General features: G+C 69.7%; 45 protein-coding genes and 1 pseudogene (2 of these 46 running past the window's edge). 18 read left to right on the forward strand and 28 right to left on the reverse strand.

Annotation, left to right across the window (positions count from 1 at the left end; translation table 11 throughout):
- The 3 genes from OV208_RS10240 to OV208_RS10250 all read right to left on the reverse strand — a co-directional run.
- On the reverse strand, nt 1-1300 hold the 5' portion of the coding sequence (locus tag OV208_RS10240) for a non-ribosomal peptide synthetase (protein WP_267573651.1). The gene continues 95 nt to the left of window position 1, outside the view; the window shows 1300 of its 1395 coding nt (coding positions 1-1300); it begins with the start codon at nt 1298-1300; its stop codon lies beyond the left edge, outside the window.
- Complete coding sequence (locus OV208_RS10245) at nt 1231-7470, reverse strand: non-ribosomal peptide synthetase (RefSeq protein ID WP_267573652.1); 6240 nt, start codon at nt 7468-7470, stop codon at nt 1231-1233. The genes OV208_RS10240 and OV208_RS10245 overlap by 70 nt, the downstream gene beginning before the upstream one ends.
- A gap of 144 nt (nt 7471-7614) precedes the next feature.
- Nucleotides 7615-9882 carry a TIGR02266 family protein gene (locus OV208_RS10250; protein ID WP_267573653.1) on the reverse strand — a complete coding sequence of 756 codons (2268 nt, stop codon included), beginning with the start codon at nt 9880-9882 and terminating at the stop codon, nt 7615-7617.
- Between the two features lie 158 nt (nt 9883-10040).
- On the opposite strand from OV208_RS10250, the gene guaB reads away from it, so the two are divergent.
- On the forward strand, nt 10041-11498 hold the full coding sequence (gene guaB / locus OV208_RS10255) for an IMP dehydrogenase (protein WP_267573654.1): 1458 nt from the start codon (nt 10041-10043) through the stop codon (nt 11496-11498).
- A 63-nt stretch (nt 11499-11561) separates the two neighbouring features.
- Here guaB and OV208_RS10260 read toward each other — a convergent pair whose 3' ends face one another.
- Nucleotides 11562-12149 carry a hypothetical protein gene (locus OV208_RS10260; RefSeq protein ID WP_267573655.1) on the reverse strand — a complete coding sequence of 196 codons (588 nt, stop codon included), beginning with the start codon at nt 12147-12149 and terminating at the stop codon, nt 11562-11564.
- 127 nt (nt 12150-12276) lie between these two features.
- Here OV208_RS10260 and guaA point away from each other — a divergent pair, with 127 nt between their 5' ends.
- Nucleotides 12277-13836 carry a glutamine-hydrolyzing GMP synthase gene (gene guaA / locus OV208_RS10265; protein WP_267573656.1) on the forward strand — a complete coding sequence of 520 codons (1560 nt, stop codon included), beginning with the start codon at nt 12277-12279 and terminating at the stop codon, nt 13834-13836.
- A gap of 63 nt (nt 13837-13899) precedes the next feature.
- Here the strand turns inward: guaA and OV208_RS10270 are convergent, their stop codons facing one another.
- The 3 genes from OV208_RS10270 to OV208_RS10280 all read right to left on the reverse strand — a co-directional run bounded on the left by OV208_RS10270 (nt 13900) and on the right by OV208_RS10280 (nt 17314).
- Nucleotides 13900-14685 (reverse strand): phytanoyl-CoA dioxygenase family protein, encoded by a 786-nt coding sequence (locus tag OV208_RS10270; RefSeq protein WP_267573657.1) that lies wholly within the window; start codon nt 14683-14685, stop codon nt 13900-13902.
- Between the two features lie 80 nt (nt 14686-14765).
- The gene (locus tag OV208_RS10275) at nt 14766-16859 is read right to left on the reverse strand and encodes a S46 family peptidase (RefSeq protein WP_267573658.1); all 2094 of its coding nucleotides are present in this window, start codon (nt 16857-16859) and stop codon (nt 14766-14768) included.
- A gap of 239 nt (nt 16860-17098) precedes the next feature.
- On the reverse strand, nt 17099-17314 hold the full coding sequence (locus OV208_RS10280) for a helix-turn-helix domain-containing protein (RefSeq protein WP_267573659.1): 216 nt from the start codon (nt 17312-17314) through the stop codon (nt 17099-17101).
- Between the two features lie 325 nt (nt 17315-17639).
- Here OV208_RS10280 and OV208_RS10285 point away from each other — a divergent pair, with 325 nt between their 5' ends.
- The 12 genes from OV208_RS10285 (at nt 17640) to OV208_RS10340 (ending at nt 30250) form a co-directional block, all read left to right on the forward strand.
- Complete coding sequence (locus OV208_RS10285; RefSeq protein WP_420715004.1) at nt 17640-18806, forward strand: RCC1 domain-containing protein; 1167 nt, start codon at nt 17640-17642, stop codon at nt 18804-18806.
- Nucleotides 18807-19137: 331 nt separating this feature from the next.
- A complete protein-coding gene (locus tag OV208_RS10290; protein WP_267573660.1) occupies nt 19138-20166 on the forward strand; it encodes a hypothetical protein in 1029 nt (342 codons plus the stop codon).
- A complete protein-coding gene (locus tag OV208_RS10295) occupies nt 20139-21413 on the forward strand; it encodes a hypothetical protein (RefSeq protein WP_267573661.1) in 1275 nt (424 codons plus the stop codon). Before OV208_RS10290 ends, OV208_RS10295 begins: the two co-directional genes overlap by 28 nt.
- Nucleotides 21410-22021, forward strand: a complete 612-nt coding sequence (locus OV208_RS10300; protein ID WP_267573662.1) for a methyltransferase family protein — start codon at nt 21410-21412, stop codon at nt 22019-22021. Before OV208_RS10295 ends, OV208_RS10300 begins: the two co-directional genes overlap by 4 nt.
- Before the next feature lie 6 nt (nt 22022-22027).
- Nucleotides 22028-23011, forward strand: a complete 984-nt coding sequence (locus OV208_RS10305) for a fatty acid desaturase family protein (protein ID WP_267573663.1) — start codon at nt 22028-22030, stop codon at nt 23009-23011.
- Nucleotides 23008-24237 carry a CapA family protein gene (locus OV208_RS10310; RefSeq protein ID WP_267573664.1) on the forward strand — a complete coding sequence of 410 codons (1230 nt, stop codon included), beginning with the start codon at nt 23008-23010 and terminating at the stop codon, nt 24235-24237. The genes OV208_RS10305 and OV208_RS10310 overlap by 4 nt, the downstream gene beginning before the upstream one ends.
- Nucleotide 24238: 1 nt before the next feature.
- On the forward strand, nt 24239-24847 hold the full coding sequence (locus tag OV208_RS10315; protein ID WP_120565734.1) for an iron-containing redox enzyme family protein: 609 nt from the start codon (nt 24239-24241) through the stop codon (nt 24845-24847).
- Between the two features lie 38 nt (nt 24848-24885).
- Complete coding sequence (locus tag OV208_RS10320) at nt 24886-25161, forward strand: hypothetical protein (RefSeq protein ID WP_267573665.1); 276 nt, start codon at nt 24886-24888, stop codon at nt 25159-25161.
- Nucleotides 25162-25594: 433 nt separating this feature from the next.
- A complete protein-coding gene (locus tag OV208_RS10325) occupies nt 25595-27946 on the forward strand; it encodes an RCC1 domain-containing protein (RefSeq protein WP_267573666.1) in 2352 nt (783 codons plus the stop codon).
- A 611-nt stretch (nt 27947-28557) separates the two neighbouring features.
- A complete protein-coding gene (locus tag OV208_RS10330) occupies nt 28558-28842 on the forward strand; it encodes a hypothetical protein (protein ID WP_267573667.1) in 285 nt (94 codons plus the stop codon).
- A complete protein-coding gene (locus tag OV208_RS10335; RefSeq protein ID WP_267573668.1) occupies nt 28839-29876 on the forward strand; it encodes a tyrosine-type recombinase/integrase in 1038 nt (345 codons plus the stop codon). The genes OV208_RS10330 and OV208_RS10335 overlap by 4 nt, the downstream gene beginning before the upstream one ends.
- Nucleotides 29873-30250 carry a hypothetical protein gene (locus OV208_RS10340; RefSeq protein ID WP_267573669.1) on the forward strand — a complete coding sequence of 126 codons (378 nt, stop codon included), beginning with the start codon at nt 29873-29875 and terminating at the stop codon, nt 30248-30250. Before OV208_RS10335 ends, OV208_RS10340 begins: the two co-directional genes overlap by 4 nt.
- Before the next feature lie 449 nt (nt 30251-30699).
- On the opposite strand, the gene OV208_RS10345 is transcribed toward OV208_RS10340, so the two are convergent.
- Nucleotides 30700-31077, reverse strand: a complete 378-nt coding sequence (locus OV208_RS10345) for a DUSAM domain-containing protein (protein WP_267573670.1) — start codon at nt 31075-31077, stop codon at nt 30700-30702.
- A gap of 514 nt (nt 31078-31591) precedes the next feature.
- Here OV208_RS10345 and OV208_RS10350 point away from each other — a divergent pair.
- Nucleotides 31592-32140 (forward strand): hypothetical protein, encoded by a 549-nt coding sequence (locus OV208_RS10350; RefSeq protein WP_267573671.1) that lies wholly within the window; start codon nt 31592-31594, stop codon nt 32138-32140.
- Nucleotides 32141-32143: 3 nt separating this feature from the next.
- On the opposite strand, the gene OV208_RS10355 is transcribed toward OV208_RS10350, so the two are convergent.
- From OV208_RS10355 to OV208_RS10420, 14 genes and pseudogenes are all read right to left on the reverse strand, one after another.
- Entirely contained in the window at nt 32144-33028 is an 885-nt protein-coding gene (locus OV208_RS10355; protein WP_267573672.1) for a DUF3014 domain-containing protein, read from the reverse strand.
- A gap of 69 nt (nt 33029-33097) precedes the next feature.
- On the reverse strand, nt 33098-34099 hold the full coding sequence (locus OV208_RS10360; RefSeq protein ID WP_267573673.1) for a hypothetical protein: 1002 nt from the start codon (nt 34097-34099) through the stop codon (nt 33098-33100).
- Between the two features lie 68 nt (nt 34100-34167).
- Entirely contained in the window at nt 34168-35043 is an 876-nt protein-coding gene (locus OV208_RS10365) for a ribonuclease H-like domain-containing protein (RefSeq protein WP_267573674.1), read from the reverse strand.
- The gene (locus tag OV208_RS10370) at nt 35043-35501 is read right to left on the reverse strand and encodes a (deoxy)nucleoside triphosphate pyrophosphohydrolase (protein ID WP_267573675.1); all 459 of its coding nucleotides are present in this window, start codon (nt 35499-35501) and stop codon (nt 35043-35045) included. The genes OV208_RS10365 and OV208_RS10370 overlap by 1 nt, the downstream gene beginning before the upstream one ends.
- Nucleotides 35498-36637 (reverse strand): PQQ-binding-like beta-propeller repeat protein, encoded by a 1140-nt coding sequence (locus OV208_RS10375; protein WP_267573724.1) that lies wholly within the window; start codon nt 36635-36637, stop codon nt 35498-35500. Before OV208_RS10375 ends, OV208_RS10370 begins: the two co-directional genes overlap by 4 nt.
- 48 nt (nt 36638-36685) lie before the next feature.
- The gene (locus OV208_RS10380; RefSeq protein WP_267573676.1) at nt 36686-37489 is read right to left on the reverse strand and encodes a tetratricopeptide repeat protein; all 804 of its coding nucleotides are present in this window, start codon (nt 37487-37489) and stop codon (nt 36686-36688) included.
- A 96-nt stretch (nt 37490-37585) separates the two neighbouring features.
- Nucleotides 37586-38992: a ribosome biogenesis GTPase Der gene (der, locus tag OV208_RS10385; protein ID WP_267573677.1), complete on the reverse strand. Its 1407-nt coding sequence runs from the start codon at nt 38990-38992 to the stop codon at nt 37586-37588.
- Between the two features lie 73 nt (nt 38993-39065).
- Complete coding sequence (era, locus tag OV208_RS10390; RefSeq protein ID WP_267573678.1) at nt 39066-40019, reverse strand: GTPase Era; 954 nt, start codon at nt 40017-40019, stop codon at nt 39066-39068.
- A 93-nt stretch (nt 40020-40112) separates the two neighbouring features.
- A complete protein-coding gene (locus tag OV208_RS10395) occupies nt 40113-40667 on the reverse strand; it encodes a peptidylprolyl isomerase (protein WP_267573679.1) in 555 nt (184 codons plus the stop codon).
- A pseudogene (locus OV208_RS10400) lies at nt 40664-41402 on the reverse strand (peptidylprolyl isomerase). The gene OV208_RS10395 and the pseudogene OV208_RS10400 overlap by 4 nt, the downstream one beginning before the upstream one ends.
- Nucleotides 41403-41469: 67 nt before the next feature.
- Nucleotides 41470-42279 (reverse strand): ribonuclease III, encoded by an 810-nt coding sequence (gene rnc / locus OV208_RS10405; RefSeq protein ID WP_267573680.1) that lies wholly within the window; start codon nt 42277-42279, stop codon nt 41470-41472.
- A gap of 7 nt (nt 42280-42286) precedes the next feature.
- Nucleotides 42287-43147 carry a hypothetical protein gene (locus OV208_RS10410; RefSeq protein WP_267573681.1) on the reverse strand — a complete coding sequence of 287 codons (861 nt, stop codon included), beginning with the start codon at nt 43145-43147 and terminating at the stop codon, nt 42287-42289.
- Nucleotides 43147-44292, reverse strand: a complete 1146-nt coding sequence (locus OV208_RS10415) for an acyl-CoA dehydrogenase family protein (protein WP_267573682.1) — start codon at nt 44290-44292, stop codon at nt 43147-43149. Before OV208_RS10415 ends, OV208_RS10410 begins: the two co-directional genes overlap by 1 nt.
- A gap of 35 nt (nt 44293-44327) precedes the next feature.
- A complete protein-coding gene (locus OV208_RS10420) occupies nt 44328-45857 on the reverse strand; it encodes an acyl-CoA carboxylase subunit beta (RefSeq protein WP_267573683.1) in 1530 nt (509 codons plus the stop codon).
- Nucleotides 45858-46071: 214 nt separating this feature from the next.
- On the opposite strand from OV208_RS10420, the gene OV208_RS10425 reads away from it, so the two are divergent.
- The gene (locus tag OV208_RS10425) at nt 46072-46452 is read left to right on the forward strand and encodes a YtxH domain-containing protein (protein WP_267573684.1); all 381 of its coding nucleotides are present in this window, start codon (nt 46072-46074) and stop codon (nt 46450-46452) included.
- A 168-nt stretch (nt 46453-46620) separates the two neighbouring features.
- Here the strand turns inward: OV208_RS10425 and OV208_RS10430 are convergent, their stop codons facing one another.
- Nucleotides 46621-47397: an enoyl-CoA hydratase-related protein gene (locus tag OV208_RS10430; protein WP_267573685.1), complete on the reverse strand. Its 777-nt coding sequence runs from the start codon at nt 47395-47397 to the stop codon at nt 46621-46623.
- Nucleotides 47398-47501: 104 nt separating this feature from the next.
- Here OV208_RS10430 and OV208_RS10435 point away from each other — a divergent pair, with 104 nt between their 5' ends.
- The gene (locus tag OV208_RS10435) at nt 47502-49454 is read left to right on the forward strand and encodes a TIM44-like domain-containing protein (protein WP_267573686.1); all 1953 of its coding nucleotides are present in this window, start codon (nt 47502-47504) and stop codon (nt 49452-49454) included.
- A gap of 78 nt (nt 49455-49532) precedes the next feature.
- Here OV208_RS10435 and OV208_RS10440 read toward each other — a convergent pair whose 3' ends face one another.
- The 5 genes from OV208_RS10440 to OV208_RS10460 all read right to left on the reverse strand — a co-directional run bounded on the left by OV208_RS10440 (nt 49533) and on the right by OV208_RS10460 (nt 56011).
- Complete coding sequence (locus tag OV208_RS10440; RefSeq protein ID WP_267573687.1) at nt 49533-50507, reverse strand: hydroxymethylglutaryl-CoA lyase; 975 nt, start codon at nt 50505-50507, stop codon at nt 49533-49535.
- A 35-nt stretch (nt 50508-50542) separates the two neighbouring features.
- Nucleotides 50543-51271 (reverse strand): methyltransferase domain-containing protein, encoded by a 729-nt coding sequence (locus OV208_RS10445; protein ID WP_267573688.1) that lies wholly within the window; start codon nt 51269-51271, stop codon nt 50543-50545.
- Between the two features lie 7 nt (nt 51272-51278).
- The gene (locus OV208_RS10450) at nt 51279-52487 is read right to left on the reverse strand and encodes an aminotransferase class I/II-fold pyridoxal phosphate-dependent enzyme (RefSeq protein ID WP_267573689.1); all 1209 of its coding nucleotides are present in this window, start codon (nt 52485-52487) and stop codon (nt 51279-51281) included.
- A 66-nt stretch (nt 52488-52553) separates the two neighbouring features.
- Complete coding sequence (locus tag OV208_RS10455) at nt 52554-53465, reverse strand: phosphatase PAP2 family protein (RefSeq protein ID WP_324291367.1); 912 nt, start codon at nt 53463-53465, stop codon at nt 52554-52556.
- Nucleotides 53466-53542: 77 nt separating this feature from the next.
- A complete protein-coding gene (locus OV208_RS10460) occupies nt 53543-56011 on the reverse strand; it encodes an efflux RND transporter permease subunit (protein ID WP_267573726.1) in 2469 nt (822 codons plus the stop codon).
- Between the two features lie 428 nt (nt 56012-56439).
- Here OV208_RS10460 and OV208_RS10465 point away from each other — a divergent pair, with 428 nt between their 5' ends.
- Nucleotides 56440-57671: the 5' portion of an aminotransferase class I/II-fold pyridoxal phosphate-dependent enzyme gene (locus tag OV208_RS10465; protein WP_267573690.1), read on the forward strand. It continues 322 nt past the right edge of the window; 1232 of the gene's 1554 nt are visible here — the first part of the coding sequence; its start codon is at nt 56440-56442; its stop codon lies off the right edge, out of view.

A 57671-nucleotide genomic window follows, 5' to 3' on the forward strand; every position in this document is an offset into this window, starting at 1 on the left:
AGAGGACGTACGCGAGCTGGCCCGGCAGCACTGGCACGCCGTCAGGCGCGGTGGTGGCGTGACGCTCCAACGCATCCGGTTGCGCGTCCAGGCACACCGTGGGCCAGGACTGCTCCAGCAGCGACGGCAGCAGGGAGCGCTCCGTCACCACCGCGGACAGGCCCGCGTCCTGGAACATGAACGTCAGGCGCTGCTGCGGGTAGGACGGGTCCAACGGCACGTAGCAGCCGCCAGCCTTGAGCACGCCCAGCATGCCCACCACGAGGTCCAGGCCGCGCTCCAGGCACAGGCCCACGCGGCCCTCAGGGCGCAGGCCCAGCGACAGCAGGTGGCGCGCGAGTTGGTTGGCCCGCGCGTCCAGCGCTCCATACGTGAGCGTCCTGCCCTCGTGCTCCACGGCCACGGCGTCCGGGGCGCGGCGGGCGTGGGACTCGAAGAGGCCGGGGAGGGTGTCCTCCGCGAAGGGCACGGTGGCCGCGGCGTTCCAGTCCACCAGCACCCAGGAGCGCTCTTCGGCGTCCATGAGAGGCAGGCGGCTGACGGGCACCGTCGCGTCCTGGGCCACCGCCTCCAGCAGGACTCGGAACTGCGATGCCAGCCGCGCGGCGGTGGTCGGGGTGAAGAGGTCCAGGCTGTATTCGAGCGTCCCCTCCAGCCCGCCGTCGCGCGCCATCATCGACAGGCTCACATCGAAGCGGGAGGTGTCCGGCGCGGTGGGCAGCAGCTCCACGCGCACGCCCGGCAGCGCGGGCGGAGGCACGGGCGCGTTGTGCAGCGCGAACATCACCTGGAACAGCGAAGCGCGGTCCGCTCCGCGAGTGGAGCCCAGCGATTCCACCAGCCGCTCGAAAGGCACGTCCTGGTGGGCATACGCGGCCAGCGAGGACTCACGCACGCGCTCCACCAACTCCGTGAAGCGGGGGTCTCCGTCCAGTCGGGCACGCAGCACCAGCGTGTTGAGGAAGACGCCGATGAGCGGCTCCAGCTCCGGCCGGGTACGGTGGGCCACGGGACTGCCCACGGCGAAGTCGTCCTGCCCCGAGTAGCGCGCCAACAGCGTCTCGTACCCGGCCAGCAGCACCATGAACAGCGTGGCGTTGCATTCCCGGGCCACCTGCTCCAGCGCCCGCACCAGCGACGCCGGCAGCGTGAAGACGTGGCTTGCACCCCGCAGGGTCCGCGTCGCGGGCAGGCCATGCTCGGACGGCAGCGTCAGCGCGGGAAGGTCCTTCAGTGACTCGCCCAGGGCATCGAAGGTGCGCCTGCACGCCTTCGGAGTTTCCCCTCCTGGCGCTGCCACACGGCGAAGTCGGCGGCCTGCACCGCCAGCGCCGGCAGCGGCGAGGGACGGCCTTCCGAGAACGCCGCGTAGAGGCTGCCCACCTCGTGCACCAGCACGCCCATGGACCAACCGTCGGAGACGATATGATGCATGCTCAGGAGCAGCACGTGCTCCCCGTCAGCGAGCTTCAGCAGGCGCGTGCGCAACAGCGGACCGGTGCCCAGGTCGAACGGCAGGGCGGCTTCGTCGCGCATGCGGCGGCGAAGGGTGTCCTCGCGCGCGGCGCCTTCGGGAATCACCTCCACCGGCAGCGGCCACTCGGCGGGCGCGGCGTGGATGCGCTGGAGCGGTTGGCCCTCGTGCTCCACGAACGTGGTGCGCAGCGGTTCATGCCGCCGGACGATTTCCGCGAAGGTGCGGCGCAGCACGTCCACATCCAGGGCGCCGGTGAGCCGCAGGGCCAGGGGGATGTTGTAGAGCGCCTGCCCTGGCTCCAACTGCTCCAGCAGCCACATGCGCTGCTGCGCGAACGACAGCGGCAGGTCGCCCTGCCGGGGAACGACGGGAATTGGCGAGGTGACGGCGCGCGACGGCAATGCCTGAATGCGCTCCGAGAGTTGCACCAGCGTGGGCGCTTCGAACAGCGTGCGCAGGGGCAGTTCCACGCCGAACCGCGCGGCCACCCGGGTGACAAGCTGCGTGGCCAGCAGCGAGTGCCCACCCAAATCGAAGAAGTCGTCGTGAGCGCCCACGCGCTCCACGCGCAGCACTTCGCGGAACAGAGACGCCAGTTGCTCCTGGAGTGGCGTCAGGGGCGCGTCGTCCTCGCGGGAAGACGCGGTGACGGTGGGGGCGGGCAGCTCGCGACGGTCCACCTTGCCGTTGGTGGTGAGGGGCAGGGCGTCCATGCTGACGAAGGCTGCGGGCACCATGTACTCGGGCAGCCGCGCGCGCAGGTGCTCGCGCAGGGCGCTGGCCTCCACGGTGGCGGGGACGACGTAGGCCACGAGCCGCTGCTCACCGGGCACGTCCTCGCGCACGATGACAACCGTCTCGCGCACCTCGGGGTGCGTGCTGAGCGAGGACTCGATTTCACCCAGCTCGATGCGGAAGCCCCGCAGCTTCACCTGGTGGTCGATGCGGCCCAGGTACTCCAGTTCGCCAGAGGGCAACCGCCGCGCCAGGTCTCCCGCGCGGTACAGCTTGCGGCCTGGCACGGGGCCGAAGCGGTCGTCCACGAAGCGCGCTGCCGTGAGCTCCGGCCGGCGCAGGTAGCCTCGGGCCACGCCAGCGCCGCCCACGTGGATTTCGCCCGGCACCCCGAGGGGCACCGGCTGTCCCGCTGCGTCCAGCAGGTACAGCTGGAGGTCGGCAATGGGCTGGCCGATGACGCTGGACCCGGGACGCTCCAGGTCCGCGAGCCCCACTGGCCGCCACGTGACATGCACCGTGGTCTCGGTGATGCCGTACATGTTCACGAGCTGGGGCCGCACGTCGCCATGACGCTCGAACCAGGGACGCAGCGAGGCGAGGTCCAGCGCCTCACCGCCGAAGATGACGTAGCGCAGCGCCAGGGCCGGGGCTTCGCCTTGCTGCTCGGAGTGGAGCAGCTGCCGGAAGGCGGTGGGCGTCTGGTTGAGGACGGTGACGCCCTCGTCGGCCAGCAGGCGCAGGAAGGCCTGCGGCGAGCGGCTGACGAAGTACGGCACCACCACCAGCCGGCCGCCGTAAAGCAGCGCGCCCCATAGCTCCCAGACGGAGAAGTCGAACGCGTAGGAATGGAACAGCGTCCACACGTCCGAAGGCCCGAAGTGGAACTTCGCGTCCGTCGCGCTGAACAGCCGCGTGACGTGGTCGTGCTGCACCATCACGCCCTTGGGACGTCCGGTGGAGCCCGAGGTGTAGATGACATACGCGAGGTCGCCCGGTGCAGTCCGGTGCGCGGGGCGCGAGGACGATGCCCCGGAGGCCATCGCCGCCTCGAACGTGAGCACGGACGTGCCGTCCACCGACGGGACGCGGTCCTCCAGCGACGCCTGGGTAAGGACGAGCGGCGAGCGCGCATCCTCCAGCAGGAACGCCAGGTGCTCGCGCGGATGCGCGGAGTCCAGGGGCAGGTACGCGCCTCCGGCCTTGAGGATGCCGAGCAGCGTCACCACCAGCTCCACGCCGCGCTCCAGGCACACGCCCACGAGCACTTCCGGCCCCACGCCGCGCGCCTGGAGGACATGGGCCAGCCGGTTCGCGCGGGCGTCCAGCTCGCGGTAGGTGAGCTGGCGCAGCTCGAAGGTGACGGCGATGGCGTCCGGAGTGCGCTCCACCTGCCCCTCGAAGCGCTCCACCAGCGTGCCGGTGGGGAACGGCTCGACGGGCGGGTTCCAGCCGTGGAGGACCTGGTGACGCTCGGCCTCCGTCATCACGGGCAGCTCGGAGAGCTTCGTCTCCGGGGCGGCCACCATGCCGACGACGACCACCTCCAGGTGGGAGAGGAGTCGGTCGATGGTCTCCGGCTCGAAGAGGTCCGTGGCGTACTTGCAGCCGACGAGCAGACCCTCGGGGCCGGGGGCGGCCTCGAAGGTCATGTCGAGCTCGGTGGTGCGGTTGTCCAGCAGCCCCACGTCCAGCGTCAGTCCACCGCCCACGGGCTGGGCGCGCGGAATGGCGTAGTCGTCCAGGACGAAGGCGACGTTGTACAGCTCGCGCCGCTGCGAGCCAGGCTGCGCGACGGCGAGCACATGGTCATAGGGCACGTACCCATGGGCCAGCGCCTCCAGCGTCGTCCGCTTCACGCTGGAGAGGAGCCCCGTCACGGTCGTGTCGCCAGGAAGGCGCAGGCGCAGCGGAAGGAAGTTGGTGCAGTCGCCGACGAGGGAGCGGGTGCCCGGCACATCGCGCCCGGACGTCGCTGAGCCCAGAATGAAGTCCGTCTGGCCACTCCACCGGTGCAGCACGGTGCCCAGCGCGGCCACCAGCATCATGAAGGGCGTGGCGCCTTCACGGCGGCCCAGTGCGTTGAGCTTCGCCATCAGGGGCGCGGGCAGCACGCGCAGCCTGCGGGCACCGTGGGAGGACAGTCGCTGGGGCCTCAGCTTGTCGGTGGCCAGGGACAAGAGAGACGGCGCTCCGGAGAGCGTCTGCTTCCACCACGCGAGTTCCGGGGCCAGGGCCTGGGGCGTCAGGTGCGCCTGCTGCCACGCCGCGAAGTCGCCGTACTGGAGCGCCGGCTCGGGCAGGGGCGAGGGGCGCTGCGTGGTGAAGGCACCGTAGAGCGCGGCCAGCTCGCGCGAGAGCACCGCCACGGACCAGCCGTCGGCAATCAGGTGGTGCACGAAGACGAGCAGCACATGGTCTTCGGCAGCGAAGCGCAGCAGCACGAAGCGCAGCAGCGGCCCGGTGAACATGTCCATCGGCTGCTGGGCGTCGCGCACCGCCCACGCATCCAGCAGCGCCTCCCGTGACACGGAGTCCGGGCTGGCGACGTCCTCCACCGTCAGCGACACGGGGGACGGCGCATGGACGTGCTGGAACAGCACCCCGTCCCGGGCGACGAAGGTCGTGCGCAACGCTTCGTGACGACGGACCCACTCGGTCAGCGAGCGCGACAGCGCCTCCGGGACCAGAGGGCCCCGGAGCGAGAGCGAGACAGGGACATGGTAGGCGGTGGACTCCGGTGCGAGTTGCTGGAGGAACCACAGCCGCTGCTGGGAGAACGAGGCCGGCGTCATCGCGGCTGAAGCCGGACGACGCTGCACGGGAGGAAGCGCCGCCAGTCCCGTCGCGGTGCGGCCCTGGGACAACGAAGCCGCGAGCGCCTGGAGCGTCACGTCCTGGAGCAGGGTGGCCGCGGAGACACGCTTCCCCAGCCGCTTCTCGATGCGGGCCTGGAGGTCCGCGGCCGCGAGCGAGTCCATGCCCAGCTGCGTGAGCGGAACGTCCGAGGCCTGAAGGCCCGCCTCCGCCCCGAGCACGGCGGTCAGCTCCTCACGGAGGATGCGCTCCAGTTCCTCCACGGAGCGGGCAGGGGAGGCCGCGACCCGTGACGCATCCGGCGGTGCGCCCGTGCCCGTGGAGGGCGTCGCATCAGCCGAGGCCGTGGCCTCCGTTGCCGAGGACCCTGTCGTCGTAATGGGCTGATGTGCCGGCGCCCCCGCCGAGGCCGTGGCCTCCAAGCCGTCATTCTCCGCGCCGGACGGATTCACCGTCGCACCCGCCGAGGCCGTGGCCTCCACGCCGTCCTTCACCACACCGGACGGATTCACCGTCGCACCCGCCGAGGCCGTGGCCTCCACGCCGTCCTTCACCACACCGGACGGATTCACCGTCACATCAGCCGAGGCCGTGGCCTCCGCTGTCGAAGCCACCGTCGTCGCACCGACCTGCTCCACCGCCGCCGACTCGGACACAGGATCCACCAGAGCCCGTACCAACGGCTGCGCACCCGCCGCCTCGCTGCGCCACAGCACGGAGAGTTCCCCGGACACGAGCGCGGCACGGCACGCGAAGCGCTGGATCTTCCCACTCGACGTCTTGGGCACCGCGCCCGGAGGCAGCAGCGCCACCGTGTGCGTCTGGACCTCCAGCTCACGCGCCAGCGCCTGCCGCAGCCCGTTGGCCACCGCCGCCAGCACCGTCGCGTCCGCGTCGGCCAAGTCCCGGCCCACTTCCGCCACCACGGCCAGCGCCTCGCCAGACGTCGTCTCCACGGAGAACGCCGCCACGCTGCCCGCTCGCACGCGCGAGTCCGCGCGCTCAATGACTCCCTCCACGTCCTGCGGGTACAGGTTGCGCCCGCGCAGGATGATGAGGTCCTTGCGCCGCCCCGTGACGAGCAACTGCCCGTCCTCAGTCAGCACGCCCAAATCTCCCGTGCGCAGGTACTCAGGCCCCTCCACCACACCGGCCGGACGGGCGTGGAAGGTGGACTCGCTCAACTCCGGCTTGCGCCAGTACCCCTGGGCCACGCTCGCGCCCGACACCCAGATTTCCCCCACCTGCCCGGGGGCACGCGGAACGAGCGAGTCCGGCTCCACCACCAGCACCCGCTGCTCCGCCAGCGTCGTCCCGCAGCCAATGTGCGAGCGCACGCCCGCTGCATCCTGCGCCCCCACCACCGCGAGCCCCCGCGCCAGCGCCGCATCCTCCAGCGGATGCACGCGCACGCCCCGGCCCTTCACTTCGCCAGTGACGATGAGCGTCCCTTCCGCCAGGCCGTAGCAGGGATAGAAAGCCTCGCGCCGGAAGCCGCTGGGCCCGAACACCTCCGCGAAGCGCTCCAGCGTGGCCGCGCGGATGGGCTCCGCGCCGCAGAAGGCCACCTCCCACGAGGACAAGTCCAACGACGCCACGTCCTCCGGCGTCGCGCGACGCGCGCACAACTCGAAGGCGAAGTTGGGCCCACCGCTGATGGTGCCCCGGAAGCGCGACACCGCCTGCAACCAGCGCAGCGGCTTTTGCAGGAACGCCATCGGTGACATCAGCGCCACCGGGAAGCCCGCGGACAGCGGCTGGAGGATGCCGCCAATGAGGCCCATGTCGTGGTACGGCGGCAGCCAGATGACGCCCACGCTGTCGCGGCGCACCTGGAACGCTCCGGAGATGAGCCCCAGGTTGTGCAGCAGGTTCGCGTGCGTGAGCATCACGCCCTTGGGCGTGCCCGTACTTCCTGACGTGTACTGGAGGAACGCCAGCGACTGCGCGCCCACATCCGGCGTGCGCCAGTCCCGCTCGCCGCCCTCCGGCAGCGCATCCGTCGCCATCCAGTGCAGCGCGCGGAAGTCCGGGGCCTGCTCGAAGACGAAGTCCGACAGCTCCAGGATGCCCGACGTGGTGAGCACCACCGACGCCTGCGCGTCCTGGATGATGGCCCTCAAGCGGGGCAGGGTGCGCTCCAGCCGCATCGGATCCGGCGGATAGGCCGGCACCGCCACCGCGCCCGCGTACAGGCAGCCGAAGAAGCCCGCGACGTAGTCCAGGCCCGGCGGATACAGCAGCAGTACGCGCTCGCCCACCGCGCCCCGTGCCTGCAACGCCGCGGCGATGCGACGCGCGCGAGCATCCAGCTCGAAGGCACTGAGCACGGTCTCGTCGCCGTCCACCTCCCCGAGGAAGGTGTAGAGCGGAGCATGGGCGGAAGGCCCCACCGCGAGATTCAACAGGACGCCAGGAAGGGTTCGCGAGAAGTCAGGCACGGGGAGCCGTCCAAAGTGTCGAAAAAGCGTCGACACTTCTTATCAGCCCTGGTGCTTGATCCCGTAGGCACCCACGGTACCAGTCGCTGCTACGTACCTGTGTCACCAGCCCCCTCAGTCAGAGGGGGGGGTGAGACAAAGAAATCACGCGCGGCCGAAAAGACCTTTCAGCCAGCCCATGAAGCCCTTCTGTTTCAACACCACCACCGCATCCGGTGTCAGCATCGGTGCGACAGGCGCCGACGTGGCCACATTTCGCGCTCCGCCAACGGCCGCAGCACTGTTGCCTGCTCCTTGAGCAAGCGTCGGAGGCACGGGAGCGGACTCGGGTTCCACCTGGGCCAGACGTGCCTTCACGGACTCCGGCGTGTCACGCGTGGTGAACGTGCTGACCACCTCGCGGCCCGTCGTCGCCTCGCGCGCGATCACCTTGAGCAGCGACTCGTTGCTGACCTCGAAGGTGACCGTGACCTGGACCGCGCCGCGCGAACGCTTGGGAAGGCCCGCGAGCCGGAGTGTGCCCAGGTATTCGTTGTCCGGGGCCCGTTCGGAGTCGCCCTGAAACACGGAGAGCTCCAGCTCCGTCTGCTCATCCCGGTGCGTGGAGAGCGTGTAGACCTTGGAGGCCGGCAGCGACACGTTGCGCTCCAGCACCGGCTTGAAGCGCCCACCCGGCAGCCCCACGCCAATGGCCATGGGCAGCACGTCGATGAGCACCACGCCTTCCAACTGTCCCAGGCTGTGCGCCAGGAGCGCCGCGCCCAGCGCCACGGCCTCGTCCGGGTGCACGCCCTTGCTGGGCGGCTTGCCGAAGAACTTCGTGATCTTCTCGTGCACCAGCGGGAAGCGGCTCTGCCCACCGACCAGGATGACCTCGTCGATGTCCTGCGGCTTCAGCCCCTTGGCCTGCAACACCTCGTCACAAACCTGCACGGTGCGGTCGACGAGCTTCTCCGTCAGCGCGATCAACTTCTGGCGCGTGAGCGTGACGTCCAGGTCGTACGGCTTGTTGTCAATCATCGTCACGAACGCCACGTGCACCCGCATCTCCGAACGCTCGGACAGGGCGCACTTGGCCCGCTCCGCCGCGTCGTTGATGCGCTGCAGGGCCACGCGGTCGCCCTGGAAGGCACGGCCCGTCTGCTGCCGGAACTCCTCCAGGAGGTACTCGACGATGGCGTTGTCGAAGTCGATGCCGCCCAGGAACGTGTCGCCGCCGGTGGAGATGACCTCGTAGACGGTGTCGTGCAGCTCCAGCACCGACGCGTCGAAGGTGCCGCCACCCAGGTCGTACACCAGCACCCGCTGGTTGAGCTTGCGCCCGAAGCCGTACGCCAGCGCCGCCGCCGTGGGCTCGTTGAGGATGCGCTCCACGTACAGGCCCGCGAGCTTCCCCGCCTCGCGCACCGCCTGCCGCTGGTTGTCGTTGTAGTAGGCGGGCACCGTGATGACCGCCCGCGAGATGGGCTGGCCCAGTTGGTTCTGCGCCACCTCGCGCACTTCGCGGAGGATCAGCGCGGAGATCTGCTGGAGCGAATAGATGCGATCGCCCAGCCGCACCGCTGCCTCGCCCGCCTGCCCGGCGGCGATCTCGTAGTGAAAGCGGTCCTTGATCTGCCCCACGATGGGTGACGCATACGGCCGGCCGACCAGGCGCTTGGCGCCGTACACCGTCTGGCGCGGATTGGTCAGCATCTGCCCCTTGGCGGGGTGGCCCACCACCAGCTTGCCGCGCTGGTTGAAGGCGAGGATGGACGGCACCGTGTTGTGGCCCTCGCGGCTGGGCAGCACGCCCGGCTTGTTGCCGCGCACGAACGCGGCGCACGAGTTCGTCGTCCCCAGGTCGATGCCAATCACCGGGCCCGTCCGGGGCGGCTCCGCGGTGTTCAACTCCAGCGCCTCCGCCGTCACCATCTCCAGCGGGGGACCCGCGGGAACGGCTCCGGGCGCATCGGCCCGGGCGGAGGCGGCCGAGGCATCAGCGAGGGTCGGCGCGGCCGGGGGCAGGGCAGGGGCGGCGACGGGGGCAGGGACGGTGTAGTCGGCCGTGCCCACGCCGTTGGGCACGGGCGGCACGTCCGACTGGGCGTGCGGAAGGATGGCGACGGTGCCGTCCAGGAACCGACGCGTCGTCGCGTCCGCCTCCCCGAACTTCAGCCCCATGCCGGAGATGCCCTGGCCGTGCTGCCCGGTGACGAAGTGGACCACGGCGGCGGCGTAGAGCAGCCGATCGCCGCCTGCCAGCCGGAGATCCAGGGTGACGGCCGTGCCTGGAGGGCGCACGGCCTTGGCGCGCAAATAGATGCCGCCCCGGGTGATGTTGCCCCCGTATTTCGCGAGGAACTCCTCGGGAGTGGCGAAGGGCAGCTTCACCACCAGCCCGACCGCCCCCCCTTGATTCAGATCCGCCAAGGCCCGGTCCCAAGTCCCATGTGTGTGTAGCCCCGAGTATCACCCGAAGTCCTTGGACACAGCGGCAAAAAACCTTCTTCGTTGCGCGCCTGCCGCGTTACTCGTATTGAACCGCACCCGCCGGGCGCTGGTGCCCCGCGGGGCCTCCGGGAGCCCAAATGTTGAACCCCGATATCCGGCTGGCCCTCACCTTCGACGACGTGCTCCTGCTGCCCGGTGAGAGCGCCGTCACGCCACGTGATGCCGACCTGACGACCCGCCTGACGCGCAACATCCGGCTCAACGTGCCGCTGCTTTCAGCAGCAATGGACACCGTGACGGAAGCGCGGACCGCCATCGCCATGGCCCAGGAGGGCGGCATCGGCGTCATCCACAAGAACATGACGCCCGAACAGCAGGCCCTGGAGGTCCTCAAGGTCAAGAAGTTCGAAAGCGGCATGGTGGTGGATCCCGTCACCATCGAACCGAAGGCCCCGCTCGCCCGCGCCCTGGAGCTGATGAAGGTGCACGGCGTGTCCGGCGTGCCCGTCGTGCAGGGCAAGCGCCTGGTGGGCATCGTCACCAGCCGCGACGTGCGCTTCGAGAAGAACTTCACCCAGAAGGTCGAGGACGTGATGACGACGAAGCTCGTCACCGGCCGCGAGGGCATCTCCCAGGAGGAGGCCCAGAAGCTGCTGCACGAGCACCGCATCGAGAAGCTCCTCGTCGTGAACGAGGCCTATGAGTTGAAGGGCCTCATCACCATCAAGGACATCGAGAAGCGCCGCACCCACCCGCACGCGGCCAAGGACAGCAAGGGCCGCCTGCTGTGCGCCGCCGCCGTGGGCGTGTCCGCGGACCGCGAGGCCCGCATCGACGCGCTGGTGAAGGCGGGCGTGGACGTCATCGTCGTGGACACCGCGCACGGGCACTCGCTGGGCGTCATCGAAGGCGTGCGCGACACGCGCAAGAACTTCCACGGCTTCGACCTCATCGCCGGCAACGTCGCCACCGCCGAGGGCACGCGCGCCCTCATCCTGGCGGGCGTGGACGCGGTGAAGGTGGGCATTGGCCCGGGCTCCATCTGCACCACCCGCGTGGTGGCCGGCGTGGGCGTGCCCCAGGTGACGGCGGTGGATGACTGCGCCCGCGAGGCGGACAAGCACGGCATCCCCATCATCTCTGACGGCGGCATCAAGTACTCGGGCGACATCGTCAAGGCGCTCGCCGCGGGGGCCAGCTCCGTGATGATCGGCTCGCTGTTCGCCGGCACCGAGGAGTCCCCTGGCGACGTCATCCTGTACCAGGGCCGCAGCTACAAGAGCTACCGGGGCATGGGCAGCCTGGGCGCGATGAAGCAGGGTGCCAAGGACCGCTACTTCCAGTCCGACGTGGACGCGGTGAAGCTGGTGCCCGAAGGCATCGAGGGCCGCGTGCCGTACAAGGGCACCCTGTCCATGAACGTGCACCAGATGCTGGGCGGCATCCGCAGCGGCATGGGCTACGTGGGGTGCGCGAACATCGAAGAGCTGCGCACGAAGGCGATATTCACGCGCATCACGTCGGCCGGGCTCAAGGAGAGCCACGTGCACGACGTCATCATCACCGAGGAAGCGCCCAACTACCGGATGGAGTAGGGCGCTTCGACTTCGGATTCCCCCGCCCCCGGGGAGTGTCACCGGGGGCGCGGGTCCAAGCGACTACTTGCCGCCGCGACGCTTGCCGCCCGCCGCCGTGTCTTCCGGGGCCGCCGGCACCGTGGCGACGCGCTTCTCCGCCGCGCCCACGCGCTGCATGAGTTGCTCGCGGTCGTCCGGATCCAGCGTCTCGATGGCCTTGCGCAGGGTGGCGAAGTCCAGGCGGGCGACCGTGACGGTGTTGCCGCCCTTGATCTCCTGCACGGTGGGCACGTCCACCAGCTCGCGCAGGTAGGTTTCGAACTCCACCCGCACGTCGGCCGTCTGCTGGATGCAGGTGTCCTTGGCGGACACCAGCGCCTGGCTGCCCTCGCGGTAGCTCAGGTCCGGATTCCGGGCCATCGCGTCCTCGAAGGTGTGGGTGCGGTCCTTGAGGGAGGCGTAGAGCTGGACGTAGTCCACCAGCCGGTCCGATTCCGGACGGTTGACGTTGCGCGCCTTGGTCAGGGGGTCGGTGGTGTCGTCACAGGTGACCTTGGACAGCTCGGCGATTCCGGGGGTGTCCTTCACGGCGACACTGCGGGTGTCTCGCTCCAGACGCTCGTCCGAGGAGATCTCCTTCACGCAACCCGCCGTGGAGAGAAGAAGCATGGCTGCTGCACTGGAAGCGGTCAGGCGGCGCATCCGAACCTCGAACAATTGACGGCCTTTCAGCGTTGATTTCCCGAAGTTTGTAGCGATAAGGGCCCCCACCCGTCAACGACGCCCCCTGGGAGAAATGCCGGTGGACCTGCACTCCGAGAAGATCCTCATCCTTGATTTCGGGAGCCAGTACACCCAGCTCATCGCCCGCCGGGTGCGTGAACTGGGCGTCTACTGCGAGATCCAGCGCCCCGATCTCCCCGCGGACGACATCCGCAAGTACGCGCCCCGGGGCATCATCCTCTCCGGGGGGCCGGCGTCCGTGGAGGCCCCTGGCTCGCCGCGTTGTGACCCGTACGTCTTCGAGGCGGGCGTCCCCGTGCTGGGCATCTGCTACGGCCTCCAGCTCACCGCCAAGCTGCTGGGAGGCCGCATCGACCGGGGCGCGCACCGCGAGTTCGGCAGCGCGTCCGTGGAGGTCCTCACGGCCCGGGGCCCGTTCGCGGAGTTCCGGCCGGGCGACCAGGTCCAGGTCTGGATGAGCCACGGCGACCGGGTGGACGTGCTCCCGCCCGGTTTCGAGGCCATTGGCCGCAGCGGCAATTCGCCCTTCGCGGCGGCCGCCCACACGACGAAGCCCTGGTACGGCCTCCAGTTCCACCCGGAGGTGGTCCACACACCCCAGGGCAAGGCGATGCTGCGCGCCTTCCTCTTCAACGACTGCAAGGTGTCCGGCTCCTGGACGATGAAGGGCTTCATCGACGAGGCGGTGGAGACCATCCGCAAGCAGGTGGGCGAGGAGGGCCGGGTCATCTGCGGGCTCTCCGGCGGCGTGGACAGCTCCGTGGCGGCGCTGCTCCTGCACCGGGCCATTGGCCCGCGCCTGCAGTGCATCTTCGTGGACAACGGCGTCCTCAGGCAGAACGAGCGGGCGCAGGTGGAGGCGCTCTTCGTGGACCGCTTCCACGTGCCGCTGAAGACGGTGGATGCGCGCGAGCGCTTCCTGTCGAAGCTGGCCGGCGTCACGGACCCGGAGCAGAAGCGGAAGATCATCGGCCGGGAGTTCATCGCCGTGTTCGAGGAGGCTTCGCGCGACGTGCAGGACGCGGGCTTCCTGGCGCAGGGCACGCTGTACCCGGACGTCATCGAGTCCGTCTCCTGGAAGGGCCCCTCCGTCACCATCAAGAGCCACCACAACGTGGGCGGCCTGCCGGAGACGATGAAGCTCAAGCTGGTGGAGCCCCTGCGTGAGCTGTTCAAGGACGAGGTGCGCGTCCTGGGCCGCGAGCTGGGCCTGCCGGAGGAGATGGTCGGCCGTCAGCCGTTCCCGGGCCCGGGCCTGGCCATCCGCGTGCTGGGCGAGGTGAACGAGAAGCGCCTGGACCTGGTGCGCCGCGCGGACGCCATCGTGCAGGAGGAGATCCTCCAAGCCGGGCTGTACCGCGAGGTGTGGCAGGCGTTCGCGGTGCTGCTGCCGGTGCAGAGCGTGGGCGTGATGGGCGACGAGCGCACCTACGAGTCCACCTGCGTGCTGCGCGCCGTCACCAGCGTGGACGGCATGACGGCCGACTGGGCCCGCATCCCGTACCCCATCCTGGAGAAGATCTCCTCGCGCATCACCAACGAGGTGCGCGGCATCAACCGCGTCGTCTACGACATCTCCTCCAAGCCGCCCGCCACCATCGAGTGGGAGTGAGCTGAAGGAGGCGTGAAGTCACACGGCGGCGACCCGGCGGGCAGCGGGTCGCCGTTTCGCGTTTCAGGCCCCTGGGTTGGAGGCCAGGGCCTGACGGATGGCCGCTTCGATCGGAGATGTGTCGGCGGGGCTCCGCGTCAGGCTGAGCGGTTCGCGGGGCAGGAGCGGCGGCTGGGCCATGAAGCGCGGGCGGGTGCCATGGTGCGGCTGCGCGGAATGAACGAGGAAGGGATGGCACAGGTAGACGGTGCCCGCTTCGCCCGTGGCCAGCGCCTGGGCCCGTTCCGGGGACACCGCGAAGCCATCCGCCGCGAGCTCCCGCAGCGTCAAGCCGGCCTCGCCGGCCGGAACCAGCCGCCGGGCGATGTCGTGGTGCGAGCCCACCCGGATGCGCGTGGGGGCATCGTCCTCGCCGACATCCGAGAACAGGAACAGCATCAGCAGCGCCCGTCCCTTCGAGGTGAAGTTGGCGCGCCACTCCATGAAGTCCGGCTTCTCGTAGTCGAAGCTCGCGTCGATGTGCCAGCCCGCGTCCCCGGGGTCCGCGGACGACGGGAAGCGCACCGGGAAGGTGCCCATGGCGCGGCAGGGCAACCACCGGCCCGCGCCGACGAGCCGATCAAACGCCGCGTGCAGGACCGGGGTGTTGGCGGCAGCGAAGAAGGGCGGCAGCGAGTACATGCCCAGCCGGATGACCGGCCGGGTCCAGGTCGAGGGCAGGGCAGGGTCGCAACCGGTGTCCCGCCAGAGGAGGCCCCGCGCCTCGTCCGCGACCTCGCGGGGAAAGGCATGGTCGATCCTCACGAAGCCATCCCGCATGAACTGTTCGACCCGCGCGTCGTCGAGCATGTACCGCCCTCGCAAGCAAAAGAGGCTGCCCGGAGCGAACCGGGCAGCCTCTTTCTACGTCAAACGATGGTGAAGCCTGACTACCCGGCCGGGTTGGCCTTCACGGGCGGAACCTTGGTGCTGCCGGGGCGCAGCTCTTCCAGGACGCGGTTGGCGCCGTAGATCTTCTGGAGCGCCTCGATGATGGCGTCCGAGTGGACGGCCACGGTGCGGTTCACGGACTCGTCGAAGCCGTACTCGCCGCCCAGCGACTGGATGTTGCCGTCGAACACCAGGCCCACCACCTCGTGGTTCTGGTTGACGACGGGCGAGCCGGAGTTGCCACCGATGATGTCGTTGGTGGTGATGAAGTTCATCGGCGTGGAGGCGGTGACGACCTTCTCCGACTTCACCCACGACTTCGGCAGGGCGTAGGGGTCCTGGCCGGTGGCGTGCTCGAAGGTGCCGCCCATCTGGGTGAACGGCTCCACCTTCTCGCCGTTCTGCGTGTAGCCCTTCACCGAGCCGAACGACACGCGCGGGGAGAACGTCGCGTCCGGGTACTGGCTGGTGCCGTAGATGTCGAACTTCGCCTTGGCGACCAGCTCGCTGTTCTTCTTGATGACCGACTCCACGTCATCCTCGAACTTCTTGCGGATGGCGCGGGCGTCCGGGTCCACGAGCAGCGCCAGTTGGATCATCGGATCCTTGGACGCGTCCACGGCCTTCTTGCCGCCGTCGAAGAGCGCCTGGCGCGCCTTCACGTCCTTCAGCTTGCTGCCCTTCACCACGCGGGTGGCGACCTGCTCCGGGGACTCCTTGCCCAGCACCTTCTTCACGACCGGGTGCTTGGCGCCCAGCTCCTCACGCAGCTTGGTGAGGCTGAACGTCAGGCGGGCGATCTCCAGCTCCGGGTAGATGGGCGCGGGGCTGAAGAGGTTCGCCTTGAGGGCGGGCTGGTTCGCGTCGTTGAACTCGCGCAGCCGCTGGCCGTTGTCCTTGGGCAGCTCCTCGCTTGCGCGCACCAGCGTCTTGGCGATGCTGTACATGGAGGACGAGATGCCCTGGCCATGCTCGACGTAGCTGAGGTCCTTGCGCAGGTTGCCCAGCTGCACCTCGGCCTTGGCGATCTCCTCCCAGGCACCGGCGTACTTCTTCTTCAGCTCGGGGTTCGCGTCGACCTTCTTGCGCAGCTCCTGCTCCGCGGCGACCTTCGTCCCGAAGAACTTCTTGTCCAGCAGCGCCTCGTGGCGGCCCTTGGACGCCTTGAGCGCGTTTTCCACGCCGAAGAGCATGTTGCTGGAGACGCGCTTCTGCTCGGGGCCGCGCTTCTGGAACTCGGTGAGCATGCCGCGCAGCTCGGACAGGTACATGAGCGACTTGGGCATGGACACATCGCGGGTGTATTCCAGCTCCGCCATGGTCAGCGCGCGCGACGTGCGGCCCGGGTTGCCGGCCACGAACGTGAGCTCGTTCTCCTTGGCGCCGCTCTTGGACCACTTGAAGTAGTCCGGCGTCTTCGCCGGCTGCTTGTCCTGGTAGACGCGCACGAACGTGACGTCCAGGTCGTAGCGGGGGAACTCGAAGTTGTCCGGGTCACCGCCGAAGAACGCGATGGCGTGCTCCGGGGCGAACACCAGGCGCACGTCCTGGAAGCGGCGGTACTTGTAGAGGTTGTACTTGCCGCCCTGGTACAGCGTGACGACGTCACAGCGCACCTTGTCGTCGCCGGCGGAGCAGGCCTTCTCCACCTTGGCCATCTCCGACTTCAGCGTGTCCGAGTACTGCTTGCCCGTCAGGGACTGGGTGGCCTTGTTCAGCGCCTCCGTGACGTCGGTGATTTCAACGAGCTGGTTCACCTCCATCGCCGGGCACTGCTTCTCCTCGCCTTGCGCCTTCGCGTAGAAGCCGTTGGCCAGGTAGTCCTGCTTCGCGGTGGAGAGCTGTTCAATGCAGCCGCGCGCGCAGTGGTGGTTCGTCATCACCAGACCCTCCGGCGACACGAAGCTCGCGGAGCAGCCGCCGGCCAGACGCACCGCGCCCAGGCGAAGCTTCTCCAGCCATTGCTGGGACGGCTCGAAGCCGTACTTCTCCTTCACCTTGGCGTTGGGGAAGTTGTTGTACGTCCACATGCCTTCATCGGCGAGCGCCGGAGCGGCCCCCACGAGGGCGGCGATGACGACCAATCGCTTCATGAGTCGGGATCCTTTCGGGCCGCTGGACGGGAAGGCCAGCAGCGGGGACGGGGCGTTTGTGAGGGAAGGTCTGGCGTCGGTCAAGCAGTGAAAACGCCCACGCAGGACGCTCAACGATCGAGCGCCCGAACGATTCCTGAGGTCACCGGCCGGGCATGCGGATTTCCCCCATGGGGAGGTGGAGTCGGGTCGCCGCGGGATTCCGACGCATTGCGTCCGACACGGGCGGGCAGGGTGGATTATGCAACCCGGGTGCTGCGCAGCCATGCCCCCGGCGTGGCGGACGCCTGGAGGGCACGCTGGAAGCGCACGAGCCGGGCGAAGGCCTTCGGGCCCATGCCGAGCACGTCGTCGAAGGCACGGCGCAGGTGCCGCTCGCTCACGCCCAGGGTGCGGGCCAGCTCCCGTCGTGGGCCAGGCGCGCGGACCACGCAGCGCAGGGGGAGCGAGTACAACCCCTCCCCCTTGGGTAGCCCTGGAGAGGGGCCGCCGCGAAAGGTCCGAAGGCACCTCCTCGGTGCGGGGCGACTCAGGAGCGCAGGCAAGGAACTACTCGTAGAGTCCTGCACCCCTCTCCACCGAAAGGCCGTCCGTCCGCGTGGGCACGGAGCCGCAGCGGGTGAGGGCCCTTCCAAGTCCCACGCGCGGGAGAAGTCCATGCGAAGAGAGAGTCGAAGCGGGCTGGCAGTGCTGGCCCTGGGCCTGGGGCTGGCATTGGCCGGGTGCGGCGCGCAGTCGGAAGCGGCGGAGGGCAGCGCTCAGACGGTGAGCGGCGCGGGGATGACGACGCGCACGGACGCGCTGGTGAAGACGGGCGGGCAGTGGCGCGGGGAGCTGGGGCAGGTGACGCCCGTCGCTCCCGTCTCCCTTCAAGGCGGTCCCGCCAGCGTTGCGAGTCCCTCGCCTCGTCTCGTCGCTGGCCAACTTCATACGCTCGCCTTGAAGCAGGACGGCACCCTCTGGGCCTGGGGCTACAACGTCCAAGGCCAGCTCGGCGACGGGACCCTCACGAACCGTCGCACGCCTGTGCAGGTGCAGGGCTTGACGGGCGTCACGGCCCTCGCCGCTGGCGACCTCCACACGCTCGCATTGAAGGAGGACGGCACCGTCTGGGCCTGGGGCTACAACTACCACGGCCAGCTCGGCGATGGGACGGGGGCAACCCGCCGCACGCCTGCGCAGGTGCCGGGCGTGACGGGCGTCACGGCCCTCGCCGCTGGCGGATACCATACGCTCGCCTTGAAGCAGGACGGCACCGTCTGGGCCTGGGGGGACAACGAGTCTGGCCAGCTCGGCGATGGGACGACAACCCATCGCCTCACACCCGTGCAGGTGCCGGGCCTGACGGGCGTCACGGCCCTCGCTGCTGGCCAATTCCATACGCTTGCCTTGAAGCAGGACGGCACCGTCTGGGCCTGGGGCTACAACGAGTCCGGCCAGCTTGGCGATGCGACGACGACCACTCGCCTCACACCCGTGCAGGTGCCGGGCGTGACGGGCGTCACGGCACTCGCCGCTGGCGGATACCATACGCTCGCCTTGAAGCAGGACGGCACCGTCTGGGCCTGGGGGGACAACGAGACCGGCCAGCTCGGCGATGGGACGACAACCCATCGCCTCACACCCGTGCAGGTGCAGTACCTGACGGGCGTCACGACCCTCGCCGCTGGCGCCTACCACACACTCGCCTTGAAGCAGGACGGCACCGCCTGGGCCTGGGGCGGCAACGCATACGGCCAGCTCGGCGATGGGACAACGACCGACCGTCTCACACCCGTGCAGGGTTTGACGGGCGTCACAGCCCTCGCCGCTGGCGACTTCCACACGCTCGCCTTGAAGCAGGACGGCACCGTCTGGGCCTGGGGCTACAACGGCAGAGGCCAGCTCGGCGACGGGACGACAACCAGTCGCCTCACACCGGTGCGGGTGCCGGGCCTGAGCCTTTGACGCGGGTGCTTGAAGGAGCCCGGTGAAGCAGGTGCTCTTCACCGGTTCGTGAAGAGCGCCTTGCGCGAGTTCCTCGGTGAGGAGCTGGGGCTGGGCGGCCGAGAGGTCGACACCGGCCTCGGCCATCACCGCCAAGTCGAGCGCAGGGCTTTCGTGGCACTTCCCGGCAGGTCCACCGCTGGCTGCGTGCAGGGGGCTTCACACCCGTGTGCCAGGCGCTGCACGAAGGGCTGGGCGAGCGAGGTTGCGTCCGGGCGGGAGCGGGGCCTTCCCGGCTGGCCTCAAGGATGCATTGCTAGCGCACATGGGCCGGGACCGAGCTGTTTCCCTGATGGACGACCTTCGCGCCGCCAACCCCAGCGAGCACACGCGCTGGCTGGCCGAGCCCGATGAGCCGGCCTTCCGCGAGCTGCTTCACGCGCGCTACGCGGAGACGTATTCCTACCCGTTCCTCTACGAGCCCGGCGGCGCCGTGCGGCTCTGGAGGGACGGGGCGCTGCTGAGCCTCGGCGAGTTCGACGCGCGGGGGGCACTGCTGTGGCACACGGGCCTGTGGAGCAAGCCGGGGCGGGACTCGCTGGACTCGGGGCTCTCCGTGGCGCTGCCGAGCCGCCGCACCCTCATGGGCCGCGCCGAGCACGAGGCGCTGTGGGGCTCGCTGCTGGAGCGGCTCGGGCGCTGGGTGGGCTTCCTGCACCAGAACACCTCCACGCTGCACGTCATGGCGCAGCGCTACGCCTCGCGCTTCATGCGGGCGAGGCCCATGGGCCTCGTCGTCAACTACACGCGGGGCGAGACGTTGCTTGGCGTGGAGGAGGGTTCGGGCGTGCCCATGCAGGCACTGGCGATGACGACGGTGCTCGCGCCCCCGCCGCCACGCCGGCGCTACCTGCCCGAGGGCCCGTGGGGGGAGTGGCTCGCGTCCATCCTGGCCGGGGTGGGGCTCGCGGAGTCGGTGGCCTTCACGCCGCTGGAGCACCGGGCATGGAGGGAGGGCGCCGTGCTGCGTCCGCTCGACTGGAACGCGTCGCTGCGTCTGGAGCGGCGGATCCTCGTGGGCTTCAGCGCGGAGGGCACCCCGGCGCTCACGTCGGAGCGGGCGCGCGTGGACCTCATCCACCTGCCCATGGGCGAGCCCCAGCGGGTGGCCGAGGGGACGCCGGTGCTCCTCGCGGCCGGCTTTCTTCCGACGGGCATCCGCCTCCACCAGCGCGAGCCGGATGAACTCGTCTTCCAATACGTGGCGGACCCGAGGGCCGCGTGCGAAGTCGTGAGCCGCGCCCGGCTGGACGGCGCGCGGGCCCGGGAACTCTTCGCGGGATGGATGGAGCGATGCGCGCGAACTTCGTGGACACGGTGATGGCGCGGCTGGACGGCGAGGTCGCCACCCTCTGGGCCACGGTGCTGTTGCGGCTGGAGGACAGGCCCGACGTGGCGCTCCTGCGCCGGGGGCTGCGCGCGCTGGTGCGGGAGAGCGAGCGCCTCAACGTGGCCTGGAACGACGCGCGCCGCGCATGGGTGCCCGCCGTGCGCGGGGACGCGGAGGTGGACGCGGCCCTGGTGGAAGGCGCGGAGCCCCTGTCCGAGCCCGACGCCGTAGCGCGAATCATCAACACGCGGGTGGACCTCACGCGCGACGTGCCGCTGCGGCTGCACTTGCATCCCATGGTGGACGGGGCCCAGGGGCCCTGGCTGCTGGGCATCCAGTTGCACCACGCCATCGGGGACGCGAAGGCGCTGGCGCACCTGCTGGAGCGGCTGTGGTTGCTCTGCGCGGGACGCGGGTCGGAGTCGCGCCCGCTGGAGTCCTCGACGCTCACGGATGGCAAGGTGCTGCTCGCGGCGCTGCGCCAGCCGAGCGTGGTGCTGGGGCTCACGAGTCCGCGCCGGCGACTCCTGGCGCAGCGGGGAATGGGGCTGCGCCGAAGTGGGGACACCGCCGGACACGCGCTATCGGCCACGGCGCGGCTCACGCTTCCCCAGGGCGACACGGACCTCCAGGCGTCGGAGGTCTTCTTCTCCGCGCTGCTCGCGGGCGTGGCGCTGCGAGAGTCCCCGGCGGACGGACTCATCCGCCTGCGCATGCCGGTGGACCTGCGGCGGATGCTGGGGCTCGGGCGGACGCTGGGCAATGGCTGCTCCGCGGTGCCGATTGAGATCTCCCTGAAGGAGGTCCGCGCCCGGCTGGAGGCCCCGCGCGAGATGGCCCGCTTCCTCCGCTCCGAGGTGCAGCGGGTGCTCGATGAGGGCGTGCACTGGACGACGGCGCTGGAGTGCATGGCGGTGGCCCGGCTCGCTCCGGCGAGGGTGCTGCGCAAGAACGCGCGTCCCGGGCTCATCGCCGAGCCCCGGACGAACACGCTCGTCGTCACCTACCTGGGACGGATGGACAAGCACTTCACGCAGGCGCCGCTCCGCATCCGCTCCATGCGCAGCCACACGGCCACCTGGGGCGCCACGGGCCTGTCGTTCGCGGACACGCTCAACATCAACACGGCGGCCTTCGAGGGCCTCTGGACGCGCGAGGAGTTGCGCGACTTCACGGAGCGCGTCGCCGGGTGGGCGTCCTCGGGCTTCGGCCTGCGGGCGGAGGTGCTCGCGCCATGATGGGGCTGCGCGAGGCGCCCGGGGTGTACCTGGGCTTCATCTGCCTGCACGTGCTCGCGGGGCACCTGGGCTCCAGCCTCGTCTACCGCCTGCGCTTCGGGAAAAGCCCGCTGGCCTACCGGAGCGCGGCGGCGGATTCCGCGCACACGCGCGTCACGCGGCGCATCAGTGGCGTCTCGCTGCTCTGGGCCGGCTCCGTGCTCGCGGCCGCGCTCTGGCCCGCGTGGTCCGCCATGCCCTGGGGACGGCCGCTGCTGCCCATTGCTCCGCTCGCGGGTTGGGTGCTCGGTGTCGTGGGGCTCATGGGCATGCTGTGGGCCCAGTATGGAATGGGCCCGGCGTTCCGCATCGGCGTGGACGCGGGGGAGGCCCGGCCCGAGCTGCACGAAGGGGGACTCCACCGCTACTCGCGCAACCCCATCTACGTGTTCTCCTACCTGTACCTCGTAGGGGCTTCGCTCTGGGCTCCGTCCGTGGTGACGCTGGGCGCCTGTGCGGCGCTCGGGGGGCTCTTCCATCAACTGGTGCTCCAGGAGGAGCGGTTCCTCGCGGACCGCCTCGGTGAGCCCTACGCGCGCTATTGCCAGCGCGCACCTCGCTACTTCTGACGCGCCATGCAGCCAGCCCTCTCGCGTCCCGCTGATTCGCCCGGTGCCGCGCCCCCGGAGCCCGGCCTCTCCCGCGCCGAGCTGGTGGAGCTGCTCCGCATCCGTCCTCTGCGCGCGGTGGGCATGGCGGCGCTGCACCTGGGTGTCTGGGTCGCGGCGGCCGTGGCCATTGCCCACGCGGGCAGCGTCTGGGTGAAGCTGCCGCTGTGGATGCTGGCGGGTGGGGCGGTGATGGGGCTCATCCAGCTCGACCACGACGCGTGGCACGACAATCTCTTCCCGAGGCCGTGGCAGAACCGCCTCTTCGGCAACGCGCTCAGCCTGCTCGTGGGCATCGCCTACGAGCCCATGCGCCATGACCACCTCGCGCACCACCGCTGGAACCGGACGCAGAAGGACCCTGACGCCTACAACGCGGGCCGCCGCTCGCTCGGGCTGTGCGCGCTCTTCTACGCCACCGTGCTGCTCGGCATCCCGCTGAGCCTCATCTACTTCAACGTCCTCTATCCGCTGCAGCACTTCTGCCGCGCGCGATTGCGCCGCCATGGCGCGGTGCTGCTCTGCTACGCGGGCTTCTACGCGGGGCTCTTCTGGCTGCTGTCGCGGCACGGGCTCGTCCCCGGCGCGGTGGAGTGCTGGCTGCTGCCGGTGCTCTTCGCCAGCCCCCTCAACGGCCTCAAGTCCATCGCGGACCACTACGCCAACACGTGGCGCGGGGACCGCTTCCACACCGCGACGACGGTGCGCGGCACGCGGCTCGTCACCTTCCTCTGGAACGGGCTCAACTACCACCTGGACCACCACCTCTATCCGCGCGTGCCCGGCTACAACCTCGCGAGGCTGCACACCCACCTGCGCCCCGGGCTGCTCGCGCGCGGCGCCCCCGTCTTCGACAGCTACCTCGACGTCATGGGACGCGCGCTGCTCGCCGGGCCCACCGTCGTGGACGAGGACGTGCGGCTCGTCACCCTGGAACGAAAGCGCCCATGAACGCCCTGCGCCAGCTGTACGCGGACATCCGCTACGAGGACGGCCGCTGGCCGCTGTCCCGCTGGGACCTCAACCTGCGCTACATCGCCAAGAGCCTCCTCCACGTCCCCGAGCCGCGCCGCACCGAGGACGTCGAGCACTTCGAGCGCGTCGCCCGGCACCTCGCCTCCGGGAGCTGGAAGCCCGACGCGCCCGCGGCGCTCAACCTGTGCGCCGTGGGCGATGTGATGTGGATTCGCAGCGGCTTCCGCGAAGCCCTCTCCCCGGGCGTGCGCGCGCTGATGGCGGACGCGCACGTGGCCTTCGCCAACCTGGAGACGCCCGTGGACCCGGCGCGGCCCGTGCCCCGGCTCGTCTACGAGACGCTCCACTACAACGCGCCGCCGGGCTACCTGGACGCGTGGGAGGGCACCGCGCGCCACCGCGTGTTCTCGCTTTGCAACAACCACGCGCTGGACCAGGGCGCGGAAGGGCTGGAGCGCACGCGCCAGAGCGTGCTGGCCCGCCCGGAGCACCGCTGCGTCGGAGGCCCCCGGGCGGAGGACGCGGTGGCGGGCCTGGAGGTGGCCGGGGTGCGCCTGGGCATTGCCGCGGTGACGTATGACATCAACCACCTCGCGGGGGCGCCGCCCGAGGGCGTTCCGGTGACGCGCCTGGGCAACCCGCTGCATGCGCCCGACTGGGAGCGGCTGGGCGCCCTCATTGACGCGGCGCGCGCGGTGGGGCCGGACCTCGTGGTGCTCATGCCGCACTGGGGCTTCGAGTACGAGTACTGGCCCGAGTCCCTCCAGCGCGAGCACGCCTACCGCCTCATCGAGCGCGGGGCGGACATCCTCCTGGGCTCCTCGCCGCACGTGCTGCAGCCCGTGGAGCTGGTCTCCATCGACGGCGGGGACCCCACGTGCCCCGCGCAGGTGCGCCGGGGAGGGCCGCCGCGAGTGGGGCTCATCGCGTACTCGCTCGGCAACTTCCTGAGCATCATGCCCACGCGGGCGTGCCAGACGGGCGCGGTGCTGAAGCTCGCGCTCGCGCGGGACGCGGGGGGCCCCCTGCGCCCCGTGGACGTGCGCGCGGTGCCCACGGCGTGCGGGCGGGGCCTGGGCGGCGAGGGCTTCCTGGACGCGGGGGTCATGGCGGTGGACGAGCTGGGCCTGGAGCGCGCGGCGCCGCACCTCGCGCACGCGTGGCGCACCCTGGGCGGACTGATTTCAACCCGGAGGGACTGAGATGGTGTCGATGCGGGAGCAGTTGGAGGCACTCACCGTGGGCATGGCCCGGCAGGTCGCGGGCTGGCTGCCGGCCGTGACGCCCGAGCGGTACGTGGCCTTCCTGGACATGATGTACCACTACACGCTGCGCAGTGGAGACCGGCTGCGGCTCGCGGCCGAGCGCGCCACGCTCCCCGAGCTGAAGGCCTTCTTCGCGGAGCTCGCGGCGGACGAGCAGTCCCACTACCAGCTCGCGAAGGCGGACCTCGCGGCCTTCGGGCGCACGCCGTCGGACGCCACGCCCCGCGAGGTCTCCGCGTTCCACGCCTTCTGGGAAGGCATCCCGGCGGAGCGCCAGCTCTCGTTCCTCGGCGCGCTGTACGTGCTGGAGGGCGTGGCGCGGCACCTCGGGGGCGACACACGCCAGGGGTTGGGGCGGCTCGGCCTGGACAGGACACGGGCGCGCTTCCTGCTCGTGCACCTGGACGTGGACGTGGAGCACGGCGCGCGGGCCCAGGCGCTCTGCGAGTCGCTCGGTGCGCACGGCCCCGAGCCCCTGCTGGACGGCGCGCGCCAGGCGGCGGACTTCTGGGTGGCCATCCATCGCCGGGCGCTCGCGGAGGCATAGGTCGGGCCCCCGCAGGCCAGCCAGGGGCGACGTCGCTGATGAGCGGAGGGATTAGCCTCATGGGGGTGATGAAGCTGCTGGGCCACCGGGACTACCGGATGACCTTGCGGTACACCGAAATCACCCTGGAGACGGTCGGCGAGGAGTACCACGCCGCGATGACGAAGCTGGAGACGCGCTACCGGCTCGCCTTGACGAGCGCGGCGCCCTCGAAGCTCGACCCGGACCAGGCGCGCTGGGAGCCATCATCCGGTGGGTCCAGAAGCGAGCAGGGGACACCCCTGAAGCCCGCCACCGAGCGGAGCTGCAGGTGAAGCGCCTCAAGCGGATCCGCGAGGACGTCGGCGACCTGTAGCCCCGAGTCCGTGGACCGGTCGGATTGACCGGTTAACCGTTTCGGCGAAGCCCTGGGCGACCACCACGCCAGAGCAGCGGGCCGGCGACAGCAGCAGGGGCGGATTGGCCGGTTAACCGAACACCCAAGGGAGACGTCTTCCGGGCGGATTGGCCAGTTAGTTGACCGTTAACCGGACAATCCGCCCACGACGTGGAGCGGCGGGCGCGTCCGCCTCGCGCGAAGCGCGGACATCGGCGCAGCGCGCGGGCCGCCGTGTCGTGGGGACTCAGGAGCAGGAGCATCGGCCCGACTGATAGAGTCCCTCGTCTCTTTCCGGGTAAGCCTTCCGCACGTGTGCAGGAGGAACCGCGGGGGAGAGGGCCCACGGAAGTCGCATGCGCGGAGAAGCCATGAAGCAGGAACGTCGAAGCGGGTTGCTGCGGCTGATGGCCGTCCTGGTGGTGGCGCTGGCCGGGTGTCGCGGGCAGGAGCAGGAGCCAGTGCCGGAAGTGGCGGAGGGCAGTGCCCAGGTAGTAAGCGCGCTGCCGCACGGGTTGGGCGCCAGCGATGTGGCCCGGGTGGAAATCACGGTGAGCGGGGAAGGAATGACGACGCGCACCGACGTGCTGGTGCGCTCAGGCCAGCAATGGGGTGGGGTGCTCAGGCACATTCCCACGGGATACGGTCGCACCTTCCGCGCCCAGGCCTTCGACCCCTCCAACACCGTGAGGTACGCGGGGCAGGTGACGTCCGTCGGTGTTTCCACGGGCTTGACGACGACGGTGGTGCTGTTGATGCAAGAGGTGAGTCCTCCAGCACCCGTCGACGCTGCTGGGGCCCTCATCACCTCGCTCGTGATGAGCTTCGCCGAGGTGGGCCCTCGTAACCTCGTGGTCCTCCGGGCCACGGCGGAGGACTCCCACGCGGGCGCTCCCCCCACCTTCATCTGGACGGCCGGCGCGGGCACGTTCGACGGCCACGGCGGCCCCGGGGCCACATGGCAGGCACCGGAGACGCCGGGCCCGGTGGTGCTGACGCTGCGGGTGACGGACGCCACGGGTGCCTCTCAGACCTTGAGCGTGACGGTGACGGTGGGCACAGGCGTCGCGACGGTGGATGTCACCTTCAACGCCTGGCCCCGGGTAGAAAGGGTGACGACCGCGCCATCCTCCGTCGCCGTGGGCCAAGCCACTGAGGTGGCCGTGGTGGCGAGCGACAAGGACGGGGACGGCCTCGGCTACCAGTGGACGGCGGGGTGCGAAGGCACATGGACGAATGCCACTGCAGCCAACGCCAGCTTCACGCCCACCGCTCAGCCTTCGGACGGTACCTGCACCCTGACGGTGACAGTGCAGGATGGACGGGGCGGACAGGGCGCCGGCAACATGGACCTCCATGTTGTGGGCCCACCCATCGTGGTGGAGACGCACCCGTCTCCGGCCACGGTGCCAGCGGCCGGCGGCAGCGTCCTCTTCCGCGTGCGGGCGAAGGACGCCCAGGGCAGTACCCTCGGCTTCACGTGGGCCGCCAACATGGGCACGTTGGGCACCGCCACCAGTAGCGCGACGACGAGCGAAGTCTTCTGGATAGCGCCCCTGTGCGTGCCTCCCGGCACCCCGCCCTCGGTGACGGGCACTGTCACCAACGCGCTCGGCCTCTCCACCCGCTTCGCCTTCGCCCTCCAGGGCGGCGCGCCATGCACTGCAAGCACCGAGACCCTCGCCGCTGGTTACTCCCACTCGCTGGCCTTGAAGCAGGACGGCACCGCCTGGGCCTGGGGATACAACAGGTACGGCCAGCTCGGCGACGGGACGACGACGAACCACCCCACGCCTCAGCAGGTGCCGGGCTTGACGGGCGTCACGGCCCTCGCCGCTCGCATCTTCCACACGCTCGCCTTGAAACAGGACGGGACCGTCTGGGCTTGGGGATACAACTCCTATGGTCAGCTCGGCGACGGGACGACGACGAACCACCTCACGCCTCAGCAGGTGCCGGGCTTGACGGGGGTCACGGCCCTCGCCGCTGGCTCCAACCACACGCTTGCCTTGAAGCAGGACGGGACCGTCTGGGCCTGGGGATACAACTCCTATGGTCAGCTCGGCGACGGGACGACGACGGACCATCTCACGCCTCAGCAGGTGCCGGGCCTGACGGGCGTCGTGGCCCTCGCCGCTGGCGGCGACCACTCGCGCGCCTTGAAGCAGGACGGGACCGTCTGGGCCTGGGGATACAACAGGTACGGCCAGCCCGGCGACGGGACGACGACGGACCGCCTCACGCCAGTGCAGGTGCCGGGCTTGACGGGCGTCACGGCCCTCGCCGCCGGCAACGACCATACGTTCGCCTTGAAGCAGGACGGGACCGTCTGGGCCTGGGGATACAACAGGTACGGCCAGCTCGGCGATGGGACGCAGACGACCCGCCTCACGCCAGTGCAGGTGCCGGGCTTGACGGGTGTCGTGGCCCTCGCCGCTGGCTCCAACCACACGCTTGCCTTGAAACAAGACGGCACCGCCTGGGCCTGGGGCGTCAACCCCCACGGTGAGCTCGGAGATGGGACGTGGGTGGACCGCTTCACGCCCCAGCAAGTGCCGGGTTTGACGGGCGTCGTGGCCCTCGCCGCTGGCGGCGACCACACACTTGCCTTGAAACAAGACGGCACCGTCTGGGCCTGGGGCTTCAACGAGTACGGCCAGCTCGGCGACGGGCCGGCGACGGGCCGGCAGTCGCCGGCGCAGGTGCAGGGCCTGAGTTTCTGAAGAGCGGACAATCCATCCGCGGAGAAGCAGGGGTCGGGCGCGGGCAGGGGTGGCCACTGCAGCGAATACGCCCACCAGGCCGCGCAGGGGGCATGGTGGGGTGGCCCACTTCGCCACCTCGCGCTGGAGCAGGGTGAGGCCTCGCCCCTCGGGGCACGCACCACCCCGAGTGCGAGCGAAGGACGACGCTGCGCCGTTGCGTCTCGTCCCCAGGTCCGTGAGGGCTCGACGCAGGGGCAGAGCATCGAGCGGAGAAGTGGCCGGTCTGGCGACGCGCGGCTATGCGCAGGTCCTGTTTCCGGTAGCCGAAAGTCCCGCTCGCCTTGAAGCCGTCGTCGCCCTCGAATGCCGGGAGTGCGGCAAGGCCTTCGCCGTCCACCGGCGCTGCTTCCGAGGGCAGGCGTACTGCCAGTCGCGGTGCCGTCGGCTGAGCCGCGCCCGGTTGATGCGCAGGGCGCGCACGCGGTTGCGGCATTCGGAAGAAGGCAAGGCGGACCACCGGGACGCGGAGCGACGTCGGCGCGCTCGGCGCCGAGCGCGCGTGGGGGATGTGCCTTCCGGGACAGGGGCGAACGAGGCACCTCTCGCGCCACCTACCAAGGAGGTAACCCATGCACTCAATGACGCTTCAGGTGGTCCTGCGCGAAACGCCCGGAGGGGCGACGCGCCTCCAGGTGACGGGGACGCTCGAGCCCATCCCGTCGGCGCCCTCCGCGCACCGGCTCTTCGCGCTGCTCGCACGCTGGGCGGGAGCACCCATCGACCTTGTGCTGTATGTGGATGCGAACTCCCAGGCGTGGAGCGACGCGTGGCTTGAGGCCCTCTCGGGCGTCGACGCGGACCACCTTGAAGTCCGCTTCGCCGCGGCGGCGGGACGCACGGTGGCGCGGGCGTGAGCGCAAACGTCTGCGCTCGCCCCGTGGGGGAGGCGCGAGCCTTCCGGCTGGTGGGAGACGGCGCCGACGTGGCCGAGGCCAACGCCTTCCTACGCTCGCTGGAGCTGCGCGGGCTGTCCCCTCGCACCGTGCGCGCCTACGCGATGGACTTCGTGAAGTTGCTGCCCTGGCTGAGGGGCAGGGCGCTCACGGCTCGCGAGCTCACCGATGCGGCGCTGCTCGACTTCCTGAGGGCCCAGCGGGAGGCCGCGGCCCAGCCTCGCTCCATCAACCGGCGTCTCACCACCGCGCGCCTGCTGCATCGCTTTGTCACCGGCACGGAGATGACGCGAGGGCTGGGCGTGAGCACCCCGGCCCCGTACTTCCGCGGGCGTGGCCGGGAGCACAACCTCGGCCTGCACGTGATTCGCCCGAGACGCCGGCAGCCGCTTCGCGTGAAGGTGCCACGCACGCTCATCGAGCCACTGGCGCGGGAGACGGTGCGCAGCTTCCTGGAGACGTGTCGCTGGTACCGGGACCTGGCCCTGGTGCACCTGATGCTGCTGTGCGGGCTGCGCTCCCACGAGGTGCTGGCGCTGCGCGTGGAGGACGTGTCGACGGCGGACAACCGCCTGCGCGTGCGCGGCAAGGGAGGCAAGGAGCGCGCGTTGCCGATGCCCACGCTGCTGCTTCAACTGCTGCGGGACTACCAACACCTGGAGCGGCCGGAAGCGAGCAAGTCCGACCGCCTCTTCCTCGCGCTCAAGGGGCCGAGCCGCGGCTCGCCGATGTCGGCCGAAGGACTGCGCATGCTCTTCCGATACCGACGGAGAAACCCGGAGCTGACGCGAGCGAACGCGCACCGCTTCCGGCACACCTTCGGCACGGACATGGCCCGTGCCGGCGTCCGTCTCCACGTGCTGCAGCGAATGATGGGGCACGCGCACGCGGAGACGACGCTGCAGTACGTGAACCTCTCCATGACGGACGTCCACGTGGAGTACCGCCGCGCGATGGCGCGGATTCAACGCCGCTACAAGGGAGTCGTGCCATGAAGCCGGGGCGTCCCATTCCTGAAGCCGCCGAGGACTTCTTGCGCTATGCGACGTCGCTGATGAGCGGGGGCATGAGCCTCATGGGGGTAATGAAGCTGCTGGGCCACCGGGACTACCGGATGACCTTGCGGTACACCGAAATCACCCTGGAGACGGTCGGCGAGGAGTACCACGCCGCGATGACGAAGCTGGAGACGCGCTACCGGCTCGCCTTGACGACTGCGGCGCCCGCGAAGCTCAACCCGGACCAGGCGCTGGGAGCCATCATCCGGTGGGTCCAGAAGCGAGCAGGGGAAGCGCCCGAAGCCCGCCGCCGCGCGGAGCAACTGGTGAAGCGGCTGAAGCGGATCCGCGAGGACGTCGGCGACCTGTAGCCCGGAGGCGGGGCCCGGGCGGATTGACCGGTTAACTGGCAACGAGCGCCCAAAGCGGGCCCGGAGGGAAAAGCGGGCGGATTGGCCGGTTAACTCGGGCTGCACAGTCGGGGGCCACCGCAGAACCACGAGGCCTACTTTTACGGGCGGATTATCCGGTTAGTTTACATAACGCTTCTTATCAGACGTCACGACTAGGGGGCTCCTGAGGGGGTTCAGGGGGTTCGAGTTCAAGCCCCGGGCTTCCGTGGACCTCCCCGCCACCAGCCGCCTGGCCATCCCGGGCGCAGGATTCGCGGCGCCGCTACCGGTCGTTCGGGTTCGCGGCATAGGCCCGGGCGTTCGCTTCGATTCGATGATGCGCGTCAGCCATCGCGAGTCCTACCCCGGACGCCGCGAAATGCACCTGCCCGGACCTCCAGATTATCGTCCCACGATCGGCCCGAAGCTCAGGTGTCCTCGGAGTCGTCCACATGGTCCAGGTACGCCTGAAGCTGCGCCTGGTAGATGGGCACCACCTCCGCCGCCATCGCGGCTTCAAGCACCCTTCGCGCCCCGGCATGGTCTCCACTTGCCTTGAGCGAGTCGGATGTTCCGAATGCACGCCCGAGCCGGTATGTGCCCTCTCGCGTCCGGCGGTGGATCTCCCGCGCAAGCGCGGCGGTGCCAGACTCGCTGCCGAGAGCCACCTCGGCGTCCGCAGCGGTCATGCCCACCTGGGGAGCCATCCTCCGCAAGAGCGCGGGCAGCTCAGGGTCTTGCGGCAGCTCCGCACCACCGGCGAGCGCCAGGCCCAGATCAATCGCTCTACGCCAGTCCTCGGACATCACGGCGCCACTCCGGGCCCGCACATGTCGAGGGGCCATTGCCGCTGCCCCCGACAGCGCTCCATGCACGAGCCACAGTTGCCATTCCAGCGCGGCTTCTTCGTGGACTGGCATCGGGCGTACATGTCGATGCAGTGCTGCCGCCAGCCGCCATCCGCGTCGTCATCGGCTGTGCTGGTGGCCGACTCCCGCTCCCGTGCGCCTTGCATCAACGTAGCGGCCTCGCTTTCCGTCATCCCGCACACCTCGGGACTTCGGTACTTCTTGAGGCAACACACGATGCTCAGATCACCCGGGCGGCATGTCTCCGAGGCCTGCGCCAAGTAGGCATCCGTCGAGCGGTTGCCCGTCTCACGGACAACGGCTGAGCATCCCATGATGAACGCAAAGCCAAGGCCTACGGCAAACCGCACAGCCGGATTCATGCAAAACCAGATACCACTGTACGAGAGTCTCTGTGCTTCCTCGTTCTCAGGCTTCCCGAGCCCGCGTCCGGCACATACGTTGCCGCCCCATGCGCCTCTTCCGACGAACCGGCCTCGCCGTGCTCTGCGGCCTCACCGCGGCCCTGCTCACGGGCTGTCCCGACAAGACGCCCCAGGCCCCCCTGGACGGCGGCGTCACCGGCACTTCGGCGACCCCGGACGCGGCCCCCGCGGCTGTGTCCTTCACGCTCCAGTACCAGGCGCCGGATGCCGGCCTCGCGCTCATCCCCCTGGCCATGGAGGAAAAGCCGCTCGTCGAACAGACCTCCGACCTGGAGCTGCGCAGCACGCTGCCGCTGAAGAACTACCGGGTCCGGCTGATGGACGAAGCCGACCGGGCCATGATCTCCGACGACTCCGTGACGGAGGCCGACACCGGGCTCATCTACCGCATCCACCTGCCGCAGCCGCTCAAGACGGGCTACTCCTACACACTGGTCGTGGACGCCCAGACCGGCACGGCGTTCCAGGACTCGCTCGGCCGCGACGTCGAGGACCTCCGCGCCGCGTTCCAGATCGCTGGCGACAAGGAAAAGCCCAGGCCGCCGCCGCCCCCCGCGAAGAAGAAACGCAAGTAGCCGCTACTGCCTGGTCTCCGACTGCCCCGGGACCTGCTCCTGGTCCGGCAGCGGCTCCGGCGTCGTGGGCGCCGGGGTTGGCAGGTTCAACGCCGTGCGCATCTCGCGCAGCTTCGCCTGGATGATCCGGATGTTCCCCGGGCCCATGCGCAGCAGATGCTTCTGGGCCCGGCTCAGGCCCTCCAGCTCCGGCGCCGTGTACACGTACAGCGCGCCCTTGGATTCCACCTCCACCGGCCCCGGTGGCACCGGCACCGCCAGCAGGTGCTGGACGGCCCGACCGAACGTCACCTCGAAGGTCTGTCCCGGCGGCGCGATCTCCCGGTACGCTTGGTCGATGAGCGGCTTCAGTTCCCGGTACACGAGCCCCGCGCCAGTCGCGTCCAGCGAGCCCAGCACCCGGGCCACCAGGTCGTAGCGCGCGTAGCTCGCGGGCGCGATCGACGTGCGGCCGCCCGTCCCGAACGCCGCCACCTCGAAGCCCCCCTGCGGCGCCATGAACAGCAGCGAGGCCCGGGGGCTCTCACCCTCGGCGATGTTGTTCACGGACGACGTGAACCGGCGCGCCAGGTCGCGCTCCTCCAGCCACCGCGCCAGCTCCGGATCCACCGACAGCTTGCGCACCAGCTCCCGGACCCGACCGTCGCTCTCCGGCAAGGACACGTCCGGCGGCAGGGCCACCACGCCCGCGTCCACCACCGCGGGCGTCACCACCACCGGCGCGGGCTCCGACTGGCGCTTGAGCCCGAAATACGACGCCACCAGCGCCACGACCATCAGCGCCACCAGGATGCCCAGGACCTTGCCCCTCGACGGCGCCTTCGGCGGATCGGCGACTGGCGGCGGTGGGACTCCCGGGGGCTGATTGACGAAGTTCGGATCGCTCATGGTCCCGGACCCTACAGACAGCCCCGGGCACCATTCCACGCGCGTGTGAACAATCCGCGCGGCGGGTGTTCAACGGTCGGAAGCCGGACCGGATGCCAGCACATCCTCGGGCAGGCGCCAGAGCTGGCCGTCCTCCGGCGACAGGATGAAGCCGCCCGGCAGGAGGTGCAGCGACGTGACGGCCTCCGTGGACAGCGGCAGCTCCCACGCGCACACGGGCTTCAACGAGCCGGGGTCCAGTTGAAGCAGGTACCACTCCCCCACCGCCAACAGGTCCTCCACCGCCACCAGCACCGAGCGCGCCGTCACCAGCCCGGTGTAGCCCGTCGCGAGCGTGCCCACCTCCGGCAGGATGAACTCCGCCGCCATCGTCCCTTCCGGATACGACCAGCGCCGCACCCAGGTGCCGCCCACGCCGATGAAGCTCGCGCCATCCGGGAAGAAGCCCGCCGGATAGAACGGCGCGTCCACCGACGCGACCTCCGCGCCCCGCACGAGCCCCGCCGGCCCACGCTCCACGAACGTGAGCCACGTGCCGTCCTGGCCGCAGCTCACCGCCGCGCCCATCACCGGCAGGCTCGGGTGCGGCATCCATTCGTGCAGCCCGTCCACGTCGTCCTCGCCCAACGGCGCGTCGGGGCTCGTGGCCATCACGTCCACGTCGGACAACGTCCGCGCATCCACCAACTGCACGGACGCCCGCCCGTCCACCACGTCACTGGTCCACAGCCCGTGGCCCGTGCTGTCGAACCCGATGGCCTGCGTGGGCCGCGTCCAGGTGCGCGCCGTCGTGCCCGCGGTGCCCCCGTCCGTGCCCATCCCGACCATTTCAATCCGCCCCGGCCCCAACACCGCCGCGCTCTTCAGCGACGGGTGCAGCGCGACCAGCTGCGCGGACCGGGGCAGCTCCAGCGAACGTTCGGGCGGCCACGCTTCACCGGCCTGGAGCACCGCGAGCCGGCGCGTGCTCAACGCGAGCCCCAGGGCATCCGCGCCCGGACTCAGGACGAACCCGTCCCCGGCCCACTCCGCGTCCGTCACCGGCAAGGCGGTGATCCGGGTGAGCTCCACGCGGCGGCTGGGAATGCCCCAGGGGGTGCCTGGCCGTGGCCGGCCGACCCAGGGGACCACCTGGCCGCTCAGGAATCCTGCTCCATGGCCCTCACCCGAGCGAGCGTGTCCACGTCGCTCGGGGTGGGCCCCAGTTCCAACAGCAGTCGGCTCACGTCGTACAAGAGGTCCCCGCGCTCGAAGACCTTCAGCCGGGGCACGTCCAGGTTCAGGTCGTCCGCGCCCTTGTTGTAGGCCAGGTCCATCAGCGACCGGAGCTGGAACGAGTCATACAGGTTGTACTCCACCAGGTAGCGCAGCGCCGCCACGTCACCCCGGCGCAGGTACGCGCGCCACAGCAGCACCGCGTCGTAGCCGTTGGCGCCCTTCAGGTGCGGCGGCCTGCCCACGCCCAGCTTCTCCTCAATCTCCTTCAGCCCGCCGCCCAACCCCAGCCGCCGCGTGACGAAGCGCAGGTCGATGTGCGCCTCCGGCACCGGAAAGTGCTTCTCGCCGAAGTACTCCTTCAGCACCGGCACGTCGAAGCACGAACCGTTGAACGTCACCCACAGCCGCCGCTTCGCCATGGCCTCCGGCAGCGCGTCCATGTTCCGGCCCTGGATGAAGACGTGCAGGCCCTCGGTGTCGAACAGGCTCACCACCGTAGGCACCTGCGTCTGGCTGCCGTCCGTCTCGATGTCGAAGTAGACGGCGTCGTCCTGGAACTCCGGGAACAGGCGCCAGTGCTCGCGCGACGGCACCAGGCGCGCCAGCTCCTTCAAGTCACGCCGGGCCAGCGCCTCGCGGGCCACGGCGATGCGCTCGCGGGCAATCACGTCCGCCTTGCGGCTGATGACGATGCCGCCGTCCGGGAAGTCGTCCCAGGTCCGGATGCCCTTGGACCACAGGTCCTTCTCGCGCCACGGCCCCACGCCGGGAATGTGCTGGAACGTGTGCAGCAGCATCAATCGAGCGCACCCATCCTTCCGGCCAGCAGGTCCTCCAGCAGCGGCACGTCCGCCTCGCAGAACGGCAGCGCCTGCATCTCCGGGGGCGTGTGGAACGCAATCATGTGCGCGCCCAGCGGCTTTGGCTCGCCCGACACCAGCGTGGCCGCGTACAGCACCAGCTCCACGGTCAGGTCCGGATACGTGTGCTGGCCCTCCCACAGGCGGCGGCCCACGGACAACTCCACGTCCAGCTCCTCGCGGCACTCGCGCGCCAGGGCGGCCTCGTCCGTTTCACCGGCCTCCACCTTGCCGCCAGGGAACTCCCAGAGGAGCGCCCGGCTGCCTCCGGGGAGCCGCTGCTGGACAAGGAACCTTGGGAACCGGGACCCGCCATCCACCCGGCCCCCTTCCGACGAGGGCTGGGGAATCAGCGCCGCCACCACCCGCACCGTCCGGGGCACGGCGCGCGTCACCCGCGCGGCCCCTTCTGCACGTTGTTCATGTCCAGCGAGTACAGGTACGCGTTGTTCGTCAGCACGTACACCCGCGAGCCCACGACGTACGGCGGCGCGGAGATGCCCCTGCCCGGGTTCCAGGACAGGCGCGTCTTGCCCGTCGTCGGGTCCACGAACAGCAGCGCGTTCTGGTTGGGGATCAGCAGCATTCCCCGGGCCAACACCGGAGCCAGGGCCGTCTTGTCCTTGAGGGGGAGCGACCAGATGAGCCGTCCCGTCTCTCCCAGGTAGGCGTCCACGCGGCTGTCGCCGGCGGCGAACACCACCTCACCCCGGGCGAGCACCGACGTCATGCCCCCCACGCTGGTGTTCCACAGCACCGCACCGGAGTCCGCCTCCAGCGCATAGAGGCCGTTCTTGTACGAGGCCACGTAGAGCCGCCCCGCCGAGTCGATGGCCGGCGTGGTGTCCACGTCCAGGAACTCCGTCCCGGTGCCCGACAGGGACTTCTCCCAGACGACGCCGCCGTCATCGACCTTGAGGGCGACGAGGAAGCCGTCGGAGAAGCCGATGTACGCGGTGCCCTGGTCCACCTTCGGCGCGGAGGCGCCCCGGATGGTGAAGCCCGACGGAGGATCCCTCCGGTACTGCCACACCCACGTCCCGTCCGACGCCTTCACCGCGAACACCGTGTCGGTGTCGGTGGCCACCAGGACCAGCCCGTCCGCCAGCACCGGGACCGTGGCCAGCGACTCCTGGGTCGGGTACTTCCACTTCACCGCCCCGGTGATGCCGTCGAGCGCGTACAGCGTGCCGTCACCGCCCGGCGCGAAGACGACGCCTTCGCTCGCCATGGCGCCCGCGAGCGCCGGAGCCCCCGTCTTGAACGACCAGGACACCTTGCCGTCCGGGCCCACCGCGTGGATGTACCCGTCGCGGGTCTGCGCGATGACGTTGCGGCTCTCCGGCTCGTACACCGGGGAGGCGGGCTCACGCGGCGAGTACTCGAGCAGCGGAACCTTCTCCACCAGCCCCTTCCACCAGTCGACCTGGAAGTACTCCACCGGCGGCTGACGCGGGGCCCTGGGCAGCTCCGGGCTGCCATACAGCTGCGCCCGGCCACACCCGGCCAGCAGCCCCACCCCGGCCAACATCCCCACCCACCGCTTCCACCGAGCGCGCCGCATGGTCATAGCGGAGGGTTACCCCGCATCCGGCGTGATGGCGGCCGGCGGCGGCGCCGGCGTGGGCACCTTCACGCCCTCGGACGCCAGCACCGCCATGCGCTCGGTGGCCTGACGGGCCGCGGCGCTGTTCGGGTGGTCCGTGGGGATCTTCGACAGCACCTGCGCGGCGTCGTCCTTCTTGCCCTGGAGGATGAGCATGCGCGCCTTGTGGTACTGGCCCATGCCGGCCAGGTACTCGCCCGAGTCCGCCTTCTCCATCTGCTCGAAGGAGGTGATGGCGTTGGCGAAGTCGCCCTTGGCCTCGTAGGCGTAGCCCTGACCTTCCAGGGCGCCCGCGCGCAGGGCGTCATTCTCCGGCACGCCCTTGAGGAAGACGGCCAGGGATGCCAGCGAGTCGTCGTACTTGCCCAGGCGGAACTCGGCCTTCGCCTGCGGCAGGGCCGCCGTCGTGGCCGCGCGCGTGCCGTCGTTCTTCTCGCGGAAGGTGGCCAGTTGCTTGACGATCTCCTCGTCCCGAGCCTGCACCGTCGCGAACGGGGGCTCCGTGGACGTGGGGTCCGCGGGGTCCACGCCCGTCACGGGGCGATCCAGGACGGTGAGCGTCTGGCCGAACTCCATGGAGGCCGTCTCCTCGCCGCGTTTGGAGACCTCACTGACGATGGCTGCTCCCACCGCGCCCAGCACCAGCACTCCGGCACCGATGGCGAGGAACTTCTGGCGCTGCATCAGCCAGTCGCGCGCGTCCGCTCCCGCCTTCTGGAAGGCGTCCGGCTGACGAAGCTCCTGCTGACGAATCTTCTCGGTCTTCTGCTGGGCCACGATGAGGGGACCTCTCTCGGCTCGACGGTGCTCTTCGCTTGCGAAAGCGGCGCACTGTAGAGAGCGCCTGCTGGGAGTGTCAACGAACGTGCGCGGTCAGTCGCGCCCTGCCCGCTTCCCGGCCTTGCCCTTGTTGGCCAGGTTCGGGTTCTTGCGCGCCTCGCGCTTGGCCTTGCCCGGACGCTCGCGGAAGAGCAACCGGATGGGCACGCGCAAGTCGAACGTCTTGCGGATCTGGTTGGTGATGTAGCGCTTGTACATGTCCGGGACGCCTTCCGGAGCGTTGCACGTGAGCGCGAACGTCGGCGGCGCCGCCGCCACCTGGGCGATGTAGTACAGGCGCAACGGCTTGCTCTTCACGATGGGCGCCGGGTTGTTGTCCACCATGTAGTCCAGCAGCCGGTTGAGCTGCGGCGTGGGCGCCCGGAAGCGGAACTGCTTGGCCAGCTCCACCGCCACGTCCACCACCTTCTCCACCTTGGAGCCGTGGAGGGCGGACGTGAAGATGACTGGCGCGTAGCCCACGAACTTCAGGGCGATCTTCAGGTCGTCGCGGAACGCGTCCTGCTTGCGCTTGTCCTCCGCGATGAGGTCCCACTTGTTCACCACGATGACCAGCGCGCGGCCGCGGTCCATGGACAGGCCCGCGAGCTTCGCGTCCTGATCCACGGCCGGTTCGGTGGCGTCCATCAGGAGCACCGCCACGTCGCTGCGCTCCAGCACCTTGAGCGCCGCGATGACGGAGTACTGCTCCACCTGATGCGCGATGGTCTTCTTGCGCCGGATGCCCGCGGTGTCCGTGAGGATGAGCTCGTTGCCCTTGTACGTCACCTCGGAGTCGATGGGGTCGCGCGTGGTGCCAGCGATCTCGCTGACGACGACGCGCTTCTCCTTGAGGATGGCGTTGACCAGGGTGCTCTTGCCCACGTTGGGCCGACCGATGATGGCGACGCGGATCTTCCCGTCGTCGGGGGGCGCCTCGGCGTCCTCGCCCTCCACCTTCGGGGCGAGCTTCGCCACGACGGAGTCCATCAGGCTGCCCATGCCCAGGTTGTGCTCGGCGGAGATGCCCTGCACGTCGCCCAGGCCCAGGCGGAAGAACTCGCCCGCCAGCGACTGCATCAGCCCCGTCTCATTGTCGAGCTTGTTGGCCGCGACGACCACGGGCTTGCCGCTCTTGCGCAGGTAGTTGGCGACGGCCTCGTCCGCGGTGGACATGCCCACGCGGGCGTCGACGACGAAGATGATGACGTCGCACTCCTCCACGGCGAACTGCGCCTGCTCGCGCACCTGCTTGAGCAGCGAGTCCTTCTCACCGGGGACGAAGCCGCCCGTGTCGATGAGCGTGAAGATCCGGCCTTCCCAGTCCGCGTCGGCGTAGTGCCGGTCGCGGGTGACGCCCGGCTCGTCCTGCACGAGCGCGACGCGGCGGCCCACCAGGCGGTTGAACAGCGTGCTCTTGCCCACGTTGGGGCGACCGACAATGGCGACCAGCGGCTTCATGGAGTCTCTTTCGACAGCGACGGCAACGACAGCGACAACAAGAACGGCGACCCAACGAACGACGACGGCCGCATCACTCGTAACCCAGCTTCCGCAGGCCCGCGGCGCGCTCGCTCCACCGGGCCTCCACGCGCACGCGCAGGTCCAGGTAGACGTGCGCGCCCAGCAGGCGCTGCACCGACTTGCGGGCGTCCGTGCCGATGAGCTTCAGCATCTGCCCCTGCTTGCCAATCAGGATGGCCTTCTGGCTGTCGCGCTCCACGTAGATGGACGCCGCGATGCGGATGAGGCCGCCCAACTGCCCGGGAGGCGTGCCGGGGCGCGGCTCGCGCTCGGATTCATCGAACACATCCACCAGCACCGCGGTGGAGTACGGAATCTCCTGCCGGCAGTGCCTGAGGACCTGCTCGCGGATGTACTCGGCCACCAGCACGCGCTCCTGCTGGTCGGTGAGCATGTCCTCGGCGAAGAGCGGCTCGCCCTCCGGCAGGTGTCCCAGCACCACCTGGAACAGGTGATCCACGCCGTCCTTCTCCCGTGCGGAGATGGGCACCACCTCCGCGAAGGGGAACTGCTCGCCGTACAGCGAGATGAGCGGAAGGAGCTTCTCCTTCGGGATGGCGTCGATCTTGTTGATGACCAGGAAGGTGGGCTTGCCCACCTTCTGGAGCCGCTCGAGGATGGCGCGGTTGCCCGGCGTCACGTCGATGGTTTCACCGGCGGGGGGCTCGATGAGGAAGAGGACCAGGTCCACTTCCTCGGCCGCGGAGAGGGCAGCCTCCACCATGTAGCGGTTGAGCTCTCCCTTGGCCTGGTGGATGCCGGGCGTGTCGAGGAAGGCCACCTGCCCTTCCGGACGCGTCACCACGCCCAGGATGCGGTTGCGGGTGGTCTGCGGCTTGGGCGAGACGATGGCGATCTTCTCGCCCGTGAGCGCGTTGAGCAGCGTGCTCTTGCCCACGTTGGGCCGGCCGATGAGCGCGGCGAAGCCGGCGCGAGTTTTCTTCTGCGAGGACTGGGAGGCCATACTTCCGGAGATGATCAGTGGGCCTTCCGCCTGCTTGAGGGAAGGCCCCGGGGAAACAACGGTACCGCGAAGAACGGGGCGACGAGAGGCTGCTTAGGGCCGCGCCGTGGAGATGGTCAACGTCTGGATGCGCACGTCCCGGCGGGGACGGTCGTTCGAGTCCTTGGGAAGCTCGTTGGCGATGCGGTCCACCACGTCCTGACCTTCCACCACTTCGCCGAAGATGGTGTGTCGGTTGTTGAGGTGCGGGGTGGGTGCCACGGTGATGAAGAACTGACTGCCGTTGGTGTTGGGGCCCGTGTTGCCCATGGCCAGAACACCCTTCTTGTCGAAACGCCGGTCGCTCAGGAACTCATCCTCGAACCGGAAACCAGGCCCGTTGTTGCCACGGCTGCTCGGGTCCCCGCCCTGGATCATGAAGTCCTTGATGCACCGGAAGAGCAGCGTCCCGTCGTAGAGCGGGCGGCCGTGCATGACCGCGCTGGTGATGGGGTGCTTCCACTCCTTCTCGCCGGTGGCGAGCCCCACGAAGTTCTCCACCGTCTTCGGCGCGTCCCGGGACAGCAGGCGCACGACGATGCGGCCCTCGGTCGTGTCCAGGGTGCCGTAGAGGTCCTCGCCCTTCTGGGCCCGCTCCATGAAGCTCATGGCGCGGGGCTCGGGGCGACGGGGGCGTCCGTGGGAGCCTTCTTCTTCACGGCGGCCTTCGCCGCGTCCTTCACGGTGGCCGGGGCCTTGGCGGCCGGGACGCCCTTGGGCGCCTTGTCGCTCAGCGTGACGCCGATGAGGATGACCGGCGTCTGGGGCCGGTCCTGCGCGCTGCGGGGCACGTTGGAGATCTTCTCCACCACGTCGTAGCCGGAGACGACCTCGCCAAAGATGGTGTGCCGGCCGGTGAGGTGCGAGGGCGTGGAGGTGGTGATGAAGAACTGGCTGCCGTTGGTGTTCCGGCCCGCGTTGGCCATAGGCCAGGATGCCCGGCTTGTCGAACCCGCGGCCGCTCTGGAACTCGTCCTCGAAGCGGTAGCCCGGGTCGCCGTTGCCGGTGCCGGTGGGGTCGCCACCCTGGATCATGAAGCCCGGGATGACGCGGTGGAACACGCTGCCCGAGTACAAGGGGCGGTTCACTTCCTGGCCCGTGAGGGGATCCATCCAGCGCTTCTCACCCGTGGCCAGCCCGACGAAGTTCTCCACCGTCTTGGGCGCGTCCTTGGGGAAGAGCCGCACGATGACGGTGCCCTGGCTCGTCTTCAGGGTCGCGTAGAGGTCCTTGCCGGCCTGGACCTTCTTCGTCCAGGGGCCACTCGCGGAAGCCGGAACCGGCTCTACAGCCAGGACTCCAAAAGCGAACAAGGCCACGGTGATACCGAGAAGACGGTGCATACGGGACGGCCTCCTGGGCACGAAGGCGCGGACCCTACCCCCCACCCCCCTCCCCCTCCAAGGGCTTTCACGCCGGAGGGTCGTCCCGGGGAACCCCCGAAGTCGTGGGTTCCGGGACGACCTCCACCGTGGGCGTCCCGTCTGTCGCGGTGTCCGGGGCTGACGCGGGGGCCGTCTTCAGGCGCTCCAGGGTGGTGCGCGCGGCTGCCTGCTCGGCCTCCTTCTTGTTGCGGCCGTTGGCCCGGGCGTACACGACCTCCCCGATGCACACCTCCACCTCGAAGACCTTGGAGTGCTCCGGCCCGGACTCCGCCACCACCCGGTAGCGCGGCGACAGCTTCAGCTTCTCGTGGGACATCTCCTGGAGGAGCGTCTTGTAGTCCAGGCGGCCCGCGCCGGAGGCCACCTCCTCCAGGGGCTCACTGAAGCACCGGTCCACCAGCGCCAGCGCCGGCTCCAGGCCGCCGTTGAGGTACACGGCGCCCAGCACCGCCTCCAGCGCGTCCGCGAGGATGGAGTTCTTGTCCCGTCCGCCCGACTGGGACTCGCCCCGGCCCAGCAGCAGCAGCTCCCCCAGGCGCAGGCTCCGCGCCACGCGCGCCAGACCCTCTTCATGGACGATGCGGGCGCGCATCTTGGTGAGCTCGCCTTCGGGCATGCCCGGGCAGCGGTCCATGAGCCGGTGGCTCACCGCGAGGTCCACCACGGCGTCGCCCAGGAACTCCAGGCGCTGGTTGTCCTTGAGGTTCTGATCGCGGTTCTCGTTGGCGTACGTCTTGTGCGTGAGCGCCTCCAGCGCGAGGTCGCGCCTGAGGAATGTCACGCCCAGGCGGCCTTCCAGCGCCTGCACCCGTTCCACCAGGGTCAATTTCTCCACGGGTGTCTCACTCCTGGGGGGCGTCCGGGCCCACGAGGCGCACGGCCTCGGGAGCGACCTTCAACAGGTCCGCGACCATCCGCACCACGCCCGGGAACTCGTCCAGTTCGAAGCGGCCCGCCCACACCTTGCCCTGCGTGCCCGCCAGCATTCCCCGGAAGGTGCGCCCGGCGATGCGCGCGGCGGCGAAGCGGTAGGCCTTGCCCTCCACCTGGAACTGGGCCAGCAGCTCCAGGCTGCTGCGCGGCGGCACCAGCGCCTGGGCGCCGAACTTCTCCACGATCTCCACGAAGCGCACCGGCCCCGCGCCCGCCGCCACCGGCGTCCGGGCCGTGGGCTCGCCGAAGAGCGCCGCCAGGTAGCCCATCAGCGCCCCGCGCTCGCGGAACTCCGACAGCTCGATGACATGACCCGCCGCGGTGGGCAGGTCCTCACCGCCGCGAAGGGCCTGCGCGACGCGGAAGTTGCCCTGGCGGTCCGACACCAGCTTCACCGCGAGGTGGCCCTCCTTCACCGTCGTGGACAGCTCCAGCGACTGCGGATCCACGTCCGCGGGCAGGCCCAGCAGCTGCAACTCCTCCGAGCGGCGCTGCAGGTGGAAGACGTGGTCGCTGAAGGTGTCCAGCAGCAGCGCCTGCATCTCCTCCGCCGCGTCGATGGCGGACAGCAGGATGGGCGTCATGCCCACCACCGCCGCGGGGGCGATGGGGATGAGCCGGTCCCCCACCACCTGGAAGGTCACCTCGGTGATGAAGTCCTTGGTGATGGGATTCACCAGGGACGCGGCCTCCAGGTCCAGCATCACCTCGATGCCGGAGGACTCCTCCCGCACCTGGAGTCCCAGCTCCCGTAACCGAGCGGTGTCCATCAGGCCCCTTTGAACGTTTCGCGGGCGATGATGGTGCGCTGGATCTCGCTCGTGCCCTCGCCAATCTCACAGAGCTTGGCGTCGCGCAGGTAGCGCTCCACGGGGAACTCGCGCGTGTAGCCGTAGCCGCCATGGATCTGCACGGCCTTGTTGCAGCCGCGCATGGCCGCCTCGGAGGCGAACAGCTTCGCCATGGAGGCCTCCTCCGAATACGGCTGCCCCGCATCCGCGAGCCGCGCCGCGCGGTGCACCAGCAGGCGCGCCGCCTCCAGCTCCGTCTTCATGTCCGCCATCATCCAGCGCAGGCCCTGGAACTCGCTGATGGGCTGGCCGAACGCGGAGCGGTCCTTCGAGTACGCCACCGACTCCTCCAGCGCCCCGCGAAGCAGGCCCACCGACAGCGCGCCAATGGTGATGCGGCCCTTGTCGAGGATCTTCAGCGTGTCGATGAAGCCCCGGTCCAGCTCGCCGACGATGGCGTCGTCGCCCAGCTCCACGTTCTCCAGGATGAGCTCCGCCGTGTCCGAGGAGCGCATGCCCAGCTTCCCGTGGATGGCGCGCTGGCTGAAGCCCGGCACGCCCTTCTCCAGCACGAAGGCGGTGATGCCCTTCTGGCGCTTCTCCGGCGACGTGAGCGCGAGCACCACGAACACGTCACCCACCGTGCCCTGGGTGATGAACATCTTGGTGCCGTTGAGCACCCACTTGTCGCCCTTGCGGACGGCGGTGGTGCGCATGCCGGACGCGTCGGAGCCGGATCCCGGCTCGGTGAGGCCCCACGCCCCCAGCCACTCGCCGGTGGCGAGCTTGGGCAGGTAGCGCTGGTGCTGCGCCTTGTTGCCGAAGACGCGCACGTGGCTGGTGCCCAGGCCGTTGTGGCTGGCCACCGTGAGGGCGAGCGAGCCATCGTAGCGGGCGATCTCCTCCACGGCCACCGCCACGGCGAGCGAGTCCATGGCCGCGCCGCCGTACTCCTCGGTGACGAGCATGCCCAGCACGCCCAACTGGCCCAGCTCCTTGACCACCTCCATGGGGAACTTCTCGTCCTTGTCCCACTCGCGCGCGTACGGCTTCACGCGGCGTTCGCAGAATTCACGGAGGGAGGCCTGGAGGGCGCGGTGGCTGTCGGGAAGTTCGAAGTCCATGGTCGGGCGGGGAATCTAGCTCAGGTGGGGACGACTCAAACGGGATACACACCGTGCTTCTTTTCGGCACGGGGCTGGAAGCGCTCCGCATACAGCGAATAACGCTGCAACAGCTCGCCGCGCAGGGAGTCCCCCGGAATCACCGCGTCGATGATGAGCTCGCTGGCCAGCTTGTAGATGTCCACGTCCTCCTTGTACTCGTCGCGCAACTTCTGGACGTAGGCCGGCCGCTCGGCCTCCGGCAGCTCCTGGATCTTGTTGAAGTAGACGGCGTTCACCGCCGCCTCCGGGCCCATCACGGCGATCATCGCCTGGGGCAGCGCCAGGGTGGCCTCCGGGGCGAAGCCGGGGCCGCTCATGGCGTAGAGGCCCGCGCCGTACGCCTTGCGCACCACCACGCAGATGCGCGGCACGCTGGCCTCCGACACCGCGGAGATCATCTTCGCGCCCGCGCGGATGATGCCCGCCCGCTCCACCTTGGTGCCGATCATGAAGCCCGGCACGTCCGCCAGGTACAGGAGCGGGATGTTGAACGCGTCGCACAGCCAGATGAACCGGGCCGCCTTGTCCGCGCTGTCCACGAACAGCACGCCGCCCTTGTACTTGGGCTGGTTGGCCACGATGCCCACCGGCTGACCGCCGATGCGCGCAAGGCCGGTGATGAGCTCCTGGGCGAAGAGCCTCTTCACCTCGAACCAGCTGCCCTCGTCGATGAGCTCCGTGATGAGCGCATGCATGTCGAAGGGTTTGTTCTGATCCGGCGGGATGATCTCATCCACGCGCTTGCCGCTGTGCTTCGGGGCCTTCAGCTCCGCGCGCGGCGCGGGCTTGGTGAAGTTCTCCGGGAAGAACGCCAGGTACTGCTTGGCCGCGGCGATGGCCTCCTGCTCCGTCTTCACCAGCACGTCGCCTACGCCGGACACGGAGCAGTGCATCTTCGCGCCGCCCATCTCCTCCAGCGTGACCTTCTCGCCGATGACCATCTCCGCCATGCGCGGGCTGCCCAGGTACATGGACGCATTGCCGTCCACCATGATGACCAGGTCGCAGAACGCGGGGATGTACGCGCCACCTGCGGCGGACGGGCCGAAGAGCAGGCAGATTTGGGGCACCACGCCCGACAGGTGCACCTCGTTGTAGAAGATGCGACCCGCGCCCCGGCGGCCCGGGAACATGTCCACCTGGTCGGTGATGCGCGCGCCCGCGGAGTCCACCAGGTACAGCAGCGGACAGCGCGACGCCTTCGCCGTCTCCTGGATGCGGAGGATCTTCTCCACCGTGCGGGCGCCCCAGCTGCCGGCCTTCACCGTGGAGTCGTTGGCCATGATGGCCACGGTGCGGCCCGCGATGCGCCCGAGGCCCGTGATGACACCGTCGGAGGGCAGGTCCGCGTCCAGGTTGTTGGCGAGCTTGCCGTCCTCCACGAACGAGTCCGCGTCCACGAGCAAGCGGATGCGCTCGCGGGCAAAGAGCTTGCCGGCCTCGGCGTTCTTCGCGTGGTACTTCGGCGCACCACCCTTCTCCACCTGGGCGATCGTCTCGAGCAGCTTCGGGTCGTAGGACATGGCCCGGGCCACATACCAAAAACCCCCTGGCCTGGCTGCCTTCTTGCCGTGGGTCCTACCTGACGTGCCGTCCAGCGGACGACGCAAGGGGCCACGGTGAAGCACACCGGGGGCTGGCACCTGGGGCTTCCCTGCCTACCTTCATGTTGCACGAGGGGGGTGCACCCAGGCGGGCCACCCCACCCCGTGATTCATACCGGCCCAGGAGGGACCCATGTTCGGAGTGAGGAAGAAGACGTGGCAGGCGAAGGCTCTGGCCAAGAGCAAGCTCTACCGCCAGTTCCTGGCGCACCAGCTGCTCGACCAGGTTCCCGAGTACGCGGACCTCGCTTCGAAGAAGGCCCGGAAGTCCTGGGACAACTTCGATGCCGACGACGCGCTGCGGTATGTGGGATTGCGGACGTACAAGCCGGTGAGCTCGGGCCTGGGCGGCATTGGTGCGTTCCTGCTGGGCGCCGCCGCGGGCAGCGTCGTGGCGCTGCTGCTGGCGCCGCGTCCTGGCACCGAGCTGCGCACCACCGTCAAGGACAAGGCGATGGGCTACATCAACAAGCAGGGCGTGAACATCGGCGGCGAGAAGACGGCCAGCGCCTAGCGTCCAGGTCCAACGTGATGGGCGATGAGCCCATGCGTCCGAGCGCTCCGCCGTCGTGATGGGTGAGGCACCCGTCACCTCGCGCCGGGCCGCATCGCGAAGCAGGTGTCAGGGGCGGAAGGTTCGCGGGCGACCGCGGTCTTGCCGCCCCTGTCGCTTTCGTGGGGCTCAGCGGCCTTTATAGACAGGAGGACGCTTCTCCGCGAAGGCGCGGAGCCCTTCCAGCCGGTCCTCGGTCTTGAGCACCTCTTCGTACTTCTTGAGCTCCAGCGCGAGCGCATCGTCCAGCTCCAGGCCCGTGCCCTCGTCGATGGCGTGCTTCGCCGTGGCCACCGCCACGGGTGCGTTCTCCACCACGGCCTCCGCGAGCTGGAAGGCGACCTGGAGCAGGTGCCCTTCGGGGGCCAGCCGGTTGACCAGGCCGATGCTGAAGGCCTCCGCCGCGTTGACGCGCCGGGCGGTGAGGATGAGGTCCTTCGCGCGCCCCGGACCGATGAGCCGCGCCAGCCGCTGGGTGCCGCCGCCGCCGGGGATGATGCCCAGCTTCACCTCGGTGAGGCCCAGCTCCGTGGCCGGAGAGGCGACGCGCAGGTCGCACGCCAGGGCCAGCTCCGTGCCGCCGCCGAAGGCCGCGCCGTTGATGGCGGCGATGAAGACGCAGTCGCTCTTTTCAATCGAGCGGAAGGCGTTGCGCAGGCCGTCCAGGAAGGCGCGCACCTCGGGCTCCGCCATGCCGGCGCGCTCCTTGAGGTCCGCGCCGGCGCAGAAGGCCTTGTCGCCCGCGCCGGTGATGATGACCGCGCGCACGTCGCGATTGCCGGACACGCGGGCCACGAGCTGGCCCAGTTCCTGGAGCATGGCGCGGCTGATGGCGTTGCGGCGGCTCTCCCCGTCGATGGTCCAGATCTCGATGGCGCCGCGGGCGTCGACCTTGAACTCCGGCATCTTCGCTCCCCGTGTCGGGCCGCATGGGGCGGCCCGCGTGAATGGCGCGCAGCCTGTGACGGGTTCTCCAGTCTGGCAAGCCGTAAACGGATAGGATTTCACCCATGCCTTCGTGCCCTCCGACGAAACGCCCGTGGCAATGGTCGCCTGGGTTGCGCACCGTCCTCGCCCTGCTCGTGCTGGCCCTGCCCCTGGTGGCCCTGGCGCGTGGTGGCGGGGGCGAGCACTACACCTCCGGGCGTGATCGCGGCGGGGGCGGAGGTGGCGACGGCCTGCCCCTCTGGCTGCTCTTCGACCTGGTGCGGATGATCTTCCTGTACCCGAAGGTCACCCTGCCCCTGCTCCTCATCGGCGGCGTGCTGTACTGGCTCTACAAGCGCAACCTGCACCCCACCGCCACCACGCAGCGCGCGTTGGATCAACGCGAGGCGGAGGTGCGCACGCAGGTATCCGGCCGCGACGTGCAGGGCTGGGTCAACGCACTGAAGCTCAAGGACCCGTCGTTTGAAATCCAGCCCACGCTGGACAAGGTGCGCTGGCTCTTCCTGGAGCTGCAGAAGTCGTGGTTCCGCCGCGACATGACGCCCGTGCGCCCCTTCCTGTCGGATGCGACGTGGCAGCGCTTCAACGTGCAGCTCCAGCTCATGAAGGCCCAGGGCGTGCGTGACGCGCTGGCGGACATCAACGTGGAGGACGTGCAGCTCATCGGGCTGCACCAGACGAACTGGTACGACAGCATCCACGTGCGCGTGCGCGCCAGCATCCGCGACACGGACGTGCCCGCGGACCAGACGGACGCGCAGGCCATGGCCGCCGCGAAGAAGGTGGCGGCGGAGTCCTTCACGGAGGTGTGGACCTTCGTGCGCAAGCCCGGCGCGCAGACGCGCATCGGCGAGGACCTGTTCCAGGGCAAGTGCCCCAACTGCGGCGCCCCGTACAAGGGCGGCGCGTCCAACACCTGCGAGTTCTGCAACGCGGTGGTGAACTCCGGCAACTACGACTGGACGCTCGCGGAGATTACGCAAGGTGTGGAGCACGTGCGCCACCACAAGCAGGTGGACGGCCTGATGCAGGCCCGCGCGGACGACCCGGCGCTGAACCTGGAGATGCTGGAGGACCGCGCGTCGCTGCTGTTCTGGAAGTGGATCGACGCGCAGAGCCGCAACGAGACGCAGCGCCTGTCCAAGGTCGCCAACGCGGAGGTCATCACCCGGCTGTCCTCGGAGCTGGAGGAGCTGGGCAAGCGCGGCCGCCGGCGCGTCTTCCTGGAGTGCGCGGTGGGCGCGGTGGATGTGCGCGCGCTGGAGGTGCACCCGGAGTCGTTCGACGAGGCGCAGGTGGAGCTCCGCTGGAGCGCGCGCATGGGCATTGGTCCCGTGAACGAGCGGCCTCCCAGCCTCCCCACCGTGCCGCAGCGCTGGGTCTTCACGCTGGTGCGCCGCCATGGCGCGAAGACGAACACCGACACCGGCATGTCCACGGACCGCTGCCCGCAGTGCAACGCGCCCCTCACCAACAGCGGCGCCAACACCTGCGAGTTCTGCGGCACGGTGCTGGGCAACGGCGAGCGGGACTGGGTGCTCGCGTCCGCCCTCCCCTTCGAGTCCTGGAACGTGCGGCAGGATCAGCGTCACTCGGCCGCGTCGGCCCGTCGCCAGCAGGCGCGCGAGGAGACGCGTGGCGCCGTGGTGGCCCCCGTCGACGGCGACCGGGTGATGACGGACCAGAAGGAGCGCGAGCGGCTGCTCTACATGATGGCCTCCATCGCCGCCGCCGACGGAGAGGTCTCCAACGCCGAGCGCCGCCTGCTCAAGCTGTGCGCGGAGCGCTGGAGCGTGTCCTGGGCCAACGTGGAGATGGCGCTCAACGCCGGACCCCAGCTCTTCGAGCGACTGGTACCTCGCGGCAGCCCGGAGGCGGAGGTGTTCCTGCGCCACATCGTGGAGATGGCGCTGGTGGACGGCCGCATCGACCGCAAGGAGCGCAAGATGCTGGAGATCGCCGCCCAGCACCTGGGCCTCGAAGCCCAGCTGCCGGCGATGCTCGGGGACCACTAGGAGCGGGAGTTCGCCGCCCTGCACCTGGGCGGCTGTCGGCGATGCTGGGGCCCCCGGAAACGCGGGGCCCCCGGTGGATCAGGTCTGCGCGCGGCGGGAGGACTTCTTTTCCCGTTCGCCCAGCGCGGCCTGGAGGTACTTGCCCGCGAGCTTCCGTCCAATCAGCTCCTGGGCGATCTCCCCGGCCTCCACCAACTTGTCCAGGTCGATGCCGGTGTCCACGCCCATGCCGTGCAGCATGAACACCGCGTCCTCGGAGGCCAGGTTGCCCGCGGCGCCCGGGGCATAGGGACATCCGCCCAGCCCGCCGATGCTCGTGTCGAACGTGGTGACGCCCGCGGACAGGCCCACGAGCGCGTTCGCGAGCGCGGTGCCTCGCGTGTCGTGCAGGTGCAGGGCCAGGGTGTCCACAGGCATGTGCTGCAACAGCGCGCCCAGGATTTCGTCCGTCTGCCGGGGCGTGCCCACGCCAATCGTGTCGCCCAGGCTGAGTTGGTAGATGCCCGCGTCCACGAGCTGACGGCAGATGTCCACCACGCGCTCCACCGGGACGTGGCCCTCGTAGGGGCAGCCCCACACGGTGGACAGGTAGCCGCGCACGCGCATGCCGCCCTTGCGGGCCGCGGCGGTGACTTCCTTCGCGCCGGCCAGGGCCTCCGCGATGGTCTTGTTGATGTTCTTCTTGGAGTGGGCCTCCGACGCGGAGATGAACACCGCGGCCTCCTCCAGGCCCGCCGCCTGCGCGCGCTCCAGGCCCTTCAGGTTGGGCACCAGCGCGGAGAAGACGACGCCCGGACGGCGGCCCACCTGCTTGAGCAATTCCTCCGCGTCCGCGAGCTGGGGGATCCACTTGGGTGACACGAAAGAGGTCACCTCGATGCGCTTCTCCCCCGCCGCGACCAGGGCGTTGATCAGCCGCGCCTTGTCCCGGGTGGGCAGCGTCCTCAGTTCGTTCTGGAGGCCGTCGCGGGGACCGACCTCATACACGTCGACCTTCCGGGGCAGTTGCCCCAACAGGCCGACCCGCGTTCGCGCTGGTTCTTTCGGATCCACTTGGACGTGTCCTGGGCGCGGTATGCGGGCCTGCTTCAGCCCTGCCGGAGCCCTGCTCCCACGATGAGGTCGGTCGAGTCGGGTGTCATCGGCCCGGCATCCAGGCCTCCGTGCACCCACGCCATCGAAAAGCCCGTGCTTTCCAACAGCCCCCTGAGTTCCGCAAGAGGATAGTAACGAATGGCGTACGCCGCCCGCAGCACGCGTCCCTCCGGCAACGTCAATTGACGCTGCCCCACATCCCGTCCACGCGTCGCGTCGAAGCGGCTCTCCTCCTCCAGGAGACTCCCATCCGGTAACCGCTGGCTGAAGGCCGCGCCCGGAGATTGCGCCAGCCGCTCGTAGGGCACCGTCTGGAAGACGAGCAATCCCCCGGGCCGCAGCACCCGCGCCACCTCGCGCAGCACCTGGACGTGCTCCGCGTCCGAGAAGGCGAAGAGTGTCGAATACCAGGCGTATGCGCCCCCCAGCGTTCCGGCCTGGAAGGGCAGCGCCCGCAGGTCGCCCCGCACCACCGGGAAGCCCGGCCGGCGCAGGCGCAGTGACAGCGGATCCCTCTCCAGGCCCACCACCCGCCCGGCCAGGGCCCCTGACGCGTTGAGCCGCGCCGCGTGCCGGCCGTGGCCACAGCCCAGGTCCACCACCGGCCCCTCCACGTCCGCGAACGCCCGGGACAGGTACTCCGCTTCCCGGGCCGTCACCTCCTCGGAGAGGAACGGCAGCGTGCTGCGCAGGTACAGCTCCCCGAAGAAGTCGTCGGACACGCGAGGCTCAGCGCTTCGCCGAAGCAAGCCCCGGCAGCTTCGCGCGCAGCCTCCGCGCGGCCTCGTCGAGCACCCCTTCCGTCTTGCAGAAGGCGAAGCGCGCGAAGCGCTGGCCCAGGTGCCGGTGCTCCGGGCCGTAGAAGACGCTGGGGGGGATGGCCGCCACGCCCACCTGCGTCACCAGGTGCCGGCAGAAGGCCACGTCGTCCTCGAAGCCGTAGCCGGAGATGTCCGCGAGGATGAAGTAGCTGCCTTCGGGCGCGAACGCGGTGAGGCCCGCCGCGCGCAGGCCCGTGAGCAGCCGTTCGCGCTTCTCCGTGTAGAGCGCCGTCAGCTCCTGGAAGTACTCGTCCGGCATCCGCAGCCCGGCGGCCATGGCCACCTGGAACGGCGACGCGGTGGCGAAGGTGACGAACTGGTGCGCGCGCTGCACCGCGTCCCGCAGCGGCGGCGGCGCGATGATCCATCCAATCTTCCACCCGGTGAGGCTGAAGGACTTGCCCGCGCTGCTCACCGTCACCGTGCGGTCCGCGAGCACCGGCACCGTGGCGGCCCGGATGTGGCGCGCGGGGGCGAAGACGATGTGCTCGTAGACTTCATCCGACAGCACCTTCGCGTCGTGTTCCGCGCAGAGGTTGCCCAGGAACTCCAGCTCCTCGAGGGTGAAGACCTTGCCCGTGGGGTTGTGGGGCGTGTTGAGGATGAGCAGCCGCGTGCGCGGGCCGAAGGCCGCCTTCACCTCGTCCCGGTCGAACCACCACGCGGTGTGCTCCGCGTCCGGCGGGCGCAGGGGCACGTAGCGCGGCGTGGCGCCGACGAAGGCGATGCTCGCATCGTAGGAGTCGTAGAACGGCTCGAAGACCACGACCTCGTCGCCCGGATCCACGAGGCCCAGGAGGACATCGAGGATGGCCTCGGTCGCGCCGCTGGTGACGGACACCATGGTGTCCGGATCCACGGTGTGGCCGTAGAAGCGCTCCGAGTGCTCCGCGATGGCGTCGCGCAGCACCTTGGCGCCCACGCCGGGGGCGTACTGGTTGATGCCATCCTGGATGGCTTCCCATGCGGCCAGCTTGACGTCGTCCGGCCCGTCGAAGTCGGGGAACCCCTGCCCCAGGTTCACGGCCTGGTGCTTCAGCGCCAGCGCGCTGAACTCGGAGAAGACGGTGGTGCCGAAGCGGGAGACGCGCTGCGAGTGGACGGGCCGGGGGGACATGGGGCGGGCCTCAGAGAAAGGCGCCAGCGCACGTCCTCCCCGACCGCGGGGCAACCGGCTGGCGGTTCAGGGCCTGACGATAGCGTCCACGGGCACGGAGCGCGCGTTCTGTTCCACCGCGCGCTGCCGGGCCGCCCGGGACAGCGCCAGCGCCAGCCCCGTCACCACCAGCACCAGCGGCACCGCGCACACCAGGTCGATGGTGTAGTGGAAGCGCCCCGACAGCGTCGCGAAGATGAGCCCCAGGCCGGGGAACAGCATCACCCAGAAGAAGCGCCGCGCGAACCGGAACGCGTAGAAGAGCACCACCAGCGCCACCCCGGTGTGCCCGGACGGGAAGCAGTCCCGGGTGTACACCGGCCCGCGCATCATCGACTCCAGCAGCGGCGTGAGCACCCACCCGCGCAGCCCGCCGTCGAACGCACCGACGAGGAAGTAGCGCGGGCCCACCGCGGGCACCAGCGAGTACGCCGCGTAGTTGAAGCTCAAGAGCAGGCCCAGGCCCAGCAGGAATTCGTCGAAGCCCGGCGAGGGCCCCCGGGCTCGCGCGTACAGGAAGACGCCCAGCAGCAGCGGCCAGATGAAGTGGCCGTAGTAGCAGAGCATCAGCACGTCGTTGGCCCAGGGCGGCACCACATGCGACAGCGACACCGACGCCTGGAAGCCGAAGAGGCGCTGGTCCACGGCGATGAGCTGGGCGTCCTTCACCAGCGGGTTCATCCAGTCCACGATGGGGCCCAACCACCCGTGCGACAGGGCCGACACGGGCAGCAGCCAGAAGTCCGCCGCGATGGCGATGAGCGACTGGCGCGGGAAGCGCGCCTCCAGCAGGCGCAGCAGGGCCAACCCCAGCGCCATCGAACCGAACAGGCAGGCGCTGCGCAGGGAGTTCGGCGCCCAACGAGCCGGGCCCACGCACACCAGGGCCGCCACCGAACAGGCGGCCATGAGGACGATGTCCACCTGACGGAAGCGCACGAGCGCCTCCTCGGATGGATACCGGGACCGGAGACGGGCTTGGGGCCGCACGCGACCCTCGCTGAAAGACCAGATGTTCACGCCGATTTGCGCTCCCCCGGCGATTCGGCCGACAGCTCGCCGGCTCCCCCGAGATTGAGGCTCCGCACCATTGCCCCTGCTTCGGGCACCACCGCGGACCGCCGCCCCTTCCACCGCTCCAGCAGCGCCAGCATGGCCGGGAAGAACACCGTCGTCCCCAGAAAGGTGGACACGACCCCCAGCAGCGCAATCTGCCCGATGCTCCGCAAGCCCTGGTGGTTGGCCACCAGCAGCGCTCCGTAGCCCGCCGCGTTGGACAGGGTGGCCACCACCGCCGCGAAGCCGGTGTTGCGCACCACGCGGCCCAGCGACCCGGGGCCCTCTTCCTCGTACCGGTGGAACAGGTGCACCGAGTTGTCCACCGCGATGGCCAGCAGGTTGGGCAGCACCACCGCGTTGATGAAGTTGAGCTGCACGTCGAAGAGATACATCCCGCCCGCCAGACAGGTCATCCCCAGGAACAGCGGGCCCGCCACCAGCAGCGCCTTCTTGAAGCTGCGCAGGCTGATCAGGATGACCCCGAACACCACCGCCGCCGCCGCCCAGAGGATGAACGGACCATCCCCCTGGACCAGGGCGAAGATGCGCGCCGCGATGCGATTGCTGTCCAGCACCGCCAGGTCGACGCCCTTCTCCTTCGCCCCCGCGATCACCTCGTTCAACTGCGCCGCCCAGCGGTTCAGGTCCTGCGTGTCGTAGTTGGACACCGACGGGAACAGCAGCAGGAACATGCCCTTGCCATCCAGCGCCTCGAACCGGCGGCGCGCTTCCGGCGGCACCTGCTCCAGGCCGTAGGGCTTCGCGTCCACCATGTCCCGGAACTCCCGCACCCGGGCGTCGGCCTGCGCGGACTTCGGCAGCCCGTCCAGCTGCGCGCGGATGAGGTCCAGCTCCGCCGCGTGGCCCTCCACGTCCGAAGGCACCAGGTCGCTCAGGGACGCGGTGCGCAGGAACACGGAGTCCGCGCCGTTCTTCGCCTTCACCTGGGCGATGACGGCCTCCACCTGCCGCACCTGCTCCAGCGAATCCACCGCGAGGATGGCCGGGTTGAGCGGCGCGCCAATCTGCTGCGTGATGTGGTCATCCAGCCGCGACGCCGGCGAATCGCCCTTCAGGTTGCGCAGGTTCGTTTCGAAGCCCAACTGGGGCGCGATCCGCACCGAGTACGCGGCGAAGCCCACCACCAGCAGCGCGATGGCGGTGATGAGCCCCGTGGGCCAGCGGCGCCACTGCTTCTGGGGCACGGCCGGCGCGGCGGGCGGCGCGGCCACGGACGCCGCGGCCTGCGCCGACTCCTTGCGGAAGGGCCGGATGCGCTCCGCGATGGCGAGCAGCGACGGGCCCAGCGCGTACGCGGACAGCACCGCCATCAGCACGCCAATGCCCGCGAGCAGGCCGAACTGCTGGAACGCATGGAACTGCGCCAGCATCAGCACGAAGAACGCCGCCGCGTTGGTGAAGGCGGACGTGAGGGCGCCGCTGAAGGTGCCTCGCACCGTGGCCGCCAGCGCCTCGCGCACCCCGTGTCGCTCCCGCTCCTCCCAGTAGCGCATCGCCAGGTGCACCCCGTATTCGATGCCCAGGCCGATGAGGATGGCGACGAGGAAGCCCGTGACGATGTTGAGGTGCCCGATGGCGCCCTGCGCGAACGCGAACGTCAGCACCAGCCCCACCACCACCGGCACGCCCACCACCGCCAGCGCCGACACGCGCCGCGTCGCCAGCAGGATGAGCCCCACCGCGATGAGCGCGGACAACAGGCCCGCGTTCGACAGATCGCGGCGCATCACCGCGTCCTCTTCGATGCGGTTCTGGAAGTTGCCCGTCGCCTCCAGCTTCACGCCGGGGGCCTGCTCCGCCGCGAGCTGGCGGCCGGTCTCCAGCGCCTTCGCCACGAAGCGCCGAGCGAACTCCAGGTCCCCCGCCGTCCCCGACGGCTTGATCATCAGGTAGACCTCCGAGCCGTCCTTGCTGGCCAGCGTCTCCGGCACCGCCGTGTCCGGCGTGTGCTTGCGGGCGATCTCCTCGAAGGTCGGCGGCGCTGCTTCCGCGTCCAGGTCCACGAACAGCGGGCTCGCGCGCTCCTTCTCGTAGCGGACGCGCGCCTCCAGGTCCTTGCGCAGCGCGGCCACCTGCTCCGTGGGCAGCAGCAGCAAGCCGTGGCGGCGGAAGAAGCCCACGTCGTAGTGGTGCTCGACGTAGCGGACCTCCGGCAGGGCCTCCAGACGCTTCTGAAGTTCAGCGGCGTAGGTTTTCAGGGCCTGCGGTGTTCCACCCTTCGCCATGATGACGAGGTACCCGTCCCCACCCGCCTTCTCTGACACGCGTGTCAGATCCCGGACCTCCGGGGCCCCCTCCGGGAGCAGCTCCACGAAGGACCCTCGGAACTCCAACCGCGACGCGAAGAGGCCCGCGGCGACTGTCACCAGGGCAACAGCGAGCAGCACGTGCCAGGGCCGCGACATCGCCGCCCCGATGAAACCGTCAAACCACCGCTGTCGTCGCGTCTGGGACACCGTCTGCTCCTCTGATGCGTGCCGGCGAAGCAAGAAGCCGGCCACAAGCAAGGCCCCCAAAACAGATGGCCCCTCGGAACCCATTCCCCGTGTGGACCCGTGTGTGCTCCAAGTGCAGGAGCATTCACTGGCGGACAGGCGACCGGAGGCGCGGCGTGCCACCGAAGAGGCCTTACTGTCAAGGCGCGGCCTGACACAGATGCCCCACGCGGCGTGCGAGGGAACCGTCCCTGCCTTGACAGTGTGGATTTCCCTCTTTATTCACCCCCACGCGTCGTCCCCAGGGTGGTCACGCGCGCCGGGCGGTCCGAAAACGGAGCGAGCCCTGCATCTAGAGAGCGGCTCGGATCACCCCCCGACGCGTAAGAAAGACCACCATGAGCGACGTTTTCGACAAGTGCCGTACCTGGAAGGACTACCGCATCGCCAAGGCCACCGGCCTGTATCCGTACTTCCGGGCGATCGAAGCGTCGCATGGCTCCACGGAGGTGGAGATCGAAGGTCGCCGGGTCATCATGGTGGGCTCGAACAACTACCTGGGCCTGGCCGCGGATCCGCGCGTGAAGGAAGCGGCCATCAAGGCCACGGAGAAGTTCGGCACCACGTGCTCCGGATCGCGCCTGCTCAACGGCACGCTCGCGCTGCATGAAGAGCTGGAAGCGCGGCTGGCCAAGTTCCTCAACCGCGAGTCGGCCATCGTCATCTCCACCGGCTTCCAGACGAACCTGGCGCTCGCGTCCATCCTCGGCCGCCACGACATCGTCTTCAGCGACCGCCAGAACCACGCCTCGCTGGTGGACGGCGTACGCCTGTCGTTCGCGACGGAGCGCAAGTTCCGCCACAACGACATGGAGCACCTGGAGCAGCTCCTGGCCGCGGCGGAGCCGGGCGCCGGGAAGATCATCGTCACGGACGGCGTGTTCTCCATGGAGGGCGACGTCTGCAACCTGCCCCGCATCGTGGAGCTGTCCAAGCAGTACAACGCCCGCGTGATGACGGATGACGCGCACGCCATGGGAGTCCTGGGCGAGCTGGGCCGCGGCACCTCCGAATACTTCGGCCTGGAGAAGGACGTCGACCTCGTCATGGGGACGTTCTCCAAGAGCTTCGCGTCGCTGGGCGGCGTGCTCGCGGGTCCGTTCGACGTCATCAACTACATCCGCCACAAGGCCCGTTCGGTCATCTTCTCCGCGTCCATGACGCCCGCGTCCATCGCGGCGGCGCTCAAGGCGACGGAGATCATCGAGGCGGAGCCGGAGCGCCGCGCGCGCCTCCTGGACATCGCGGAGAAGATGCACAACGGCTTCCGCGCCATGGGCTTCGACACGGGCGTGTCGGTGACGCCGGTGGTGCCGGTGCACATTGGCGATCAGGTGAAGTGCTTCCGCTTCTGGCGCGCGCTGCACGAGGCGGGCGTGTTCGCGAACCCCGTCATTCCCCCGGCGGTGGAGGCGGGCCACGCGCTCATCCGCACCAGCTACATGGCCACGCACACGGACGCGCAGTTGGATCAGGTGCTGGACACCTTCGAGAAGATCGGCCGCAAGCTGAACGTCATCCCGGAGACGCGCCCCACGGTGTACGAGCCGGTGCAGATCGCCCGGCCGGG

Origin of the sequence: Corallococcus sp. bb12-1 (assembly GCF_026626765.1) — a bacterium.
Taxonomy (GTDB): Bacteria; Myxococcota; Myxococcia; order Myxococcales; family Myxococcaceae; genus Corallococcus; species Corallococcus terminator.

Excerpts from the sequence above, each read along its gene's own strand:
- guaB (WP_267573654.1), top strand. The coding sequence starts at position 10,041 with ATGTTGAACCCCGATATCCGGCTGGCCCTCACCTTCGACGACGTGCTC.
- OV208_RS10260 (WP_267573655.1), bottom strand. The coding sequence starts at position 12,149 with ATGCTTCTTCTCTCCACGGCGGGTTGCGTGAAGGAGATCTCCTCGGAC.
- guaA (WP_267573656.1), top strand. The coding sequence starts at position 12,277 with ATGCCGGTGGACCTGCACTCCGAGAAGATCCTCATCCTTGATTTCGGG.
- OV208_RS10270 (WP_267573657.1), bottom strand. The coding sequence starts at position 14,685 with ATGCTCGACGACGCGCGGGTCGAACAGTTCATGCGGGATGGCTTCGTG.
- OV208_RS10275 (WP_267573658.1), bottom strand. The coding sequence starts at position 16,859 with ATGAAGCGATTGGTCGTCATCGCCGCCCTCGTGGGGGCCGCTCCGGCG.
- OV208_RS10285 (WP_420715004.1), top strand. The coding sequence starts at position 17,640 with ATGACGACGCGCACGGACGCGCTGGTGAAGACGGGCGGGCAGTGGCGC.
- OV208_RS10290 (WP_267573660.1), top strand. The coding sequence starts at position 19,138 with ATGGACGACCTTCGCGCCGCCAACCCCAGCGAGCACACGCGCTGGCTG.
- OV208_RS10295 (WP_267573661.1), top strand. The coding sequence starts at position 20,139 with ATGCGCGCGAACTTCGTGGACACGGTGATGGCGCGGCTGGACGGCGAG.
- OV208_RS10300 (WP_267573662.1), top strand. The coding sequence starts at position 21,410 with ATGATGGGGCTGCGCGAGGCGCCCGGGGTGTACCTGGGCTTCATCTGC.
- OV208_RS10305 (WP_267573663.1), top strand. The coding sequence starts at position 22,028 with ATGCAGCCAGCCCTCTCGCGTCCCGCTGATTCGCCCGGTGCCGCGCCC.
- OV208_RS10310 (WP_267573664.1), top strand. The coding sequence starts at position 23,008 with ATGAACGCCCTGCGCCAGCTGTACGCGGACATCCGCTACGAGGACGGC.
- OV208_RS10315 (WP_120565734.1), top strand. The coding sequence starts at position 24,239 with ATGGTGTCGATGCGGGAGCAGTTGGAGGCACTCACCGTGGGCATGGCC.
- OV208_RS10320 (WP_267573665.1), top strand. The coding sequence starts at position 24,886 with ATGAGCGGAGGGATTAGCCTCATGGGGGTGATGAAGCTGCTGGGCCAC.
- OV208_RS10325 (WP_267573666.1), top strand. The coding sequence starts at position 25,595 with ATGAAGCAGGAACGTCGAAGCGGGTTGCTGCGGCTGATGGCCGTCCTG.
- OV208_RS10330 (WP_267573667.1), top strand. The coding sequence starts at position 28,558 with ATGCACTCAATGACGCTTCAGGTGGTCCTGCGCGAAACGCCCGGAGGG.
- OV208_RS10340 (WP_267573669.1), top strand. The coding sequence starts at position 29,873 with ATGAAGCCGGGGCGTCCCATTCCTGAAGCCGCCGAGGACTTCTTGCGC.
- OV208_RS10345 (WP_267573670.1), bottom strand. The coding sequence starts at position 31,077 with ATGTCCGAGGACTGGCGTAGAGCGATTGATCTGGGCCTGGCGCTCGCC.
- OV208_RS10350 (WP_267573671.1), top strand. The coding sequence starts at position 31,592 with ATGCGCCTCTTCCGACGAACCGGCCTCGCCGTGCTCTGCGGCCTCACC.
- OV208_RS10355 (WP_267573672.1), bottom strand. The coding sequence starts at position 33,028 with ATGAGCGATCCGAACTTCGTCAATCAGCCCCCGGGAGTCCCACCGCCG.
- OV208_RS10365 (WP_267573674.1), bottom strand. The coding sequence starts at position 35,043 with ATGCTGCTGCACACGTTCCAGCACATTCCCGGCGTGGGGCCGTGGCGC.
- OV208_RS10375 (WP_267573724.1), bottom strand. The coding sequence starts at position 36,637 with ATGTTGGCCGGGGTGGGGCTGCTGGCCGGGTGTGGCCGGGCGCAGCTG.
- der (WP_267573677.1), bottom strand. The coding sequence starts at position 38,992 with ATGAAGCCGCTGGTCGCCATTGTCGGTCGCCCCAACGTGGGCAAGAGC.
- era (WP_267573678.1), bottom strand. The coding sequence starts at position 40,019 with ATGGCCTCCCAGTCCTCGCAGAAGAAAACTCGCGCCGGCTTCGCCGCG.
- OV208_RS10395 (WP_267573679.1), bottom strand. The coding sequence starts at position 40,667 with ATGAGCTTCATGGAGCGGGCCCAGAAGGGCGAGGACCTCTACGGCACC.
- OV208_RS10410 (WP_267573681.1), bottom strand. The coding sequence starts at position 43,147 with ATGGACACCGCTCGGTTACGGGAGCTGGGACTCCAGGTGCGGGAGGAG.
- OV208_RS10415 (WP_267573682.1), bottom strand. The coding sequence starts at position 44,292 with ATGGACTTCGAACTTCCCGACAGCCACCGCGCCCTCCAGGCCTCCCTC.
- OV208_RS10420 (WP_267573683.1), bottom strand. The coding sequence starts at position 45,857 with ATGTCCTACGACCCGAAGCTGCTCGAGACGATCGCCCAGGTGGAGAAG.
- OV208_RS10425 (WP_267573684.1), top strand. The coding sequence starts at position 46,072 with ATGTTCGGAGTGAGGAAGAAGACGTGGCAGGCGAAGGCTCTGGCCAAG.
- OV208_RS10430 (WP_267573685.1), bottom strand. The coding sequence starts at position 47,397 with ATGCCGGAGTTCAAGGTCGACGCCCGCGGCGCCATCGAGATCTGGACC.
- OV208_RS10435 (WP_267573686.1), top strand. The coding sequence starts at position 47,502 with ATGCCTTCGTGCCCTCCGACGAAACGCCCGTGGCAATGGTCGCCTGGG.
- OV208_RS10450 (WP_267573689.1), bottom strand. The coding sequence starts at position 52,487 with ATGTCCCCCCGGCCCGTCCACTCGCAGCGCGTCTCCCGCTTCGGCACC.
- OV208_RS10460 (WP_267573726.1), bottom strand. The coding sequence starts at position 56,011 with ATGTCGCGGCCCTGGCACGTGCTGCTCGCTGTTGCCCTGGTGACAGTC.